Raw genomic sequence first — 57373 nt, 5'->3', positions numbered from 1 at the left:
TTTATAAGACCCCTTTTTGGGCTTTCGTTGCAATCAAATCCTGACTCCAAATTGATTTCCGGCCCAGCAAATTCCCAATTGAGTTAGATTGCTAGGGGTGCCTTGGATTCATTCCAAAATTACCCAACTTCTGACCCCAGCCCTCAAAAACCAAGATCATGAATTTTAAATCCATTTTCCGAATTCTAATTCCTCTCCTTTCCGTGGCTTTTACGATATATTTTGTCCCCTGGCTAATCCTTCGCGCATGGCTGGCACCCACTCCGGATACGATTCAGGAGCAGGTAGATTTGGCCGTGAATTACAAGCTGGATGGAATCATTGTCTATGTTGATCAGGGAGGAAAAGAACCGCAATTCTATTCAGCAGGCTGGAAAGATCGGGACAAAAAAATTCCGGCTGATCCTCACTCCCTTTTCAAAATCGCCAGTATCAGCAAACTCTATATCGCCGCTGCGGCCAGTAAAATCGTAGCCAATGGTCAGCTTTCTCTGGATGACACCTTGGCTGAATTGCTGCCAGATATCGCCGATCAAATTGAGAATTCCGACCAAATCACCCTCCGTATGCTGATCCAGCATCGCTCAGGCATTCCCAACTATTCCGATCAGCCGGATTACCCCTGGGACAAGCCGTTTACTGAAAATCGAGAAGCATTGGAATTAATTTATGGTCTTCCGGCAGATTTTGCTCCCAATGCAGACTATGCCTATTCCAATACCAACTACCTACTGATCGGGGAGATCTTGGACAAGACTTTGGGCTATTCCCATCACGACTTTATTCGGGCTGAGATTTTAGAACCTTTGGGTTTGAAACGCACCTACAGTTTGCTTTCCGAAGTGAATCCGGACGAACTCATGAGCGGATATTTTGTCGGCTATCCCTTGGACATCAAGGGAAATGACTTTATCCATCCCGGAGGCTCGATGATTTCGACGGCGGAGGAAGTGGGAATTTTCCTTCGAGCCTTAATCGACGGGACCCTGCTCACAGAAAAAGAGCAGGAAATCTACTCCTCAGTTTACGTTTATGAACATACAGGGCTGGTGCCTGGCTACCAAAGCATTGCCAGATACCATCCTGATATCGATGCAGTGATAGTGCAGTTTGTCAATACTAATGGTGGCTATGCCTGGAATCTGCACGAGATCGTGTACAATCGAGTAGTGAAGATTTTGAGGAAAAATCAGGAGAATTGATCTTTTCCTTTTCCCACTCAATCCCCTCCCAATCGCATTCTCAGACCAAGGTTACCCCGAAGGAAAAAATTACCCCCTAGAATATATGGAGTGGCCTCCATCAGTAGGCCCAGCCGTTGAAAAGAGGATATGGGCTTAATGGTGGCGCCGATAGGAAGGCCAATGGCACCATCTCCGTAATAGCCAATCATTAAGCCTCCATGAAAATTGTACCATTCGGATCGGTAAAAATTGTATTGTCCTAAGGCTTCAACTCCAAAATCCAGATCCAAGCGATCTGGGGCCCAAAAACGGAGTTCTCCAAAGAATTTCTTTTCGATATTCGTTCCCACCCCTACTTGGGCAGAAATTCCAGAATGATAGACTCCCACTTGGACCTGAGAAAACGCCATTCCAAAAGGCAGAAGGAAAAGTAGAATAACGAGGGTATGTTTCATTAGTTAGTTTATTTTCCGGAAAACTAATTGATTTTATTTAAAAAATAGTCATCTCGTATAATTTAAAACTTAATAACTTTTTGTTCGTTCATTGGGAATAAAATGTGCCAGATGAAGTCCTTCCTTTCCATTCTCATTTTATCAGGATTTTTTCTCTCCTGCATCTCGGAGGAGTCCCCCTCCCGTACTGACGAAAACCTGGTTCAAAATCTCTCCACCGGGGTATGGGAAATCAGCCTTTTCGAAGTGGATAAAATCAACCGAAGTGCTGAATTTGAAGGGATTGGATTCTCCTTTTTTCCCAACGGGCAGGTAGAGGCACTCCGAGGTACCCAACTTCTCGGTCAGGGTGCATGGAGTTCGGGCACTAATTCTGGTAGAGTAGAAGTCCGACTGGCTTTCCCGAATACTCCTCCTTTTTCCATGCTGAACGCAGACTGGTATCAGGTCTTTATCCAGAATGACAGAATCCAACTCAGAAACAGCAGCCCCGAATCGGATAATTTTCTGATTTTGAAAAAGCAATAGAGAGGAATAGAAGTCTCCAAGAATACCATCCTTTTTCATGAGGAGGCTTTCCGACCTCCAATCCAAATCAAATCCCCTGTATTTCAATTTTGTTTCCCCTAAACCCCCAATTCTGCTATCTTTGTGCCTTGTTTTGAGCAGGCTGGGAAAATCTTCCCCCTGTTTTGTTCACCGACTTGCCCTTAAGAAAGGATATTGTGAAAACGTACCAGGAATTTAAGCAGGTGGATTATCCCCAGATCGGAGAATCCGTCCTTCAGTATTGGAAAGAAAATCAAATCTTCGAAAAGTCCATCGTCAACCGAGAAGGGGCCGAGACCTTCACTTTTTTTGAAGGACCTCCTTCGGCCAATGGCACTCCGGGCATTCACCATGTGATGGCCCGTACGCTTAAGGATATCTTCTGCCGATACAAAACCCTGAAAGGTTTTCAAGTCAAGCGAAAAGGTGGTTGGGATACCCATGGCCTTCCGGTGGAGCTCCAAGTAGAAAAAGAATTGGGCATCACCAAGGAGGATATCGGTAAGAAAATTTCCGTGGAGGAATACAACCGCAAATGCAAGGAGACGGTCATGCGATTCAAAAACGAATGGGATGACCTCACTGAGAAAATCGGCTATTGGGTGGACTTAGATGATCCGTACATTACTTTCGATTCCAACTACATCGAGTCCCTTTGGCACTTGTTGAAGAAGCTATACGATAAAGGGCTGCTCTATAAAGGATACACCATCCAGCCTTATTCTCCGGCTGCTGGTACGGGTCTTTCCTCCCATGAACTGAATCAGCCCGGAACCTACAAGGACGTCAAAGACACGTCCATCACGGCTCAGTTTAAGCTGAAAGGGGAAGAAAATACTTACATCTTGGCCTGGACGACCACGCCATGGACTTTGCCTTCCAACTCGGCCTTGGCGATAGGAGAAAATCTGGATTATGTCAAAGTAAAAACCTTCAATCCCTACACCCATGAGCCGATTACCGTCATTTTGGCCAAAGCCAGAATGGCTGCTTACCTTAACCCAAAGGCTTCTGAACTGAAACTGGAGGATTACAAAGCCGGCGACAAACTGATCCCTTACGAGGTAATCGAGGAGTTTAAAGGAAAATCCATGCTGGGTTGGGAATATGAGCAATTGTTCCCCATCGCTGATTTGGCCTTGCCAAGTCCTGCCTTCACAGTAGTCGCTGGGGACTACGTGACCACTGAAGACGGTACGGGTATCGTTCACTTGGCCAAAGCCTTTGGTGCGGATGACTTTAGGACATTGGTTCAGAATAATGTACCGGGCGTTTTTGTGAAGGACGACTTGGGAAATGATATTCCTGTGGTAGACAAGCAGGGCAAATTTCTGCCTGTAGTAGGCGAATACCTTGCTATCAAAATAAAGGAGCATGGAATTACCGCCCACAAAGACTATGGGGCCAGTGATTTCTATGTGAAAAACTACACCAATGATGACGAGAGCGCCGCGGATTACAAAAACACCGACGTGATAATCTCCATCATTCTCAAGAATGAAAACAAGGCCTTCAAGGTCGAAAAATACGAGCACACCTACCCCCACTGTTGGAGAACGGACAAGCCGATCTTGTACTATCCATTGGAAAGCTGGTTTATCAAAACCACGGCCTACAAAGAGCAGCTGGTAGCCCTCAACAAAACCATCAACTGGAAGCCGGAAGCTACCGGAACAGGTCGCTTTGGCAACTGGCTGGAAAACTTGGTGGATTGGAACCTCAGCCGTTCCCGATTCTGGGGGACACCCCTTCCGATCTGGAGAACAAGCGACGGGACTGAAGAGAAATGTATTGGGTCCATTGCTGAACTCAATGCCGAAATCGAGAAATCCATCGCGGCTGGTTTCATGGAGAAATCCCCTTACGAAGGAAAAGAACTGGATTTGCACAGACCCTATGTGGACGATGTGATTCTGGTGTCTGCCAAGGGGGAAAAGATGTTCCGTGAGCCGGATTTGATCGACGTGTGGTTTGATTCCGGGGCGATGCCCTATGCACAGTGGCACTATCCTTTCGAAAACGAGGCTATTTTCAAAGCCAATTATCCCGCAGACTATATCGCAGAAGGAGTAGATCAGACAAGAGGTTGGTTCTTTACCCTGCATGCGATCGCTGTAATGCTGTTTGACAGTGTGGCTTTCAAAAATGTAATCGCCAATGGACTCGTACTGGACAAAAACGGGAACAAAATGTCCAAACGATTGGGCAATGCCATCGATCCATTCAAAACCCTGAAGGAATACGGTCCGGATGCCTTGCGCTGGTACATGCTGAGCAATGCCAATCCTTGGGACAACCTGAAATTCAATCTGGACGGGGTGGCAGAAGTGCAGCGACGTTTCTTTGGCACCCTTCAGAATACGTATAATTTCTTTGCCCTTTATGCCAATTTGGATGCTTTTGTCTACGACAAGGAGAAATCTGTTCCAGTAAGTCAGCGTGCAGAGCTTGATCAGTGGATTGTTTCCAAATTGCAGTCCTTGATCGCCGAGGTGGAGGAAGCCATGGAACATTACGATGCGACCAAGGCGACCCGGGCCATCATGAATTTCACCGTAGATCAGCTGTCCAACTGGTACGTGCGACTGGCAAGAAAGCGATTCTGGAGAGGGGACATGAACCCGGATAAGCAGGCGGCCTACGAGACCTTATACGAGTGTTTGCTTTCGATCTCCCAGTTGATGTCTTCTTTTGCTCCCTTCTATGCCGATTGGATGTATAAGAATCTGACAGAAGCGGGCGAAAGTGCCCAAGCCTCCGTTCATTTGACGGATTGGGCTTCAGCAGATCAGTCCTTGATCAACAAAGATTTGGAAGAGAGTATGGATTTGGCTCAGACCATTTCTTCTTTGGTGCATTCGCTTCGCAAAAAGGAAAAGCTGAAAGTCCGTCAGCCGCTTCAGCGAATCTTGATTCCGGTTTTGAGCAAAAAGTCTCAGGCTCAGATAGAGCATGTAGAGGACTTGATCAAAACAGAGGTCAATATCAAAGAAGTAGAATATCTGGATGACGCTTCCGGCATTTTTGTAAAAAATGTCAAACCCAACCTCCCTGTTTTGGGTAAAAAACTTGGACCCAAGCTTCGACTGGTCAATGCCGCCATTAGCGCCTGGAGTCAGGCTGAAATCGCCAAGCTCGAGCGCGAAGGCAAGCTTGAAATCACCGTGGAAAACGAATCCATGGACATCTTGCTCGAGGAGGTATTGATCACCACTCAGGATATCCCGGGTTGGTCTGTGGCTTCGGACCAAGGGCTTACCGTGGCCTTGGATGTCCATCTTACTGATGAATTGAAGCAGGAAGGCGTAGCCCGGGATTTGGTCAACCGGATCCAAAACCTCAGAAAAGACATGGGCTTGGAAGTACAGGACAAAATTCAGATTGTCTTGGCAAGCGGAAACGAATTGGTGGAATCGTCGGTAAGTTCCTTTGGGGACTATATCCAATCCGAGACTCAAGCTAACATACTGGAAGTGAAGCCAATAGCAAAAGGAACCTTGTTGGATATGGACGATTTTGAACTGCTGGTAAACGTAAACAAGGCCTAAAGCCAACTTAATGAATAATTACATTAAATATTTTGGGATTGCTTTTCTGGTCATTGCCATAGATCAGGCAGTAAAAATGCTGGTTCACTTTCAGATGGACTTTGGTACGCCGGGACAGATTCCCATTTTCGGAGACTGGTTTAAGCTTCATTACACGACCAATCCGGGAATGGCTTTTGGCATGGAGCTAGGCTCTGAGTATGGAAAAATGATTTTGACCACTTTTCGTCTCGTGGCTATGGTAGGGATAGGGTATTATCTTGCTCATATTATTGAAAAGAAAAACCATCCTTTATATATCCTGTGTATCGCCATGATATTGGGTGGAGCTATTGGCAATTTGGTAGACTCTGTATTTTATGGGGTTTGGCTGGATAATGCACCTTACAATGCGCCTACTCCTTGGTTTCATGGGCAGGTAGTGGATATGTTTTACTTTGATATATGGGAAGGATATATACCCGAGTGGGTTCCTTTGTGGGGAGGAAGTTATACTGCCCTTTGGCCGATATTTAACATTGCCGATGCTTCAATTTTCATTGGGGTAGCAATAATTCTTATTTTCCAAAACCGCTTTTTTCCTGAAAAAAAAGAGGAGGCTACTGCCCCTAAAGAAGAGATTACCCCTTGATTTTGGGCAGAAGGAAGGAAGAAAAGGGCCTGAATCGATAAGATTCAGGCTTTTTTCATAAAATTACTCCTACGTCTATCTGAAGGAATGGACTTTTTTAGTACTTTTCAATTTGTGTATTCATTGCCTCACCGTCAACCTTTCAAAGTATAGTCTTCGAATTTATTCTCAGACTATATAACATCCCCTATGATAGTTAATTCGGATCAACCTTTTCAGATCGTTTATTCTATTTTCAGTCACGAGTACCTCGGGCTTCTTTTGGAGTCTTTTGTTGTGCAATTGGACGAAAAAGGTCGGCTTTCTCTGGCCTACCAAAACATCAGTTCCGCCAATGCTGCGGAATTTGACTCCGGCTTGGATGCCACCGACTACGAATTGATCAAACTCATGGACTCAATGCAGCCCGAAGTGATTGCAAAGCAGTACATGAAAAAGAAGAATATTAAGCCCACGGAATTCCTGCAGAAAATTTATGATCCCAAAACGGAAGACTTGGACATACAAGGGCTATTGGCAGAAAACTTGGAGATCAAACGATCCAAAATTCTTCCCAAACTGATCGGAAAGCGGCTTTTTGAAATGGGGTCGGATAAATACCCAGCCTGGAAAGAAATTCAGGTTAATCCCGAACCAGCTACGGTTTTGTTTCATTTTCATAAAAACCCGGATAATACCCACTATTGGCCTACCATTAAGCACAAAAACCTAAAACTGGATTGGCAGTACAAAAACGGCTATTTCATTTGCAAAGAGCCGGCTTGGTTGATAGTCAATCAACAGCTTTTTCACTTCGAAAAGGGGATAGACGGAAAGAAGCTGCAGGCTTTCCTCAATAAAAAATTCATCGTCATCGAGAAAAGAATAGAGCCCGGATATTATCGTGGTTTTATGAAAAACCTCATTACCCAATTTGAGGTGGAGGCCAAGGGTTTTGAAATCAAAACGGAGCAAGCCTCTCCCCAAGCCCTTTTGGCAATCAGGGAACTCCAATACAATGGAGGAGAGGATCTATTTGAAAGTGAAATCTCTGTTCCTGAGGAAAGCAAAATCGTCTTTGAACTCCGATTCCAATACGGAGAATATGACTTTGGCATTCAGTCTTCGGGAGGAGAAAACAGCGGCAATTCGGTCCGCCTGGAAGAAAAAAACGATACCTACATCTTTTTCAAGACGGTCAGAACTTCCCAGGTAGAAAAGAAATATGAGACCATTCTCAAGAAAAAAGGAATGGTCTTCATCCATGGAAAATTCAGTCTTCCAAAAACCCAGGCCTTTGAGTGGTTGGGTACCCATGAGGAATATCTCGAAGATAATCGGATCCAAATCGTCCAGAAAAATGGACTCAATGGCAAAACATACCATATTGGCAAGGCTCAAATCACCATTGAAGTCAATGAAAACATTGACTGGTTTGATGTCAAGGCGATGATCAAGTTTGGGGTGTACTTGGTTCCTTTTGCCAAGATCCGTCGCTTGATCATCTCCGGCAAGACAGAATTTGAGCTGCCGAATGGGGAGATTGCCGTGATTCCAGCTTCTTGGTTCGTCAACTACTCGGAGCTGTTCAATTTCATTGAAGAGCGGTCTGCAGACGAGTTGGTGCTTCGCAAGCATCACCTGGCTTTTGCCCGCGAACTGCAAAATGGGGAGCTAATCAAACTTACCCTTAGCCTGAAATTGGAACGGCTGCGGGAGTTTGATGCGATTGACGACTACGAAATCCCCTCTTCATTCAATGGTACACTTCGCCCCTATCAGCAGGCTGGATACAATTGGCTGCGTTTTCTCAACGAGTATCAGTTTGGAGGCTGTCTTGCAGATGATATGGGTTTGGGTAAAACTGTGCAGGCCTTGGCCTTGCTTTCTTACGAAAAGGAGGAAAATCCCGGCTTTGCTTCCCTGCTTGTCATGCCCACTTCCCTGATTTACAACTGGGAGTTGGAAGCCAGAAAGTTTGCTCCCGAGCTGAAAATCCTAGTCTATTCAGGCACGCAGCGGATCAAAGATCCTTGGAAGTTTCGAGGCTATGATGTGGTCCTGACCTCCTACGGGATTGTACGAATGGACATCGACGTATTGAAGGACTTTTACTTCAATTACATCATTCTGGATGAATCCCAAGCGATTAAAAATCCATCTTCGAATATCGCCGTGGCTGTCAACAAGCTGAAAAGCAAACGTCGGCTCATTCTCACCGGTACTCCGGTAGAAAACGGAACCATGGACCTTTGGTCTCAGATGAACTTTGTCAATCCTGGGCTTTTGGGCAATCAGAATATGTTCAAAAAACAGTTTTTGCTGCCCATTGAGAAGCAAAATGACAAGGACAAAGCTTCGCGCCTCCATGCGATGATCAAGCCATTTATCCTCAGAAGATTGAAATCCCAAGTGGCCAAGGACCTGCCGGAGAAGCTGACCAATGTGAAGTACTCTGATATGACTGCAGAGCAGGAAAAGGTATACGAAGAAGTGAAAAGCTACTACCGGGAAAAGATCATCGGCGAATTGGCCGGCGCAGGCCGTGGTGCTCAGCAATTCACCCTACTTCGGGGCCTGACACAGCTTCGTCAGATCGCCAATCATCCCAAGCTGGTAAGAGAAGATTACAAAGGAGAATCCGGAAAGCTGGAGGATATCACATACATGCTTCAGGAGACCATTTCAGAGGATCACAAGGTGTTGGTCTTTAGCCAATTTGTTCGGCACCTGAGTATAGTTCGGGCATTTTTGGAAGAGAATAATATTCCCTATGCCTACCTCGATGGCTCCACCCGAGATCGACAGGCACAGGTGGAGAAGTTCCAAAATGATGATAAGATCAAGGTATTCCTCATCTCACTCAAAGCTGGTGGCGTAGGTCTCAACCTAACCAAGGCGGAATATGTGTTTCTACTCGACCCTTGGTGGAATCCTGCCGTAGAAGCCCAGGCCATCGACCGGGCCCACCGTATCGGTCAAGAAAACAAGGTAATCATCTATAAATTCATCACCCGAGGCTCCGTGGAAGAAAAGATCATGGCCCTTCAGGATCGGAAGCTAGCCCTTGCAGGGGAGTTGATCAGCAATGAGGAAAGCTTTATGAAAAGCTTGGATAATGAGGATATTCGGGCATTATTGGATTAAAGTTCTAAAGTTGGAAGGTTGGAAAGTTGTAAGGTAAGTCTCCCGCAACTTTGCAACTTTCAAACTTTGTCACTTTACAACTTTTTTATCAAATTGATTCTCAAGCCCATCCCCCTTTTTCGTGATTTTTAACCATAATTTATTGGAAATGCATGCCTAATCCCCGAGATTATTTTTTAAATTATTTCAGCACTACACCACTACAATTTTCCTGCGCATGCCTAGAGCCAAATCCGATAAAGATCGGAAAATCTTTGTGCTGGACACCTCAGTGATCCTTTATGCACATAATTCCATCATGAACTTTGCCGAGCACGACGTGGTCATCCCGATCACGGTGCTGGAGGAACTGGATCAGTTCAAAAAAGGCAATGACACCAAAAACTTTGAAGCCCGGGAATTTATCCGATTGCTGGACAAGCTGTCTCTAGATCAGCGCATCGATCAGTGGACTCCACTCAACGGAAAGACCAAGGGCAATTTCAAAGTGATGATGAACCATCCCGAAAACGAGCGAAATGCCATTGAAATCTTCGGAGAAGAAAAAAATGACCACAAAATCCTCAACGTGGCTGTCCACCTTCAGGAAACGGAAAAGTCCCGAAAGGTCATTTTGGTATCCAAGGACATCAACCTCCGTCTCAAAGCGAAGTCATTGAATGTCCATGCCGAGGATTACGAGACGGGAAAGATCAAAAACATCACCGAGCTCGAAAATACCGGAAAATACGTCATGGAGTCGGTCGACCCCGATGCGATCAATAAATTATATGAACAAGGATACATTGAAGCCAAAGTGGTGTTGGGTACCCGAAAGAGAAAGTCCAATGCCTACTACATCCTCAAAAGTGATAAAAACTCCGTGCTGGCATTTTACAATTCAGAGGAAAATGTCTTGGAGCGCGTAGATAAAAGACTGGCGTACAATATCAAGCCCAAAAATGCCGAGCAAACTTTTGCTCTTCATGCCATCATGAATCCTGCAATCAAATTGGTCTCTATCCAAGGGGTAGCCGGAACAGGGAAAACGCTACTTGCTTTGGCAGGTGCACTTGAACAGCGTCGGGAATACAAGCAGGTATTTCTTGCCCGGCCAATTGTGCCCTTGTCCAACAAAGATATCGGATACCTGCCGGGAGATATTAAGTCCAAGCTCAACCCGTACATGGAGCCGCTTTGGGACAACTTGAAGTTTATCCAAAATCAATACAAAGAGACCGACAAGGAATACCAAAAAATCACCGAACTGGTCAATCAGGAGAAGCTGGTCATACAGCCTTTAGCTTACATCCGAGGACGCTCGCTTTCCAATATCTTCTTTATCGTGGATGAGGCGCAAAACCTGACTCCGCATGAGATCAAAACAATCATTTCCAGAGCAGGTGAAAACACCAAAATCATCTTCACAGGTGACGTCTTCCAGATCGATACTCCTTATTTGGATTCTCAATCTAACGGTTTGTCTTATCTCATCGATCGAGTCAAAGACCATCCGCTCTATGCACATATCAAGCTGGAAAAAGGAGAGCGATCTGAATTAGCCAATCTGGCGAATGAGTTGTTGTAGTCTTTGGGAATGGATTAAGACAAAAAAAGGTAGGCAAGAAACACTTGCCTACCCTAATTTTAATTAAGAAAATAAGGTTTAATTTATTCTCTACTAACAAGATATTTTTCCATTCAAAGTTGAACACCGATGGACAGAGAGTTGATCCAATGATAACTGGCCTTCTCATAGGTATAGGAAAGAACTAATGGCAACTTAATTGGTAATATGTACCCAATTCTTAAACCGAAAACTTCCTGACCATGATCTGCAACATCATATCGAAGGACATTTCCTTCTCCATCTAGTAGAGTCGCTTCATTTCGCTCAAATCCAACTCTCCGATATCTCAATTGGGCTACAAAAGTATCTTTAGACTTAATTGGGATCGTTTTCGAAAGTCCAATTCCAATCCAATATCCATTTTGAAACCATTCCGAAGTGCAGGTAGTACAATTCAATAATTTCTCATAACCTAAACCTCCCAAGCCATCCAAACCAATTTTTTTAACAATAGGAAATCTATACTCAGCTCCAAGTCCAATTCCGGTATCAGAAAACCCTCTTAATCTACTTTCAACTTGAAGGTACCCTAGATTGATTTGAAATCGCTTCTCCTTTACTTCTTGAGAAAAAAGGTCACTTGGCCTAAGAAAAAATAGTAGGCAAATAAAGATGATCAGGTTTTTCATAATCGCGTTAGTCTTGGTTCTAATGTAAATTGCGCCCTACCATCTCTGCCTGTTAATTGCCAAATGGCATTCCCTCCATAATGTCCAAGTCCATTATCAATCTTGTGTCCTCCATTAATTTCAGCGCACCTATACCAAGTTTGAGAACCGAATGACATTGTATCACCTTGAGAAACTGTTTGTTGAGAATTGGTTGTCACTCCCGTAGTTGGATTGACGCTGACCGAAGTTACAGTCTGAGTTAGAACATGATTATTTCTTTGATAGGCAATAATTAGTTGTATCGAAATATTAGAATCATGCCAATGGGTTAGTATAGGTTGGGCCAAAAAATCAGTTTTCCAACCAAAATCCCCTCTGTTTATCTTTTTTTCGTGAACAAGCCTATTGACATTAAATCCAAGAGAAGGTACCCCAGAGGCATTTAAGTTATAGGCACCATAAGCTACCCAAAATGTGATAAAATTTCCTGAAGGCCAACCTTTCGTATTGTCCAAAATTCTAAAACTCGGCATATGATATCGGACAACGTCAGTAGACAAAACTTCGTCACAAGTTATCTCTTCATTGAATGGAACCACATTGGTTAAACTTAAATTTTCACTGTTAATTCCTTTCTTTTCGAATGACCTTTCATAAAGACCTTGTCTAAAGGCTCCAAAAACTATTGTTGGATTTTTCATTGCATATTCATCACTTACCATAAACACATCAAGTGTTTGATTTTCCAATCCCTCCAAGATTGAAGCGAGTGACCGATTTTCACCAAGCTTAACTTTAAAGGCTGGGGTTTCACCTTTCCAATTAGGATCTTTTCTATAACCCTCGTCCTCCATCTCTTGAGTCCACCATGAAATAGTCAACTCATCAATTTCCTCAAGGGAAAAATTTCTGGCTAGGTAAGGAGCTAATACCTCCAAATCGTTTTGATTAATAAAATCGATAAAAAAATCTGAATCATACGGACGACTTTGAGTTCTAGACGATTTGTCCTGATTTTTAAAAACAGAAACGATTGATGACTTCTTTCGAGAAATAAGATCATTTTCAGTTTCAAAAACCCTTCGCAAACTAAATTCCAATTCACCTTCATTCCCTTCTAGACGTGAGTATCCATAAAACTCATCTAGTACATCCGCGTTGTCCAATATTGATGCAAAAATTGCCGATAAATGAATTAAATCCTTTTCATTTATACTTTTTTGATTAGGTGATAATTCTTGACTTAATTCAGAAATTACCAGCTCAGGTTCTATTTGGTTACATGATCCAATTAAAAAAATAAGAGAGAGAGAGAATAAAAATCTCCTAATTTGTTTTTCATTTTTCATGAAATGCTTGTTAATAATCGTTTTAGCGAGACAAAAGTATTAGGAAGTAAAACATCAAAAAATACCCTATATAGGGTATTTTTTGATGTTTTACTCAAACTTCTACAAATAGAGACACTAAAAACGATTAAATTGGAACAGTGAAACTTTAGATTATCCAGAAGTAATTTTGGATCTTGGCTCGGCGAGAAAAGAGAACGATCCGAGCTGGCGAATGAGTTGTTGTAAATAAAAATTAGAGAACCTTGTCCGAACAATACCTCTGGAATAATCTATTTCAGATGTTTTTTCATTTCCTTACCTCAGAATATTCCTCAATCAGGCTGACCATCTTTTTGGTGCTTTCATTCAGGGAGTCGGAAATATCCTTCATTTCCTGCCAAGTGATATCCGCGCCTCTTTGCCCAATGTAAGTGTTTGTATTCATCAGTTCGGCAAACCAGTTGGTGATGATAATCATAAGTTGGGAAAGATTGGATCGGCTGTTTTGGATTTCCAAGGGAGGCTTGAAAAAGAAAGTCGTGACCAAATCCAAAAATCCAACCGAGCCAAAAGCAATGGCCAAAATGGTCTTGTCATGGGCTGCAAAATATATGGAAGTCACAATCAGCCCAATTCCTAGAATAAACGCAGTGATATACATAGCCATGATGTAATTGTAGGCCCGGGTAGCATCTTTGACGACCATCTGCAGGGAACTCTTGATACTCATGATGGTGTCGTAGGTGTTTTCCATGTTTCGAGTATTGAGTTCGAAGCCTCTGATCTGCGCTTTTACCTGCTCTTCGTTCAATTTTTTTCCATTTTCGGACTTCAGGTAGTCAGTTTCCCTGGCTTTTGCAGAAACTTCTTTGATTAGGGTCATCAGCGGGAGTAGGGTCTCTTTGTCCTCTTGTGATAAATTGGGGTCTTCCGAGGCCAGCTTATCCGCTTCTTCGTTGACTAGCATCAGATTTTTCAGATAGTCAAAGGCTAAGGCTTTATTTTCCATAAGGTGCTAGGTTAAGTTTTTGAAAAAAGAGAATTCAGTACTAAAGGAAATCGAAAGCATCGCAAAAAGTCATCATTCTCATTCCTGGATCGAGTTAAGTTAATGAATTTTAGTGATTTGAATCCATGTTGCTTTTTCTCCTGACGGTCAGAATTCTATTCTTTCAGGATTATACTTAATGTCTTTTACCTCCAGCTTCAGCCAAGTCCAGTCCCCCGAATCCAGCTTCCAGGTAGAGGTCATTTTTGAAGGAACGCGGATTCCTTCAAAGGTGCTGTATTCCTGAATATCCATGATCCATTCTGTTCGCTGAGCATCTGTTTCATTGCCTCGGTATCTGAGAGCAGAGAAACGAGTGACTTCTCCCCCCTTATTGAAGAAGAAAGTACCACTGCCTGAAGTACCTTGAAATTCTAATGTGGCTTTGGCCGAGTGGCTATCGATAGGCTCCCAACTGACATGCGAACTGAGTGCAAGAGAAGGAAACCAGACCATCTCTCCCAAGAATCGCTGTAGGGATCCTTCGTCCAGTTTTTCGCCTTTTTCATCCACGATGGGAATCAGCCCATTGAGCTGGATAAGCATTTCCCCTTTTCCATTTTCAAATTTATCCCTGCCTCGAAAGTTCAAAAAAGAATTCATCCGGGCATCCACCACCCAGATGAAGGCCGGAGGATTCATACTGGTATATTGCTCTGCAGTCGCTTCCATCCATTGATCCTTGTTCGGACTCATTTGCATTTCTGCAATTTGGGACACTTTAGCACCATTCAAATAAGGCTTTCCTATCATCCCCGACTGCCGAATCCAACGAGAAACCGGTTCAGGAAGGTTCTTCAGGTCTTCCTCTTTTACTGACTGGACACCCGAGGGGTTGCTTGCCCGGACGATTTGGAGGGTTTGATTTTCTACCATTTGCTGAAAGCGGAATTGCCCCCAATTCATCAACGCAATGATAAAAATGAGAAGGTTTGGGAGTGTTCCGATTTTGGCATCTTTCCAGAAGATAAATACCAAAACCTGAGAAATCACCACCCCAATCAAACCGATCAACCAAGAATACTTGGACTGAAAAAGGTACATCAGTCCATAAATCACAAAAAGGGCTGCAGCAAGGAGCCATAGCAGACCCATGGGTTTGGATATGGGTAAGGTCAGTTCTCTAATTTCCCTGATCTGAAATGCTTTCAGAAAGCCCAAAAGGTGAATTAATCCATGAAGGATAACCAGTATGAAAAAGAGGATTTTCATAAAAGCAGTATCTTTGGTTCGCTATCATTTTCAGCAAGATTTTCTCCGCCGATTCCAAAAGGCACTTTTTGAAATTATTGAAAATCAACGGCTTTGTCCAGAGCATAGGGAAAAATGTCATTTTCTCGGATCAAAAAACTGGTAGAATCCCGAAAGCCAGCTTGCAAATGCACGGTAATTCCTGATTTTACTTCAAAACATGATAGGCCAGAAGCTTTTGCACTTCATAGACATTGACCGATTTATTGAACTGCTTTTTGATACTGGGATTGGTTTCACTCGAAATCCAAATTTTCAGCTCTGCATCCAGATCAAAGGTTCCGGTAGTTTCAATACTAAATCTGGAAATGCATCTGTAGCTCACGGAAGTGTACTCTCTTTTGCTTCCTGTCAGACCCTGCACATCCACTAAAATCAGCCGTTTGGTAGTGAATATAAATGTATCTCGGACCAGCTTGAAGCCAAGCTCTATAGTTTCCCCTTCTGTTAGAAGTGGTCCGTATTTTTGGAAAAGTTCTTCCTGAGGCACTGCGCCTGCATTTCCTAAAAGAGCTGAGAAAAGTCCCATAATTAAGGTTGGTTTAGAGAGGTTTTATTCGGCGTGGGGAGCTGGAGTCGGATTAAAGTCCCCACTCCGATTTTTGAGTCAATTTCCAGTTTCCCTCCGATAGTTTCCATTCTCTTTTTGATGTTATACATCCCACTTCCCTGAGAGGCCAGAGAAGTGTCAAATCCTTCCCCATTGTCTTTGATTTCAATTTTTCTCGCCACCCCGTTTTGATAGATTTTCACAGAAAGTTCTGTCGGCTTAGCATGCTTAATGGCATTGTTGAGGCATTCCTGAATTACTCGAATTAACACCAGCTTTTGATCTTTTGCCAGCTGATTGAATGACTGGTCAGATTCAATTCCTGTTTTGCAAAAACCGGTGGATTCAATTCTGTTCAATTGACTGGAGATGAATTCGTCTACCGAGATGCTTTCTACCCAATCCAGATTCAGGGATTTGGACAGGCTTCGGACTTCTTGGATGATCTGGTTCAAAAACTCCTTTCCTTCGGCTTGCCGTTCGGGCTTGGTGGAGTTTAGATTGAGTTTGGCGAGAGATAACAGCTGACCGATATTGTCATGAAGCTCCCTTCCGACATGCGAAAGGGTTTCTTGCTGGATTTCGTTTTCGATATCCAAAAGCATTTTGTCGTAATCTGCTTTGAGCTGCTTTAGCTTTTCCTGATTTTGTACTTGCCTCTGCCTATGCAGGACCACAATAGCCACCACAAACAGGGACATAAAAAATGCGAAGAATATTCCTCCAAAAAGGATAAGGATAAATTGGCTTTCCTGTTCAGACATGGATGATTTCTAGTTCAAAATTTTTCTCCATCACTTTGGAATAAATTCCCAAGCAGAGAAGAAGGTTGCAAAGCAAGGACATATGCCTTGGAATCTCATAAACCATGTAGAAAATATCTAAATGGTGTGTATATAAATAAACGTAGGAAATGTAGATCATAAAAGATGAGGAGAAATAAAAAAGAACTATGGTGGTAACCCAAAAACTAAAGGATTTCAAAGGATTGATTGCCAAATTCTCGTCCATGGTAATCAATTCAAAAAAATACAAACTGCAGGATGAAAGAATAAACACGGTATTTACTAAAGCAATGTATTCTCCTCCATCATGAAGGGAGGCAATGCCGTTAAAATGCAAAGCTCCTGAAATCAGCAATAATGCTGCAATGAAATACAGGACTATTCTTCGGTGAGTTTTCTTCTTTAATAAATTTCGGATTAAAAGCAAAAAGAGAATTGAACCTATATGGCCATTAAAAATATTGTATACCCAATGGTTATTAATTTGTTGAGCAGCCAATATGCTTGCCAAAAATTCGTAGAAGGCTATATGAAGCAATATTCCCAAGGAATAAACCATTGTTGGATTGGTTTTATCCTCTTTCTTAAGAAATAAAAAACCAATCCAACCCGCTATTCCGAAAAATAGCATCAGCTTCAGGTAATGGTCAGACCTTTCAAAAAGAACCTGTAATGTGGTTTCGTCTATTCGCATTTTGGAGGGCACATTTGTCCTCTATCGAAATATTCATCTCCATTTTGCGTGGCCATCCTAGAATCGCCTGAATAGATAGGAGAGAATACCAATCCAAGTCTCCCTACATACTTGTCTGAATCGCTGCCATAATATTTCTTGGCCACTTCTTCTGTGTATTCTGTAAAGTGAAATTTGATTCCTGTTACTCCTTCTTGTCCCAAAGCTTCCATGATATCTTCCTTAGAATAGGAAATCCAGTTGGTCTGATCGTCAATATCTTTGTTTTTATCTTTTCCAGCCTTTCCTTTTTTGATTTCCTGGTCATACTTTGCCTTCATTTGCTCAAAGTCCTCTTTGCTGATTTTCATGGTTGTCTGATAAAGTGTTGTTAAGTTTTAGATTCCAAAATATAGCTGAATTTTATCCCACAAAAAAAGGAGCAGATGATGGTCTGCTCCTTTCTTGTTTATTTTACTGGGATCAAGCTGTTTTCTTGGCGTCTTTTTGTCCGGCTTCTTGCTCGATTTCTTTTTTCATCAAGTCAACTACGATCGGCGTCGCAATGAAAATAGACGAATAAGTACCCACACCGATACCTACAAACAGGGCGAAAGAGAATCCTCTCAATACTTCTCCCCCGAAAATCAACAACACAATCACTACGATCAAGGTAGTAAAGGAAGTGATCAAGGTACGGCCCAAAGTCTGATTGATTGCATCGTTGAATACCTTCACCAGTTTGTGAGTGCCTCTGTTTTCGATATTCTCCCGGATTCGGTCAAATACAATCACGGTATCGTTGATTGAGTAACCGATTACGGTCAAAACCGCAGCGATGAATACCTGATCAATCTCAAATGTAGCTCCAAATGCACTGGCAATGGCAAAAGCAGCAATTACGAATAGCGTATCGTGAATCAAAGCCACAATGGAACCCAAAGAGAACTGCCATTTTCTAAATCTCAACAAGATATAAAGGAAGATAGCAATCAAAGCCACCATCATTGCTTCCAGTGAAGAAGCCTTGATGTCGTCAGCTACTGTCGCTCCTACCTTGGAAGAGCCGGTGATTGCAAACTGATTTTCTGCAAGCAGTTCAGCGTTTTCGATGAAGCTGAATCCAGTCACGTTGGCAATTCCTTCTTTCACTTTGTTTTCCACTTCCAAGTTGGAAGCGTCGTCATCTTCATTGATCAGGTAAGAAGTGGTTACTTTCAGGACATTGTTTGATCCGTAAGTTTTTACTTCCACAGAACCGTCAAACTCCCCATCCAAGCCAACTTTCAAGTCGGATGGAACCATGGGCTGGTTGAACTCTACGATGTAAGATCTACCTCCGGAGAAGTCAACTCCGAATTTCAGTCCGTTGATGGCTGCAATAGCCAAACCGATGATGATAATCCCTGTGGAGATCAAGTAAGCTACTTTTCTCTTGCTCAAGAAATCAACCTGAAGGGCAGAAAGTGCATTTTTAGCAAATGGAGCTGAGAAATTGATGCTGCTCTTGTCGCCTTTTTTGGTCATCCAGGATACAATCACCCGAGTAATGAATACTGCGGAGAAGAAAGAGGAAGCAATACCGATCATCAATACGATTGCAAAACCCTTCACCGGTCCTTGACCCAAAGAATACAGAATCGCACCGGTAAGGAAGGTAGTGACGTTACTATCCAAGATGGCAGAGAAGGCTTTGTTGTAACCTGAGTTGATGGCAGCCAGCAATCCGGCTCCGTTTCTCAATTCTTCCTTGATACGCTCGAAGATCAACACGTTGGCATCGATGGACATACCGATGGTCAATACGATACCCGCAATACCCGGTAAGGTCAGGGCAGCACCCAACTGGGCCAGAATACCCAGAATAAAGAAGATGTTGAACACCAGTGCTGCAATAGCTACCAACCCACCTTTGGTGTAGTAGGCAATCATAAACAAGACTACCAAAACCAACCCGGCTACCATAGAAATAATCCCTTGATTTTGAGCTTCCTTGCCCAAAGTAGGGCCAATGATGCTTTCCTCTACGATCTGAGTAGGTGCAGGAAGAGAACCTGACTTAAGGATGTTGGCCAAATCCTGTGCTTCCAGAAGGGTGAAATTACCGGAGATTTCAGACTGACCGTTTGGAATTTCACCGTTTACTACCGGAGCTGTGTATACATAGTCATCCAATACCACAGCAATTCTTCTTCCGATATTCTCTGAGGTAAGTTTTCTCCATTTTCTTGCCCCTTCAGCATTCATCTGCATGGATACTGCTGGACGGGAAGTCTGATCCAAGGTTTGTCTGGCATCAGTTACTACATCTCCTTCCAGAGGAGCCTCATCGCTTCCTCTTGCCGTTTTTACAGCATAGAGCTCAATGATTTCTGTTCCGTCTTCGGCTTTCACAGGCTTGACACCCCAGAGAAGCTTGAGGTCACGAGGCAAAAAGGCCTTGTATCGGTCATTTTTCAGAATTCTGTTGACCGCCAAGGTGTCTTTTACATCATAGACCAAGCCGTAATTGGCTTTGAGCAGGCTGATTACTGGAGAAACGTCGTTGGAAGGATTCATTGGGTCCAATTCCTTCAATTGCTTTTCCAAAGCATTCTTCAAGGAATCTTCCGGAGAAAGATTTTCTTCCGCTTCGGGTTCTTCTTGGGTAGTCGTCGTGGCTTTCTGATCAGCTACCCAAGTAGTGTTGATGGTTTCGATGGCTCCTCCGTATTCGTTGAGTTCCAATACTTCCCAAAACTGGAGTTTGGCTACCCCTTGCAAAAGGTTTCTCACTCTTTCCTGATTGTCAGCACCCGGAAGCTCGATCTGGATTCGGCCGGAACCTGCGATTCGCTGGATATTGGGCTGGGAAGTACCGAATCGGTCAATACGGGTTCTCAGGATATTGAAAGAGCGGTCGATGGCATTTTCTACTTCGGTATTGATCAGGTCGAGGATTTCAGAATCTGAGGATTCCAGAGATATTTTTCCTCTATTTGCCGCTGTGGCAAAAATGCTGCTCAGTTTTTTACCTGGATTGTTTCTTTGCCAGGCTGCATAAAAGAGGTCTGCAAATGAAGAATTTGAGGTTTTGGCCTCCAATCTCGCCTCTTCAACGGACTTGTTAAACGCTTCATCTCTTGGATTTCCGGCGATACCTTTCACGATCTCTACCGGAGATACTTCCAAGGTTACGTGCATACCCCCTTGAAGGTCAAGCCCCAGTCCAAGTTCGGTTTCCTTTACTTCCTGATAAGTGAAGTCTGCTCCCAAAAAACTGTATACAGGCTGTCTCCAGATCGAGTCCAGGTAAGCCCTTCTTTTTCCGAAGTCGATGTTTCCGTTGGTATCTGTCGCATAGTCCGTCGCTTTTTGCTGGATGCTGTTGGATACGAAAGTGAATGACAGATAATACAGACAGAGTGCTGTAATGATCACTGTCAAAAACACAATGATGCCTTTGTTTTGCATAAGGTATAAGTAATTGTTTGTTAAGAAATACGTGTGAATTGTTTTCCCGCGAAGGGAATAAAGAAGGGTTTAAACAAAAAAATCAGGGCCCTTTGGTGGAAATAATCCGCTCAAAAAGCGTTTCCACAAGAGAATTGGGAATGGAGGCAGAGACTGCCTGAAGGGTAGGGAGCTTCAGTTCAAAACTGAAAATCTGATAAATCAGGTAGAGTACCGTATCAGCCACTTGTACAGCAAAAGGGACTACCGCATCCAAAGCTACACTGATGATAGTTTGGTCAGGATTTTCGCTGCCTTGCTCTGTATGGATTTTTTGGGTGTCCGCCGGCAAATATTCTACGCTGGAAATGAAAAAACATAAAATCAACACCACTAGCAGGGTTAGCCGCTGCTTCACTAAGCTTGAGGATGTGTTGAAGACCTTTTTCATTTGCGGCAAATATAGAGAATAATTGGAATCTAAGCGATCAATGTCAGTTTTTTTGCTTAGCTATTGGTCTTGATTCTGAGGTAGGTACGAATCACATCCAAGGCTCTTTCGAAGCTTTGATTGTTGGGGACAATCAAATCCGCCTCATTCTTGAAGGGTTTGATGTACTTTTCGTAAGTAGGCATTACATGCATTTCATACCGGTAAAGCACATCGTCTAGATCATAGCCCCGTTCTACCTTGTCCCGGATGATTCTACGCTTGAGCTTGATGTGATCTTTGGCATCGATAAAAATCTTCAAATCCAGCAAATCCGCCAACTCCGGATAATACAAAACAAAAATCCCTTCAACCACCACGACAGGAGCAGAATTGAAAGTGAGCATTTTGGGCTTTTTGGCTGCGTTGTTAAATGTATATTCTTCTCTATATACCGTTTCTCCTTGCTGTATTTTGCGGATATCGTTGGCGTATTGTTCAAAATCTATACTGTGAGGAGTATCGAAATTATGCACACCTTGAGCATCAATCGGCTGGAGATGACGGGGTTTATAATAGTTATCTTGGGAGATCAGACAAACTTCGCCGGGCTCAAAACTGCTGAGCAAGCGCTCCAAAAAAAGGGTCTTTCCTGAGGCCGAACCTCCAGTGATACCGACGATAAAGGGTTTTTTCATGCGGGGCAAAGTTAATTCATTTTGGGATTACTCAGAATTTTCTTTGGCTCAGGAATTCAATGAATGATTTTACCGCTTTTCCTCTATGACTAATTTGGTTTTTTTCTTCCAAAGTCAATTCCGCAAAAGTCTTTTCAAAGCCCACAGGCCGAAAAACAGGATCATACCCAAATCCTCCTGTGCCGACTTTTTCTTCCAAAATTTCCCCTTCTGCAATCCCTTCAAATGCATATTCCCTACCGTCCAAAATCAAAGCAATCACGGTCCTAAATCGGGCTTTTCGCTCACTTCTACCCTTCATCTTTTCAAGCAAAAGCTGGATGTTCCGTTCATCGCTTCGGGGTTCTCCGGAAAATCTTCCCGAATAGACTCCAGGAGCACCGTCCAGTGCGTCCACTTCCAAGCCCGTATCATCCGCAAAGCAATCCACTCCAAAATGCTCTTTGACATATCTGGCTTTCTGAAAAGCATTGGCATCCAGGGTATGGCCTGTCTCGGGAAGTTCTTCGTCACAACCGATTTCTTCAAGCGAAACCAGGGTGTACTTTGGGCCTAGGGCCGCCTTTACTTCCTCGATTTTCTTTTTGTTGTTGGTAGCAAAGCAGATTTTCATGATTCTGGGACGAAAAATGGGTATAGGTCAAAACTATTGAAAAATGAAAACAAGTACTTTCCCCTTAGGGGAAAACTTCAAAATTTCTTCTTTGTCACAGGGAGATACAGTCCTCAAACAAAATCAGCTATCTTCCCACCTGACTCTCGAAGTCCAATCTTTCTATTTTTGAAAATAAAATCATCGGATTGAAATGAAAAAAATCACGGTATACTGTGGATCCAAGAAAGGGAATGGATCCATCTACGAGGCAGGGGTAAGGGCCCTCGCTCACGAAATGATCAAGCGGGACTTTTCCTTGGTCTATGGGGCGGGTAGGGTAGGTTTGATGGGGGTAATCGCAGATGAAATGCTGGCCGCCGGAAAAGAAGTCCTCGGTATCATTCCCCAAAAACTCGTTGACCGAGAAGTAGCACATACCGGATGTACTGAGCTGATTATCGTCGAGACCATGCGGGATCGCAAGTGGCTGATGGCTGAGCGGGGAGATGGATTTATCGCTATGCCGGGAGGTATCGGCACGCTGGAGGAGCTTTTTGAAATCATGACGCTCAATCAGCTTTATTACATTCAGAAGCCTTTGGCGCTCTACAATGTCAACGGATACTATGACAAGCTGATCGATTTCCTCAATCATGCCATGGAGGAAGGCTTCCTCTATCCCGAGCAAGAGGATTTGATTATCATCTCCGATGACCCGGTGGAGCTATTGGAACAATTGAGTGCCTACCGTTCCCCAAGGCCGTCTGATTGGTAGAGGTTCGCCTCTGAAAAGTGAATTAAATTAGAAAAAAGGGATTTTTTGGGACATCCCGATTCTCTTTTCTATTTTTTGAAGGAGAAATTGTATTTTTGCCCAAACCCACTGACAGAATGATCGATAAGCTGTTTCCTTTGGACAAAAATTACATTTTGCGGCAAGCCCAGTTTGCCTTAGAGGAAGAATTGCTCGATCAGATGGTGTACGAGTTGAAAAGGTCCTACACGCATCTTTACAATCCACTTCAGCTTATGGATGAAACCTATGAGCGGATTCTCGATACCTTCGACTATCCCTCAGACAGGATCCGGCTGATTTACAGGCAGCTTTGTGGAATCTATCGGTTCAAAAACGGGGACAATCAACTCGAATTACTTTTTGACGGTAGAAGTCATTTTGACAAATTCAAGGAAGAATGGGAATCCACCTTCCTCTTATGGGTCAAAAATCTCGGACAGCACGAGCAATATGTCAAGACCATGCTGAGAATGACTCTACTTTTTGATACAGAATCCCGTGCCGAATGGGCAGAGAATCACTGCAAGGCATTTATCAATCAGCATTTTGAACTGAAAGTGGTTAAAAGGCAAGGAGAGCTAAAGCTCAAAGTGGGCTGAAGTCGGAGGGCTCTATTTTGGTCAGTTTTTTTTCCAAGGCTTTTGGCAGCTGATTCCGTGATTCTTCTTTGAGCCAAATCAGAACAACCCCGTTTTCCCCGGGTTGGCCGTATTCAGCTCTAGCCTCAGGGGTCTTCAGGACTTTCATTTCCCTGATTTGCTCGGGGTGCAATCCTGCAATGTCTCTGCGCTCAAACACACCCTGGTCCTCTCCCACAATAACAACAAAAAGCGGATCTTTGGACTCCTGTTGGGTGGGCATACATTGGGTTTGGATCCTCACTCCTTTGCCATCGGACCCTTGTCCAAAGGACTGGCAAAAGGCAAAAATCATAACCAAAAGAAGAAGAAATCCGCTTTTTGTCATGGGCTTAGAAGTTGGGGCTGAGAAGGTATTTGCTGTAAAACTCATCAATAGCTCTCACCGCCTCTGTGGCATCGTCGACTACGGTAAACAAATCCAAGTCAGATTCGCTGATGTAATTTGGATCTCCTCTCAGCAGGGTCTTTTTGATCCAATCCACCAATCCTCCCCAGTATTCCTTTCCTACCAAGACGATTGGAAATCTTCCGATTTTATTGGTCTGAATGAGGGTAAGGGCTTCAAAAAACTCGTCCAAAGTCCCGAAACCTCCCGGGAGGACCACAAAACCCTGGGCATATTTGATAAACATCACCTTACGGACAAAAAAATAGTCAAAGGTTAAAAGCTTGTCCCGGTCAATGTAGATGTTGTTAAACTGCTCAAAGGGCAGCTGGATATTGAGTCCCACAGACTTTCCTCCTTCGGAGTAGGCACCCTTATTCCCTGCTTCCATGATACCAGGACCACCACCTGTGATCACTCCGTAGCCATGCCGGACTAACTTGGCGGCGATTTCTTCCGCGATTTGGTAAAATTCATGGTCTCTGGGCGTCCGAGCGGATCCAAAAATCGATACACAAGGACCGATTTTTGCCAACTTTTCGAAGCCCTCTACAAACTCCGACATGACTTTAAAAATGGCCCAGGAATTCTCGCTTTTTATCTCACTCCAGTTTCTTTCCTGAAATGCCCGCCGAATTTTTTCCTCCGACTTTTTCTCATCGATATGACTCATCTTATTTCTATTTAGCTCTTTAAAAAAACGATTCCAGGACCAAGTTGGACATGCTTTTCGAATATAGCCTTGTAAGGAGCTGGAAATCAGGAAAAAAAAATATTCGTACCAAGGGATTTATCCGCCTTTTCATCTCCTAACTTTGTCGAATATTCACATGGTATGGGTAGTCTGGTTGAGAAGGCGCGGGCAGTTCAGAATTTATTCCTGGAACTTGAGGAAGAAGCAAAAACATTTCACCAAGAGGGAGGTATGGGCTGTCTTTCGGGTTGTGGCTTTTGTTGCTCCAACCCCAAAGTTCCTGCCTCACCCTTGGAATTTTTACCCTTAGCCTTTGACTTGGAATCCAAAGGGATCGCCGATGAAGTCGCCAAGCAGTTGGCCTTGGAAGAGGAGCCGGGTTCTTGTGTGGTCTATCGAAAGCTCAGCGAAGACGGAAAGAAGGGATTTTGCGGGAATTATGCCCAAAGAGGCTTGATCTGCAGATTATTTGCCGCTTCTGCACGCAGAAACCAAAAATCGGGAAAAAAGGAATTGATTACCTGCAAACCTTTGAAAGAAGAACGGGCTCAGGCTTTTCGTAAGGTCACTGAGAAGATCAATGATTCGATGGATGTTCCCATTGCTGCCCATTGGTACACTCGGCTAGCTGATATTGATGATCATCTAAATCAGCTTTACCCCATCAATCAGGCGATTTTGTTGGCATTGGAGCTGGTATTGACGTACCGATTTTACACGCAGGAAGAAGAACGTACTGCCCTGTAAATTTTTTTGATGAAGGGTTTTGGCTTATATTCGATTTCAGTTTAGCCAACAATTTATATCCAGCCATGATCAATGTCGGGGAAATAATCAAGACCCTCAGAGGAATAGTCGAAGCTCGAATCGGGCTGATTAAGGAAGAAATTCAGGAAGAATTTTTCGGGTTTCTTTCTAGACTCATCTTGCTGGTGATCATTGGAAGTCTGCTTTTACTGGTCTTTTTGTTCTTGTCTCTTTCTTTGGCTTTTTTCCTCAGTCAGCTTACCCAAAGCCCTTATTTGGGATTTTTGATTGTGGCACTCATGTATTTGTTGACCGTTTTGGTCCTTTATCTGAGCAGAGACTCCCTGAAATTGCGGCAACGAACTGAGGGTGCACTGAAAAACTTTTTCACCAATATAAAAAACGAGAAAATCAGCGATGAGTAAAGAACTGGAAAAAAGGTCTGAGGAACTCGAACAGACTCTAAATAAGCAACTGGAGCTGCTAAAAAAAGAATCAGAGGATTGGCTCAAGGTGGGGGCTGTAGTCGCAGCAGGTGCACTTTTGGCCTTTGCCGTGGTGAAAGCTACACGTAAGAAAAAGCAACATAAAACCCAAGAGGCCCTGGAAGCACTGGACAGAGAAGGTCTGCTCAATGAGGATATCCGTAGGAGGCTTACCGAACCCAAGAAATCCACTTTTTGGCCTACTTTGTCTCAGCGGGTTTTAATTTTAGGCTTGGCTTTGGCCAAAGACAGGATTTACAGTGCACTTTTTGCACGACCTGAAGAAGAAAAGGAAAGTGAAAAAAGTTAAAAGGCTCCTGAAGAGACTTTCCCAATCGGGAAACAAAGGAGTAGCTTTGCTGATCGATCCGGAAAAGGGGGTAAATCCACGATTGCACCAGGTCCTTGACTCCCCGGAATTGGATTTGATTTTGGTGGGGGGGAGTTATTGTACCGGGGAAGGGCTAGAGGAACTGCTCCGAGAAATCAAAAGAATAGTTGCTAAGGTGCCTATTTGTATCTTTCCCGGTTCTCAGGGACAAGTTTCTCAGGAAGCGGATGCTTTACTTTTTCTTTCCTTGCTCTCTGGGCGAAATCCGGAATACCTGATTGGTCATCAAGTTCATGCCGCAAGGCAAATTCATCAGTCAGGTCTGGAGGTGATTCCTACTGCCTACATTTTGGTCAACAATGGAGAATTGCTCAGCGTACACTCAGTCAGTCAGACCTTGCCCTTACTCAATACTCAAGTTCAATTGATAACCGATACAGCTCTGGCGGGCAAGTTTTTGGGCATGCAGTGCTTTTATCTGGATGCGGGCAGCGGGAGTAGTGTGGCAGTAAGTCAGGAAGTGATTTTTGAGGTAAAATCTTTGGTAAAAAGTCCGCTCATCGTAGGCGGGGGATTGGACTCCGGACAAAAAGTGAAAATGGCCTTTGATGCCGGGGCTGATTTGGTGGTCCTGGGCAATCGGGTGGAAAAGGATCCGTCCTTTCTTGAGGAGATTTTACAGATCAAAACAGCCTACAATTTCTCATTGAAAGCTGATTAAAGAATCCCTTCTTCTCATTTTTCCTGCAGGTACCCCGTACATCATCTTGAATCGTCTGCAGAAATAGGCGGTGTCTTTGTAGCCCACTTCTTTTCCGATATCCCGAATGGACTTTTTAGAGGTACGGAGCAGTTCTACGGCGGCCTCCATTCGCTGGTATTCGATATAATCCTGAGGATTGATTCCTGTCAACATCTTGAAGTACTGTCCTACGTAGTCTTCAGAGACGTTGGCTACCTGAGCGAGGACTTTATTGGACAGATCGCTGTTGAGATTGGTTTTGATGTAATTGAATAGGTCGATTAGTCTTGGGTCTTTGAAATAGGTAGCGTTGGTAGATAGCTCTTCTGTGAACAGCCGGTTTTTCAAAATATGACGGAGCAGTTCGATCATCAATACTTCGGTTAGGGATTTGAGCACACGCTCCTTGCCCACCGTTCCATTTTCCAGCTCTTTCACGATGTCCTCAATCAGCGTGGCAATTCGATCATTGAATCGAATAATAAACGGAGGAATATCCAGAGAATTGAAAAAGTTAACTACATCAAACACCTTGGATTCAAAATTGATCAGGGAAATGCAGTCTTCCTCTATGGTTTTGATGTCCCGGAAACTAATACTTTGAAGGTATTTTCTTTTGGAGTCCGTGAACTGCTCAAATTCCAAATCTGCTTTTTTGCTGCTGGAACCTAAAGTCAGGATGGTTTTTCTTCCCTTCGGTAAAAACAAAATCTCTCCTTCATTCACCAATTCCTGGTCTTCTCCGAATTTGAGCGTGCCATGATGCAGTAAAACGAGCGCATTTTCATTTTCCTGATAATCATTGATCTTTACTGCCTTTTCTACCCGATAATTATTGCCTTTCAAAAAACGGATGTGTACGGATTCAATGATTTTATTGTAATAATCCATGGAGTAATATTTAGGTAGTGAGTAAAAATATCACTTTTCCAGAAAAGAACAGGAATATATTTTTCAAAAAGTCAAGAAAATAAAAAAAAGGGCATAATTTATTTCAATTATACCCTTTTTGTATGGGATTGATTTGATTATTTCAACACACCTCGAGAGATGACGATTCTCTGAATTTCAGAGGTGCCTTCATAGATTTGGGTGATTTTGGCGTCTCTCATCAGTCGCTCTACATGGTATTCTTTTACATATCCATAACCTCCATGCACCTGAACCGCTTCTACGGTCACATTCATAGCTACTTCCGAAGCATACAGCTTGGCCATGGCCGAAGCATGGGCGTAGTCTTCTCCCTGATCTTTTAGCCATGCGGCTTTGTAAACCAACAGACGGGCTGCTTCGATCTGTGTAGCCATATCGGCAAGCTTAAACTGAATAGCCTGATGCTGACTGATGGGTTTGCCAAAGGCTTTTCGCTCTTTGGAATAGGCCAAAGCCAATTCATAAGCTCCGGCAGCAATTCCCAAGGCCTGGGCAGCAATTCCTATTCGTCCTCCATTGAGGGTCTCCATGGCAAAGGTAAATCCGAATCCCTCGTCTCCGATTCGATTGTCTACAGGTACTTTGACATCGGTAAACATAAGCGAGTGCGTATCTGATCCACGGATGCCGAGTTTATCCTCTTTTTTTCCTATTACAAATCCTTCCCAGCCTTTTTCCACGATGAATACGGAAATGCCTTTGTGCCCTTTTGAAGGGTCGGTTTGGGCGATGACTAAGTAAATACTTGCCGTGTTCCCATTGGTGATCCAATTTTTGGTACCGTTGAGCAAGTAGTGGTCACCATGGAGTTCTGCAGTGGTCCTTTGTGAGGTGGCATCTGATCCGGCTTCGGGTTCAGAAAGGCAAAAAGCCCCGATCAATTCTCCCGTAGCCAGTTTGGGGATGTATTTTTCTTTTTGGGCATCGGAGCCGTATTTTTCCAAGCCCCAAAGTACTAAGGAATTGTTGACAGACATGGAAACGGAGGCAGAGGCATCGACTTTGGAAAGTTCTTCCATAGCCAATACGTAGCTGAGGGTGTCCATTCCTCCCCCTTGGTATTTGGGGTCGGTCATCATGCCCATGAAGCCCAATTCTCCCATTTTTCGGATTTCTTCGGTAGGAAATTTGGCCTCGGTGTCCCGCTCAATCACTCCGGGAAGTAGTTCACTCTGAGCAAATTCTCTCGCTGCTTCCCTTACGGCCAGATGCTCTTCGGTCAATTGAAAATTCATAGAGGTAGTTAAATTATTGGGTGATATATTCTCGGCGAAAAGATAGCCAAAAAAAGAAAAGGGGCAAAAATGCCCCTTTTGTAAACTGTTCTTTTCTTAGGATTAATCTCTGTTTCCGAAGAAAATGAAGATGTAATAAGCCAAAGTAGCCAAGGAGGCCAAAGCAGCTACCACATAGGTCATTGCAGCCCATTTGAGGGCATCTTTGGACATGGCATATTCATCACGGGTGACTACGTTTCTGTTTTGTACCCAAGCTAGAGCTCTGTTTGAGGCATCAAATTCCACAGGAAGGGTGACCAAAGTGAACAGGGTCATCACTCCATAAGAACCCACCACGATATATCCGATCAGTGGGACAGGAAGTCCGAGTGCAAAGCCTCCGAAAAGAGATGCAATCAAAACGACATTCAGTATTTTACCGGAGATGTTCTGGATAGGAACCATGGCAGAACGGAAATTGAGCCAAGTGTAGGAAGTCGCATGCTGTACGGCGTGACCGCATTCGTGAGCGGCTACAGCGGCTGCGGCGGCATTTCTACCATAGAACACATCCGGAGAGAGATTCACGGTTTTGTTCATGGGGTTATAGTGGTCGGTCAGTTGACCTTCCACACAGACCACCTGCACATCATGAATATTATTGTCTGCAAGCATGAGCTTGGCTATTTCAGCACCAGAGAGATTGGCCTGAAGAGGCGTCTGAGAGTACTTTTTGAATTTGCTTTTCAGTCTGCTGCTGACCACAAATCCTAGGATGGCAAATACAACTACGATGAGTATTATCATGGTTTAGGTAATTTATTCGGGATTGAATACGAAGTTAGTCCTTGTCAGGTTTAATCCAAGCGGGAATTCTCATCATCTCCAGCCAACTTATCAGACCCAAAATCAACATAAATACGAGTTGGGTTCCATGAATAATGGCGGCGAAGATTTTTCCGTCTGTCTCTGACACTCCCAACTGGATCAAAATGTACGCCACGAGTGCATGAAAGGTCCCAATCCCCCCTTGCACAGGGGCTACCATGCCAATACTCCCCATAACCATGACTAAAAGGACTTCTCCCGGTGTCAAATTGGCAGTACTTTCTATAGCCAGCGAAACAAAATACATGGTGAGAAAATAAATGACCCAAATGGCAACCGATGTGATCCAGAATCCGGCAGGATTGCTCATTTGGGAAATGCTTTTCACTCCGGAAAAGATCTGCCTGAAAAAGCCCTGAAGCTTGTTGATCAAGCCGTGGTTTTTAAATTTTCGGAAGAGAAAGTAGAAAAACAAAATCAAAACAACCCCTCCTCCCAGAACTATGGGAAGGTTGTTCCCCAGTTTTTCTCCTAAAGAATCCACATTGACAAGGCCTGAAAAGAGCTCCAGAAAAAGTTGGTTTTCAAATAGGAAGGCCAATGCGATGGTGCCAACCAGAAAGAGTAAGTCGATACTCCGTTCGACAATGACTGTTCCCAGCAGATGCCCCAAGGAAACTCCATTGGTGCGGGTGAGAATCCCACAGCGGGCGACCTCTCCGGCTCTGGGCACGAGGAGATTGGCCAAATAGCCCACCATGACTGCATGATAGGATCGGGTTGGATTGATAGGAATTCCCTCTTCTTTAGAGATCAACAGCGTCCATCTCCAGCCTCTCAGCCAAAATCCAACCCAAGAGATCAGTAAAGAACCACCAATCCAAAACCAATTGCTTGTCTGCAACTGATTCCAGAGGCTGGAAGCGTCGATATCTTTATACAAAAACCAAAAAATCCAAACAGCAATCCCCAAAGAGATTGCGATTTGGATTCCTTTTTTCAGTGTTGGGTTCATTAGATTAGCCTATTCCTTTCATCTGGAAAGATAAGGACGGGTTGGTATTTTTTGGCTTCTTCCAGTTCCATTCCTGCATAGGAAATGATGATGACTATGTCTCCCACGGCGGCTTTACGGGCTGCGGGTCCATTCAAACAGACCTGGCCGCTGCCTCTTTCTCCTTTGATCACATAAGTTTCCAGTCGCTCCCCGTTGTTGACATTGACGACTTGGACTTTTTCATTTTCGATCAGATGAGCTGCGTCCATGAGGTCCTCATCAATGGTAATCGACCCTACGTAATGAAGCTCCGCTTGGGTGATTTTCACCCGGTGGATTTTGGATTTAAGAATTTGGATTTGCATTGGTTTAGTTTTTCCGGCGCGAAATTAAGGAATTATCGGCAGGTTGTCGATCAATCGGATTTCTCCAAGGTAGGCAGCTACACAGATGGAGGATTTTTTCTCCGGGTTGAATTCTGTCTGACTTTCAAATGTATCGGGGTGGACCAATTCGAAATAATCCAATTTGGCTAAAGGAACCTGCTGAAAATCCCTTTCGATTTCTTTTTGGACCTGAAACCATGATTTTCCATCAAAAAGTTCTCTTTTGGCTTTTTCCAGACTTTGAATGAGGATTAGGGCTTGGATTCTTTCCTCAGGATTTAATCTGAGATTTCGGGATGACATCGCCAATCCATCTTCCTCTCTGCGGGTAGGCACGATTTCCAGTTCGATGGGAAATGAAAGGTCCCGAACCAATCTTTTGATGATGGCAACTTGCTGAAGGTCTTTTTGCCCAAAAAACGCAACATGAGGTCGGATAAAGTGAAAAAGCTTGGACACTACGACACCCACACCATTGAAGTGGCCGGGCCTGAATTCACCTTCCAGGACTCGCTCGACATCTCCAAAATCCAGCTTGAGCTCGGCTTTCTCGGGATATATTGTGTTTACCTCTGGGACGAATACGTAATCTACCCCTGCGGATTCCAGTTTTTCCAAGTCGTCCTCTAAGGTATTCGGGTATTTTTTAAAATCTTCCGGATTGTTGAATTGGGTAGGGTTGACAAAAATGGACACTAGGGTGGTGTCTGTGTTTTGCACCGATTTTTGAACCAAATCCAAGTGCCCTTGATGCAGTGCTCCCATGGTGGGAACAAACCCTATTCTTTCGTTTTTCTGGAGGTGACTGAGCCATAGCGGATTCCACTCGGCGGGGGTATTTATTCGTTTCACGGGAAGGCAGTATTTCGGCCAAATTGGGGCAAAACTAGATTAATATCCAGAATTACAAGGCTTTTAGGCTTTTTTTTATTACCTTTGTGCCGTTGTTTATCACTTTAATTAAAATCCCACAAGTATGTCCAAACTACGTATTCTCTACGTCGCCAGTGAAATCAACCCTTTCTTACAAACTTCTGAAGTAGCCAATTTCTTACGAACTCTCCCTCAAGCCATGCAAGAGCGTGGAATGGAGATCCGTATTTTGGTTCCAAGATTTGGGTTGATCAACGAAAGAAAAAACCGACTTCATGAAGTAGTGAGGCTCTCCGGGATCAATATCGCAGTAGGCGAAGAGGAAAAACCACTCGTCATTAAGGTGGCTTCCATCCCTAATGCCAAGCTTCAAGTGTACTTCATTGACAATGAAGACTATTTCCAAAGAAAAAGCGTTTTCCATGACAAGCAGGAGAAATTCTACGAAGACAATGATGAGAGAGCCATTTTCTTCTGCAAAGGGGTAATCGAAACTGTGAAAAAGCTCGGTTGGGCTCCGGATATCGTGCATTGCAACGACTGGATGACTTCCCTGATTCCGATGTATCTGAAGACTACCTACAAAAATGATCCGCTATTTAAAGACACCAAAACGGTCTTCGGGATATATTCCAATGGATTTTCCCATACCTTTGGCGACGATTTGTTAAACAAGGTTAAGATGGTGGACATCGATGACACTATTTTAGCACCTTTGAAGAGCAAAGACTTCACCGGATTCATCAAGTTGGGTATGGAATATGCCGACATGGTCATCAAGGGTCAGGATGTCTCTGCCGAACTAAACCAACTCATCGAGGATTTCTCAAAAGACAAAAAGTTTGAAATCAGTATTGAAGAAGAGCAGCAAGCTCATGAAGAGTTATACGGCATCTACACCAGTCTCGCCGGTTAAATGGGCCTTAATGGCCCTCATTTCCTTTATTTTCCTCAATTCTTCCTGCAGCGATCCTTCCCGGATCGGTATCGAATTAGCTCCTGATAATAACCAAATCGGTGTTTTTTATCGGGAGTTTGCTTTGGATGCCCAAATGATTTTGTTGGACTCGTTCAATACGACCAACTCTACCATTTTGCTGGCAGGTCATGAGCAGGATGATTTGTTTGGAGTGACCGAAGCTACTGCCTTCAGTAGAATGTTTTTGGACGTGACTGAGGACAGACCTAGAAACGATGCCATTTTGGACTCGACCTTCTTCAGTCTGGACGTGGTCAGTGTCAATGGTTCTAATCTCGATCAGCCCAAGAAGTATTCTGTTCATCAGCTTACTGAGCCGATTTTGGATACCCTGTATTACAATTTTGATCGGCTGGATTACCAAACGACACCTTTCGCAGAGGTAGAAGCGACCTTTGGAGAGGTGAAGGATACTACTTTGGTGTTCCCTGTGGACGAGACCTTTGCAGGTGATTTCTTCGTCAGACTTAGGAATTCCCGTGAATTCCAGACTCTTTTCGAATTCAGGGATTATTTTCCAGGTTTTGCGTTGCAAGCTCGTGAGGGGGATAATACTTCTATTGGAGTTGCATTGGGGGGAAATACCAGCCTGACCTTTTATTTTCACTATGCAGGGGATACCACGGCTACTGCTTTTTCCATTACCACCTTTTCTTCAAGAAGCTTCAATGGTGTGAAATCTGATCGTTCAGGCACTCCCTCACAAGTCATTGTTGATCGGGGAAAAACCTACGATGTAGGCCCAATAGTCGGAATGAAATCGGGATTAGCTATGGCCCTGAAAGTGGATACCAGTCCAATTGATGCTTTCTTGGATACGCTCAGTGGCGTGACTTTCAATCAGATCAATCTGAATATAGGTCCTATAGAGGCACAGGATGAGGATAACAATCCCATTTCTGCCATGGTGATGAAATTCATCGATTCTGAAAACAGAATTTTGCTCAGTTCACTTCCGGCCAAAAATGAATTGCATGTCCAAGGTGACGGACAGCCACAGGTAATTGAGGATGAGAATGGGAATATGGTACCCAATAATTTCTTTGCCTCGGCAGCGGTCCTTCAGTACGATTCGGAGAATAAAGAATACCGGACCCGAATTACTTCTCATGTCAATGCCATCTTTAGGGGGCAGCTTCAGCGACAGGATTGGTTATTGTTTGCTGAGACTCCAACTCAAGGAATTGAGTTTAGAAGGTCCATGCGCCAATACAAGATCAATAAGGATAAGATCAAGGTTCAGGTGATTTACTCCAGAACTAGGTAAACAATCGATTTCAAAGAAGTCCCAATAATCCACTTTCTGATTTTATGGAAGTGGATTATTTTTTTTGGCACGAAACCTGTTTCTTTGCGGAAGTATAATTCAACTTTTAAGAATTTTTCATTATGTGTGGAATAGTTGCGTACGTTGGGCAGCAGGAAGCTTTGCCTATCATTCTCAAAGGCCTTCGAAGACTGGAGTATCGAGGCTATGACTCCGCTGGAGTTGCACTCTTGGATCAAAATGGGCTAAGTGTTTATAAAAAGAAAGGTAAAGTGGCTGAGTTGGAGAATTATCTCCAGAGTAATGGACAGCTTCAATCCAAGATAGGAATCGGCCATACCCGATGGGCTACCCACGGAGAGCCAAATGATGTCAATGCCCACCCGCATTACTCCGCTTCGGAGCGTTTTGCGATGATTCATAATGGGATCATTGAAAATTATGAGGTATTGAAAAAAGATCTTCTTCAAAAGGGATACACTTTTCAAAGTGAGACCGATACCGAGGTTTTCGTCAAATTCATCGAAGATATCTATGTCAACAATCAATGCTCACTTGAAGAAGCGTTGAGATTGGCTCTGCACAAAGTGGTTGGAGCCTATGCGATCGTGCTGATCAATATGGAAGAACCGGATACGCTCATTGCAGCAAGAAAGGGATCTCCATTGGTGATTGGGGTAGGGGAAGACGAGTATTTCCTGGCTTCTGATGCAACCCCGATTATCGAATACACCAACAAGGTAGTTTACTTAGACGATTATGAAATTGCCGTGATCCGAAATGGTGCGCTTCAAGTCAAAACCATCGAAAATGTTCATACCAACCCCTACATCAATCAGTTGGAGCTGGAATTGGAGGCAATCGAAAAAGGGGGTTACGAGCACTTCATGCTCAAGGAAATCTACGAGCAGCCCAAGTCCATCGCAGACTGTCTGAGAGGAAGGCTTGATGCGAAATCCGGAAGACTGGTGTTGGGCGGTCTGAGAGATTACATGAATAAGTTTCAGAATGCCGAGCGAATCATCATCACTGCCTGTGGAACTTCCTGGCATGCAGGCTTGGTAGCAGAGTATCTTTTTGAAGAGTTTGCACGGGTTCCAGTGGAGGTAGAATATGCCTCTGAGTTCCGTTACAGAAATCCTGTGGTGAATGAGAAAGACTTCGTCATCGCCATTTCCCAGTCCGGAGAGACAGCAGATACTTTGGCTGCAATTGAGTTGGCCAAATCCCGTGGCGCTACCATCTTTGGAGTTTGCAATGTGGTCGGTTCATCCATTCCCCGAGCTACTCACGCTGGTTCTTATACCCACGCAGGACCTGAGATCGGTGTGGCCTCGACCAAAGCCTTTACAGCTCAAATTTCCGTATTGGCCATGATGGCCTTGAAGCTGGGTTACCAAAGAGGGACTTTACCGGAAAACAAATATATCCAGCTCCTTCATGAGCTGGCTGCCATCCCTTCCAAAGTAGAAAAGGCGCTCCAATCCAATGAACTGATCAAGTACATTTCCGCAGAATACAAAGACGCCCGAAATATGCTTTACCTGGGTAGAGGGTACAACTTCCCGGTAGCGTTGGAAGGTGCGCTGAAGCTAAAGGAAATTTCCTATATCCATGCAGAGGGATATCCTGCGGCTGAGATGAAGCACGGCCCTATCGCTTTGATTGACGAAGAAATGCCGGTGATTTTTATTGCCACCAGAGATAGTTCCTACGAAAAAGTGGTGAGCAATATCCAAGAGGTGAAAGCCAGAAAAGGCAAAGTGATTGCTGTAGTCACGGAAGGTGATACTCAGGTAAAAGCTATGGCAGACCATGTGATCGAGATTCCAGAAGTTCATGAAGCCTTTGTTCCTTTGGTCGCGGTGGTTCCTCTTCAACTTTTCTCTTATCACATCGCTGTGATGAGAGGCTGTAATGTGGATCAACCTAGGAACCTGGCCAAGTCCGTGACCGTGGAATAAATCCCATTTTCGAAAACTACTTGCAAAGAGCCTGATCAAACATCAGGCTCTTTGGCTTTGAATGGGCCACCCATCCTCTTCAAGAATAAATTTCCTTACTTTTGCGCAGCCAAGAAAAAACCCATGCTCGATAAATTACAAGCCCTTAAAGAACGATTTGAAGAAGTAGGTCAATTGATCATTTTGCCGGATTCTATGTCGGATATGAGCAAATATGCCAAGCTTACCAAAGAGTACAAGGACTTGGAAAAAATCGTGGCGGTCTACGAAGAATACTCCCTAGTGCTGCAAAACATCGATAGCTCAAAGGAGATCCTGGACAAAGAAAAAGATCCTGAATTCCGGGAAATGGCCAAAATGGAACTGGAAGACTTGCGGGAGAGGAAAGAAAAGCTGGAGGCCGAATTGAAGGAATTGCTTATTCCAAAAGATCCCAATGATTCCAAAGACTGTATATTGGAAGTCCGGGCAGGAACTGGAGGGGATGAAGCGGCTATTTTTGCGGGAGACCTGTTTCGTATGTATGAGCGTTTCTGCGAAATGCAAGGCTGGAAATTGACTGTCCTGGATTTGACTTTTGGTACAGCTGGAGGCTACAAAGAAATCATTGCCACAGTATCCGGAGCGGATGTCTATGGGATGCTAAAATATGAGTCCGGTGTACATCGGGTTCAACGTGTACCAGCTACCGAATCTCAAGGCCGAGTGCATACTTCTGCTGCTTCTGTGGCAGTACTACCGGAAATGGACGAAGTAGAGGTGCATCTGGACATGAATGATATCCGAAAAGATACCTACTGCTCTTCAGGTCCAGGAGGTCAATCCGTCAATACGACCTATTCGGCTGTGCGATTGACTCACAATCCCACCGGGCTGGTGGTGACCTGTCAGGATGAAAAGTCACAGATCAAAAACTTCGAAAAAGCCCTAAAGGTCCTGCGTTCAAGACTCTATGAGATTGAGCTGGCCAAGCACAATGAGTCTGTTGGGGCTCAGAGAAAATCCATGGTAGGCAGTGGTGACCGTTCGGACAAGATCCGGACTTACAACTATCCCCAATCCCGGGTCACCGACCACCGAATCAACAAAACAGTATACAATCTCCCCGAAGTGATGGACGGACATATCGAGGAATTCATCTCTGCGCTAAGAATGGCAGAGAATTTGGAGAAAATGCAGGCTGGAGGAATTGAGTAATCAAATCTCGTTTGTCTTACCAAGGGAAACCTCCTATATTGAACTATTCAAGCCCCATAACCGCTGTACTTTTATGATCATTTCCGGAGAAAGAGACATCAATTTAGTTACTTGGAATGAGTCTCATTTCCATCAGCTGTACCCACTCGCCAACAATCCCAAGATTGCCATGAATCTTCGGGATAGCTTTCCTCAGCCTTATACCATTCATGATGCAAGGCATTGGATAGAGCATAATCAAAAGTTTAATCCCCCGCAAAACTTTGCCATTGAATTTGAAGGAAAACTGGTCGGTGCCATCGGTTCAGAGCGGGGCAAAGACGAACTGAGAACCAATGTGGAATTGGGCTTTTGGGTAGGTGAAGCCTATTGGGGAAAGGGAATTGCTACGGAAGCGGTAAAACTTTACACCAAGTATATCCTGGAGAAGTTTGATATCGAGCGGATTTTTGCCCAAGTCTATGATTTCAACGGGGAATCCATGAGCGTACTGGAAAAAGCCGGCTACATTCCAGAGGCTATTTTGAAAAAAGCCTACATCAAACGAGGGAAAATAGGAGACATTTTCCAGTACGTGGTCATTAGGGATGAGGAATAACTCATCCCTTTTTTTATACCTGATTCAGTGCCTGCTCTATATCCCAGATTAAGTCTTGATAGTTTTCCACTCCGATGGATAGCCGGATCAATTTTTCAGAGATTCCCAGGTTTTTTCTGTCTTCTTCACTCACATCACTATGCGTCATGGCAGCAGGGTGTTCGGCCAGGGATTCTGTACTACCGAGAGAAACAGCCAAATGGAAAAGTTTGAGTGCATCCAGGAATTTGAAGGCCTCTTTTTCCGCACCTTTGATGTCAAAAGAAACCATCGCTCCAGCGCTGGTCAGTTGGTTTTTGAAGATGCGGTATTGGTCACTTCCGGGCTCCAAATGGCCCAGGTAATGTACTTTTTCCACTTTGGGGTGACCAGCTAAAAAGTCAGCTACTTGGGATGCGTTTGCAGCCTGCTGGGTCATGCGTACTTTCAAAGTCTCCAAACTTCTCATCAACAGCCAACCTGTCCACGGCCCTGCCATATTCCCCAAAAAAGTCCGTAAAGTGAGGACTCGCTGCATCAAGTCTGCATTGCCCAAAACTGCTCCCGCAATCAAATCCGAATGTCCACCGATGTATTTTGTGGCAGAGTACAAGACTAGGTCAGCTCCTAACTTGAGGGGGTGTTGCCAAAGGGGGCCCATATAGGTATTGTCCACTGCCACATATACTGGGGAATCTTTTGTTCCTAGCTCATCGGCTATTTCCCTGCATAGGTTTAAGTCGAATAAGGCATTGGTGGGGTTGGCGGGCGTTTCAACATAGACAAGTTTTACGCCTTTATTTCTTGCCTTTTTTAGAATTTCTTCTTTTGAATCTCCGGGTGAAAAACCGATTCCCTTGATTCCGTACTGAGGAAGTACCTTATTGATAAAGTGGTCTGTACCACCATAGACGGGCATACTGTAAAGTAGGGAATCACCGGGTCTGAGGAATTCAAATAGTACAGTAGAAATAGCCGACATGCCGCTCTCGAATACTGCACATTTCTCGGCTCCATCCCAAAGGCAAAGTCTTTCCTCCAATATTTGAAGGTCGGGATTGTTGAGTCTTGAATAAATGAGTCCCGGTTGCTCATCCGGATTTTTTTCTCTTTTGCCATAGGCCAATTCAAAAAATTCCTTCCCTTCCTGAGCGGATTTAAATACGAAGGTGGAGGTTTGAAAGATCGGGCATTTTATAGCTCCTTCAGATAGCTCAGGCTTGTAGCCGTAGGACATCATCAGGCTTTCGGGTTGAAAATTTCTTGGGTTCATTGGGCTTATATTTTGAACCAAATGAGAGAAAAGTTTTGGATAAAACAAAAAGCTGTATCCAAATAATGTTTTGATTATTATCCCTATACAAAATGAAATTCGGAATAAATAAAAATTTTATTGATAAAATTCTAATATTGCAGAATAAAATTTGGTTAGGGTAGTTATAAATTTACCCGCTCCGATTAAAATTTTTTAAAGGGAAATCACAAAACCAAAATCTTTTCTTGCATGAAGCCCTGTGGACCGACAAAGCGCAGCAGGAGGAGGCCTCTTGGTAAGTTTTCGAGGAATAGAATACGTTCACCCTTGAAAATCGGTCGCTCTTGGATCTTTTGCCCTGAACCCGTATACAGCTCCAAAGAGGTCCATTGGTCCAATTCGGGGGATTCAAGGGTAAGATTGCCTGTAAAGCTGGGATTCGGATAAATCTTGATTACTCCCCTTGGTTCTTTTCCTGTGACGGAGGAAATGATATCTACCTTGACCGGCAGCACCTGTTTAGGTCCGAAATTACATGCGTTTTGAGCTTCTACACTGACCTCGAAGTTCCCTTCGGATTCCCAAATTATCTGGATTTTGCCTGAACCTTGGCCAGAAAGAATTCTTCCCCCTCCGGATAAGGTCCATCTGTAGTCCAGACCCGGTAAAACGGGAACTTCATAGCTTTGCTCTCCTAAACCGACGAGAACTTCTCCTTGAATTTCATCTGGGATTTCAGGGCGGATAGCTACTTGAACTGGGGTAATCAATTCGGTGGATTTGCCGCAGAAGTTTTCCTGTATCAATTGGATGCTTTGCAATCCCTGGCTTGTCCAGCGAACCTGAATCTGATTTGTTCCCTGCCCGGTGACCACTTCTCCTCCGCTTACCGACCAGATGTAAGTGACTCCGGTACGGTTTGGCAGGGAATACGTAGTAAGCTCATCCAAACAGACACTGCCTAAACCAACGAGCGGAGTAGTATTGGAAGGAGTGTCAGATACCAAGACTTCCAAAAATGAGGTTTGCCCGGCGCCGCAAAAGTTGGCACGACTGACCAAAACCGCATTTCTGCCCGGAATAGTCCACTTGACTTCTATGGAATCGGTGCCTTGCCCGCTCAGGATTTCTCCACCATCGACTCTCCAAAGTATTTCGGAGCCGGCCTGTGGAGACTCGGAGATGCTGTAAGTAGTAGTCTGCAGGCAGGAAGTGCTTATTCCTGCGATCTCGCCCAAATTTCCCGCTGGGGGAACGCAATCGTAGCCAATCACCGTTCCATCGTCTCCTACTGCAAAGGCTCGATTGGGATTGACCGCAAAGACAGCATGAAGGCTTCGTCCAGTTCCGGCATCCACCTTTCTCCAAGACTCACCACCATCAATACTAAGTAGGAAAAGGCCATTTTCACCTACAATGAATCCATTTCCAGCACCAAAAAAATCCACCCCCAGTAAGTTTTCTTCGGTTTCTACCTCTATTTTTCTCCAGGTTTTGCCCAAATCTCTGGTTCTTAGGATTGTTCCTTTTTTTCCGACTACCATAGCAGAGGAGTCGTTGATTTGGGTTGAAAAAAGCAGATCTTGGACAGTCCCGGATTCCACTTTCTGCCAAGTATTGCCTGTATTGGATATGCTGATGTACCCTTGCCCTCCCACTGCCATGGCATTGGTGAGGTCAAACCCCAAAATATCATGAATGGTTTGGTTGGTGTTGGTAGTCCCTTGTTGGAACAGTTCCCAAGAGCTGCCACTTGTTCCCGAGGACCGGGCAATGAGGCCGGTTTCTCCACTCAAATAGGGGAATTCAGGAAGGAATAGATGAAATCCCCTCACTCCTTGGGAGGAGGGCAAGGACAAGTCAACCCAAGCTTGTCCTGCATTGGAAGTTCTGAATATTTTGCCTCCGTCGCCTCCCACAAAACCATAATTGGTATTCCAAAAATCGAGGCTTCTAATGGTGATTTGCTCAGGCAGTGCTCTTTCGATTACGGTGAAAAAGGAATTGGAGGTAACAAAAAAGCGCCCTCCCGTTCCTCCGGTAAGGGCATAGGTGTTAGTCAAGAATTCCAGGGAATAAAAATGGACCCGATTTCCCAAAAGTCTGTTGGCCCAACTTCCTCCTGAATTATTGGAAAAAATGGAATAGCCATCCTTACCCACGGCATACACTACTCCCAATCCGGGCTTAAATGAAAGCCCGGAAATTCTTCTTCCCAGCCCTTGGGCAGGGGTATTGATTCTGGAAAAGGTAAGGCCTGAATTGGTGGAGCGGATTATAGTATTATCCGAGCCTGAGATGACAACAATCCTTTGATCCAGAGGGCTGATGGCCAGCTGATGAAAGTCTACCAATACCGGGGAAATTACCTGGGTCCAGTTTTTACCTGTATCTAGCGAATAAAGAATCTTACCTCCTTCTCCAGCAGCGAAGACCCTTCCTGTAGGAGCAATCTCAATGGTCTTTAAGCCTTCCGTTATGCCTGTAGAAAGTGTTTCCCAACTTACTCCTCCATTTAAGGTTTTGGAGATCTTGCCTTGATCACCGCAGATAAAGCCCAAGCCATTTTGTTGGAAGGTGACCTCGTTTAGACTAGATGTGATACCGATATCAACAGAAGCCCAATTCTGACCGGCATTTTCTGACCTGAGGACGATTCCATCTTCGCCAACCACAAAAAGGGTTTCTTCTCCTGATTTTTCTATGCTGAGCAAATCCTTGGCTGTACCCGACGGGACAGCAATCCAAGATTTCCCCCCGTCGATAGTTCGGAATATCCTTCCCGCTTCACCTACTGCAAATCCAAGATTTTCATTCAAAAAAATCACATCATTGAATCGAAAATCAAACTCCTGTAAAACCTCTTTCCAGGTCAATCCTCCGTCTTCAGTGAAGGCAATTAATTCCTCTCCAACGATAAAACCCCGATTTTCATCTATCCAGGCTAAAGCCTCAAAATCCAAACCCCAGCTCTGCATTCTTGTGAATGTCTGTGCTTGTCCAATTGTGGCAGAAAAAATCAGAATAAAAAGAAGAGAGTAGAATTTACGCATGGAGCCTAGATACTTCTTGGGTTGAATTTACACCTAAATTCTTTGAAAAATATTTTGCTGCATAAAATCCACTGAATCTTTGATTTCGTTTCGGATGAAGCCAAGAATAGATTAATTTAAGTCGTAAAATAGAATGTGATGAGAAAAATAGCGAAATATTTTCTGGTTTTGATTGGCTTTACTTCCTGCGGAGGAGGGGAAAGAGTTTCTAAGGAAGTATTTGAAGAGGTCAATAAAAACATGGAGGTAAAAAAGCTTTCCGAGGCAGAGATTCTGGAGGAGGCCATGATTTGGGGGGATTCGATTTCCACAGAAGCTCAAATGGAATTAATATCCCAGCTTCAAAATGCCATCTCAGAAAGAGGAGTACCCGGAGCTATTGAATTCTGTAGCGTAAGTGCATTTCCAATCCTCACCGAAGTAGGGAAGGTCCACGGAGTAGCTATCAAGCGCGCATCCAATCGGTACAGAAACCCTGCTGACCAGCCAGACCCCCAAGAACAGCCCATTTTGGAGGCCTATGAATACAATGCGGAAAATGGAATTAAAAGTGATCCCAACATCCAAAAAATCGAAGGCGGTGAGGTTTTCCTTTACACCAAACCGATCGTAATTCCCGGCGGACTTTGCTTAAGCTGCCATGGGGATCCCGGAAGAGACATCAATTCCGAAACCCTTGCAAAACTGGCTGAGCTTTATCCGCAGGATCAGGCCAAAGGGCACCAAGTCGGAGATCTGAGAGGAATGTGGTCCCTGAGAATTCCCAAAAAAGAGGTAGTAAAAAGAATGTGATCCCCCCCGAATAAATAACTGTTGTTCTCTTCCATGAAAAAAATCTGGATTCTTGTCTTTTTTTCCTTCCTGAGCTTCCGGCTCAATGATCAGTTGGATTTTGAAGCCTATGCTCAGAAAATTGCCGGTACTTCTTTGGAGTTCCAAATGGTCCCCATCCCCGGAGGTTCATTCAAAATGGGCTCCGATTCCCCTGATTTTTCAGATCAGAATCCTGCTCATGAGGTCAAGATTGATCCGTTTTGGATCGGTGCTCATGAAGTCACTTGGGATGTGTTTGAGCTTTTTTTGGATAAAAATTTTGAGGAAAGCATGACTGAGGGGGGAGTAGAAGCCCAGGTTGATGGGTTGACCCGGCCAAGCTTACCCTATTTGGATATGACTTTTGGTATGGGCAAAGAAGGAAAACCTGCGGTGGGTATGACTCAATACGGAGCAGTTCAGTTTTGTCATTGGCTGTATCTGAAAACAGGAATCTTCTATAGACTTCCTACCGAGGCGGAGTGGGAGTATGCGGCAAGGGCTGGATCGAACACCCGCTTTTTCTTCGGTGAGGATAGCCAGGAATTGGATTCGTATGCTTGGACTGCTTCCAACAGCGGCGAACAAACACACCCTGTAGGAACTAAAAAGCCGAACCCTTGGGGTATCTACGATATTTATGGAAATGTGCAGGAGTGGACGATAGACCAGTACGATCCTGAATTCTACAGCAGGTCACCCAAGGACAATCCGGTAAATAAGCCGGCTAATTTATATCCGCATTCGGTGAGAGGAGGAAGTTTCAAAACACCGGAAGATCAAATCGGATCTGCTTACCGGTCGGCTTCTGATCCGTACTGGAAACGGATTGACCCGCAGATTCCCAAAAGCCAATGGTGGTTTCCAGAGGCACCGTTCATGGGTTTGCGGGTAGTGAGGCCCCTGAACCCTCCTTCTGATGCTGAGATTCAGGCCTATTTCAATCAAGAACCCATCGCTGATTATTGACAACCTAAAACAACCTACATATGAAAAATCTGAATTCCCGAAGGGACTTTATCAAAGCATCCGCCTTGGTGACTGGTGGGATGATGGCCCCTTCTTTCCTCGTACCCGGTGCTTTTGCCGCTCCGGACAATCACCTGAAGCTGGCCGTTATCGGATGCGGAGGAAGAGGAACCGGTGCAGTCTTCCAGGCATTTGAGACAGGCCATCCTATCCAATTGGTGGCTATGGCCGATGCTTTTCAGGACCGGTTGGACAATAGTTACAAAGCCATTTCCACCAAATACGGATCGGAAAAAGTCAAAGTAAGTCCGGATACCCTGTTTGTAGGATTTGAAGGATACAAGCAAGCTATTGCCATGGCTGATGTGGTCATTTTGGCAGCACCTCCGGGATTCCGCCCTCAGCATTTTGAAGAGGCGGTGAAGCAGGGCAAGCAGATTTTTATGGAAAAGCCGGTGGCCACGGATGCTGTGGGTATCCGAAAGGTTTTGGCGGCAGCCGAAGAGGCAAAGGCTAAAAAGCTCAATGTGGTCGTCGGACTTCAGCGTCACTATCAAAACAACTACAGGGAAGTCATCAAAAGAATCCATAACGGAGATTTGGGCGAAATTACCGGTGGACAGGTCTACTGGAATGACGGGGGTGTATGGGTGAGGGAGAGAAAACCTGAGCAGACCGAAATGGAATACCAAATGCGAAACTGGTACTACTTCAACTGGCTCTGCGGGGATCATATCGTGGAGCAGCATGTCCATAATATTGATATTGCCAACTGGGTAAAAAATGCCTATCCGGTCAAAGCTGAAGGTACCGGCGGTCGTCAAATTCGAACAGGAAAAGACCATGGCGAGATTTTTGACCATCATGTGCTCACCTTTACCTATGCAGATGGTTCGGTAATCCACTCCGAGTGCCGACACTTCCCCGGTGCATCAAACCGGGTAGACGAAAGCTTCCAAGGCACCAAGGGAAAAGTATATCTCAGTGCGGGGAATCACGGCATCATGACCGATTGGAAGGGGAATTCCATTTATACCCATGACCGGGAAAATCAACCCAATCCCTATCAGCAAGAGCATGATGAGCTTTGGGCTGCTTTGGTAAAGGGAGAATATAAGTTTGCCGATGCAGAAAATGCAGCCAAGTCGACCATGACAGCTATCATGGGAAGATATGCCACCTATTCTGGCAAAGTCCTTACCTGGGAAGAGGCCATGAATGGTTCTGTGGATCTTTTCCCTGAAAAACTGGCCTGGGATGCCCAGCCTAAGCTTTTGCCGAATGCCGATGGATATTATCCGCATGCAATCCCTGGAAAAACTCAAGTAATCTGATATGGAAAGAAGAGGATTTATCAAAAGAATGGGGCTCGGGACAGCTCTTTTCAGCGCTGCCGGAGCGGTCAGTATTTCTGCGCTGGCAGAGGAAAAAAGGAAAGCAGCTCCCTTCAAAATGGATTTTGCCCCTCATTTTGGCATGTTTAAAAATCATGCGCCGGGAGGAATGGTGGATGAGCTGAAGTTTATGGCTGATCAGGGATTCCGTTCACTTGAGGACAATGGACTTTTGAAGCGCACCGTAGCGGACCAGGAATTGATAGGAAAGACCTTGAATGATTTGGGTATGAGAATGGGCGTGTTTGTGATAGATGGAGGAGACAACTGGAAAGTCTCACTGACCACCGGCAAACAGGAATTTTTGGACACTTTTCTGAAAACCTGTAGGGATTCTGTGGAGGCTGCCAAGCGGGTCAATGCCAAATGGATGACTGTGGTGCCGGGATATTTTGAGAGAAATCTTCCCATGGGGGTACAGACGGGCAATGTGATTGAAGCTTTGAAAAGAGGCGCTGAGATATTTGAACCTCACGGCCTGACTATGGTTCTTGAGCCCCTGAGTGATAATCCTGACCTTTTTCTCCGTCATGCAGATCAGACCTACATGATTTGTAAAGCAGTCGGAAGTCCATCCTGCAAGATCCTTTATGATATTTACCATATGCAGAGAAATGAAGGAAATCTGATTGCCACCATGGAGAAGACCTGGAGCGAGATCGCCTACATCCAAATCGGGGATAATCCGGGCCGAAAAGAACCGGGAACCGGGGAGATCAATTATTCCCATGTGTTTCAATGGGTGAACAATAAGGGTTTTGATGGAATCTTGGGGATGGAGCATGGCAATGCGCAGCCCGGAAAAGAGGGAGAATTAGCCCTGATTGAGGCCTATAGGAAAGTAGATATTTCATGAGAATACTTTCATTTTGTCTCTTATTTCTCGGGATATCCAATTTTCTTTTTAGCCAAAGCCCAAGCTGGGAAGAGTTTCAAACTCCTGTAACTTCTTCCCTGCGAGGGCTTTCCCCTGTTTCCGACCAAATCTGCTGGGCAAGTGGAAGCGGTGGCACTTGGCTGAAGACCAGAGATGGAGGTAAAACCTGGGAAAACGGAGTTATTGCTGGTTTGGACACGGTGGATTTTCGATCCATTTACGCTTGGGATGAGCTCCATGCTGTGGTAGCATCTGCCGGACAGCCTGCTTTAATTTACCGGACTGAGGATGGAGGAAAAAGCTGGAACCTTGTCCATAGGGAAGGAGAAGAGGCCTTTTTTGACGCAATCTATTTTTCGGGGGATGTAGGTTATGTTTTGGGAGACCCTGTGGGAGGAAAGTGGATGATTTTAGGGAGTTCGGATAGAGGAAAGACTTGGAGACCTTTGGAAAATTTGCCTGCAGCATTAGATGGAGAGGCCGCATTTGCTGCAAGTTCTTCCTCTTTGATTTCGACTACTGAGGAGGTGATTTTTGCTACTGGGGGTACTTTCAGCCGTCTGCACCTATATTCTGTTCTGGATAAGTCTTGGACTGTCCAGGACCTCGATCTCATGGCCCAAGGGGAAAGTGCAAAAGGTGTTTTTGCCATTTCAGGGGCCAAATATGGGCTTATTTTGGTGGGAGGAGATTATACACTACCAGACTCCAGAGAAGGCAATGCAGTTTTGTCGTTGAGGTCTGGCTTCAGAATTCCTAAGGTTTCTCCCCTAGGATATCGATCAGGAGTAGCTTATTGGAAGGGAAATAAGACCGTGGTTGCGGTGGGGCCCTCCGGATCAGACTATTCCTTGGACATGGGAGATACTTGGATTTCGTTTTCTAAAATCGGTTTTCATGCGGTCAAATCCTCCATAGATCAAGGTGTAATTTGGGCCTCAGGATCGGGTGGGAGAATTGGAAAATTGAGATTATGATTATTTTTTGAATGGTTTATTGATAATTTTTAGGCTCCAATGGCTTTTTGATTTAAAAAATGAATCATTTCTACAAAAATTGCAGTTAGGATCATTTTGGGATTGTATATTTATCCTCTGCACTGAAAAAAGCTCTAAGTCTTAACCTGAAAAATAATTTAACCCATGTTCGAGATAATTCCATCTATTTGGCTAATCAACGGAAAATGCGTACGCCTCAAAAGGGGGGATTTTTCCACTGAAGAAGTCATATCCAACAATCCCTTGGAGATTGCCCAAGCGTTTGAAGGAATAGGGATTAAGCGACTTCATTTGGTGGATTTGGATGGAGCAAGGAGGGCTGAGCCAAAAAACTACCACATCCTTGAAGCAATTACAGGATATACTGACCTGAAAGTGGATTTTACCGGAGGCATTTCCACAGACGGAGATGTGATCAAGTGTTTTGAATTCGGGGCCAAGACGGTTACCATCGCTTCAGCTGCAGCCAATCACCCCGAAAGATTTGCGCAGTTTATTCTCTCTTATGGTAGAGAAAAAATCAACTTAGCGGCGGACACCAATCCCCAAGACCATAAAATAAAAATCAAAGGTTGGCTGAAGAAAACCGAGATTGACCTCTTTGATCATATTGATTATTTCTATCAGCGTGGACTGAAGTTCCTCAAATGTTCGGATGTAACCAGAGACGGTGTGATGGAAGGTCCAAATTTTGAATTGTATGAGGAGATCCTTAAAAAGTTTCCCACAATCAATTTGGCAGCATCCGGTGGTGTTCGAAATGTGGATGATTTCCGAAGACTCAGGGACATGGGCGTTCACGCAGCAGTATTCGGAAGAGCTTACTACGAAGGAAGAATGAGTATCAAGGACCTTGAGACTTTTTTGAAGGAGAATTGAAAAGAATGGAAAAAATGCGATTGTTCCCATTCATGCCTTTAAAGAAAATTTCTGGTGAAATTAAGTTGAAAATCATCCACGGATGGCAGTCAAACCTTCCAGGTACCTCCGGATAGGTATTTACCTAAAGGTCGTTTTTCTGAAAGCAAAGGGGAAAGCAATGGAAAAAATAAACCCGCAAAGAGGATTTTTCTTTGCGGGTTTTTAATTTTTTAAAACCTTGGATTTCAATCTGCCCTTTGGTTATTCTCTTTAAATTTATCCACCACGTATAAAAATAGATTAAACGACAGGGTGGAGGGAGATTCGGTTTTTTTTGCCTCTTTTTCGGAAGCTTCTTTTTTGACCGGAGTCGAAGTCTTTACAATAGGTTTTATTCGGGTACCCTCAGGCGCAAGAACGGTTGAAATGTCTTGAGTGGAAGATGCATCCTCTGCTGAAGACGGCCTGTCCATGATTCTGGGTACATTCTCCTCTACTTTTTCCTGTTCACCTTGGGCGAAAGCTTCCTGAGAAAATGAAACCATCCCAAAAGAGACCAAGCAAAACAAACCGAAACTTTTTAAAAAGGTGGTGTTTGTCTTTGACATCATAAGTTGGATTTACCTTTATTTAACTGGGGTAATTGAGAAAGGTTTGTAAAATTAGCAAAAATTTTGGCTATGCAAACGATTGACCTAGAAGATTTCGACAAAGTGGATTTGAGAGTTGGAACGATAATTCAAGTAGAAAATTTTGAAAAAGCGCGAAAACCTGCCTATAAAATTTGGGTTGATCTGGGCGAGGAATTGGGAGTTAAAAAGTCCTCCGCACAGGTCACTCATTGGTATACTCCGGAGCGTTTGATTGGCAGACAGGTGATCTGCGTTTGTAATTTTAAGCCAAGACAAATCGCGGATTTTATGTCCGAAATTTTAATCACAGGATTTACTGCTGCCGAGGGAGGAATTATCTTGGCATCGGTGGAAAGGCCCGTGCCCAACGGAAGCAAATTGCATTAATCATTGGGGGATGGTGATGGTGAGTCCATTTTCGCCTAAGCTACAGGGATAAACCTCCATTTCTCTGCAATACCCACTTTTTACCTGCCCTGTTTTTAGGTCAAACCGATACTGATGCAAGGGACAGATGATTTCTTCTTTTGAATTGGTGAAAGCGGTGAGTAGAGAAGCGCCTCGATGGGGGCAAAACGGTTCAAAGGCATAAATTGTATCCTTCAGCCTAAGGACAGCCACCTCTTTATCCCCAAGCCGAACCTTTTTGATTTTCCTCTCCGGGATCATTTCCCAAATGTCTTTTTTACTGTTTCCCAGCTGAAACTCCCTCATTTCTTCCTGCTTTAGGCCAGAATTTTCCGATCACCAAATTTCTTTTGGATTTCTGACTCCGAATCGGGAATTTCAATAAAACAATCTAAAAAGCCTTAGCCATGAAAAAATTAATTGTTTTTCCGCTTTTGTTCTTGTTTGCCTGGGTTAATGGACAGAGCCTGGAAGGGGCTTGGAAATTGACAAGCCAAAACGGCAAAGCCGTTACGGAACAGGAATATATCAAGATTTACCAGGATGATTATTTTGCCTTTGGGGTAAAGAATGTTAGTGACAATGCATTTATCGGTGCAGGCGGAGGACCTTACGCCTATGCCAATGGCAAATACTCCGAAACCTTGGATTTTTTTACCCTCAATCCACTTCAGGTGGGAACTACGACTCCCTTCAAAGCAGAGCTTGCCGGTAATAAACTGACCCTATCGGCTGATACCAATAATGGGATGCTGGTGGAAGTTTGGGAAAAGATTTCCAGTGATGAGGATGCTTTGACTGGCAACTGGGTGATTACCGGACGTAAAAGAGATGATCAGATTTCCCGGTCTACTCCAGGAGCCAGACGCACCATTAAAATCCTCAGTGGAGGCAGATTCCAATGGGTAGCCTTCAATTCCGAAACCCGGGAGTTTTCCGGAACCGGAGGGGGTACTTACACTGCAAAGGATGGGAAATATACCGAAAACATTACCTTTTTCTCCAGAGACAACAGTCGGGTAGGAGCCAGTTTGGGTTTTGATTTCGAGGTCATCGATGGAGAATGGCATCACAGCGGCTTGAGTTCTACCGGAATGCCAATCTATGAAATCTGGACACCTTACGCGATCGGCTATACACCAGCCAAGTGAAAAAAACTCAGCAAAGTGAAGCTTGATTTTCATTTCTATATCAGTCCAAAAGCTGTCTCCTAAAAGAGGCAGCTTTTTCCTTTTAATTTATCCCGGTTGCGCCCGGTACCCTGAGACTGACCACTGAGACTGATCCCTGGAATGGCCTGTTGGGACTGATCATTTCACCTGCTTCCCATGCTTCATCACCAGATCCACGTCCTGTAGCAGGTTGATGTAGCGAAGTACGTCCCCACGCACGGCGATGATGTCGGCGTATTTTCCTTCAGAGATCGTCCCGTAGTCCTTGTCCACTTTCATGGCTACCGCAGGCCAGTAGGTCGCCGCCTTAATCGTCAATAAGGGATCCATCCCAAACTGATTCACCCAAACATCCAATTCATTCCAAGTGCTTTGACTGTGGAATTTCATCGGAATGCCGCTGTCTGTTCCTACCAGCATCACGACTCCACTTTCTTTCAGTTGAGCAAATTTGCGGGTGAGGGTAGGTTTTCTTACGGGAGTAAGTTGGAAATAGGACATTCTCCCAGGGTATCTCAAAGAAGCCCGAATATCTCTGATAATCGAATCCGGTAATCCTAAATGCCAAGAGGGATCGTCCAGCTTTTCGGGATTGTCGCGTACGTATTCGTAATTCCAAAGGCCCTCCACGGTTGGCGTCCAGAAAAGTGGACCCAAATTCATTTTGGCTGCCCGCTCTTTCATCATCCGCATGATGTCTTCGGGATATTCCGGCGCCGAACTCAAGCCTGTGTGCTCAAAATTATCCACACCAATTTGCAATCCAATGCGGATTTCGTCCGGACGGTGGGAGTGGCCTACGACCATTTTACCGTATTTGTGCGCTTCATCGACCACGGCCTTGGCTTCCTCTAGGGTCATCTGATCCTGATCGATCAGCTTGATCACATCGACTCCTGCATCGATGAGTTTTTTGACTTTGGCTCGGGCATCTGCGGCCCCATTCACTCCCCAGCGGAAGGCTTCCGTGCCGGGATAGGGTGCTTTTTGGATAAAAGGGCCAGATACATAAATGGTTGGACCCTGGATCTCACCTTGGTTGATCTTTTCCCTAACATTAATACTTGCTTCTAATGGAGCCCCCAAATCTCTGGCACTTGTGACTCCAGCCATTAATAATTGATGCGCAGAAGAAGGCATGATGACTGATTCCAATACGTCCAAATAGGTCGTGTCCCAATGGGTGTAGTCGCTGTGTCCATTGAGCATCAGGTGCACATGCATATCCCAGAGTCCAGGAAGCACGCTCATGCCTTCGGTGGAGATAACTTCTGCACCTGCCGGGATTTCCAGGCTTCCGACTTGCCCCACAGCTTTGATCCGCTCGCCTTCGACAATAATGACCGAATTGCGAATCGGCGTACCTCCAAATCCGTCGATGAGGGTGCCACCGACAAGGGCTTTGAGGTTTTGGGCAGAGGCTTGGATTGAAAGCAAATACAATAGGCCGAGTGTAAGTATTCTAATCTTCATATCAGTAATAGGGAAGGTGATAATGATCAAAAAGGTAATGATTTTGCCTGTTTAATTTTAACTTTCGCCCCCATTGTCTCTTTCTGATAAAATGCCCAAAGGAAAACTTTTCTTAATACCCAATGTCTTAGCCGAAAACACGGCCCATTGGGTGATTTCGCCCCAAGTACAAGATGTCATCGCCCATACCAAGATCTTTTTGGTCGAAAATCCCCGCTCTGCCAGACGCTATATTTCAAGCTTGAAGCTTGGAGTGAATCTGGAAGAAGTGCACATGGAGGTGTTGGATAAAGGCACTCCGCCTGAATCGATCAATAGACTGATGCAGCCACTCATGAATGGAGCAGATATCGGGGTGATCTCAGAGGCGGGCTGTCCGGGGATCGCAGACCCCGGAGCCATGGCTGTGGCCTATGCCCATCTAAAGGGAATTCAGGTTGTGCCGATCTCCGGGCCAAGTTCCATGTTTTTGGCATTGATGGGTTCCGGATTCAACGGGCAATCTTTTGCTTTCCACGGCTATTTACCCATTGATAAAAAGGAAAGAGCTACAGCTTTGAAAAGATTGGAGGCCGAATCTATTCGGGAGAAACGCGCCCAGATTTTTATGGAAACACCCTTCCGAAATAACCAATTGCTGGAAGACCTCCTATCGACTTTGGCTCCTCAAACCAAGCTTTGCATCGCCAAAAATCTTACCGCGGCGGATGAAATGATCCAAACCAAGACCGTCACAGACTGGAAAAACCATCCCGTCGACCTGCATAAAATCCCTACTGTTTTTGTCCTTCAAGCCTTCTAAGCCATGTTTACCATAGACGCGCACCTCGATCTGAGTATGAATGCCCTTGAGTGGAATCGGGACCTCACCCGACCTGTCGCCGAGATCAATGCCCGGGAAAAAGGCCTGACAGACAAACCCGACCGAGGCAATGCTACCGTCTCTCTTCCTGAGCTGCGCAAAGGAAATATCGGGCTGGTAGTGGCGACACAGATCGCCCGATTCGTGGCACCGGAAAATCCTCTTCCGGGTTGGCACTCTCCCGAACAGGCTTGGGCTCAGACTCAAGGTCAATTGGCTTGGTATCAAGCCATGGTAGAAAAAGGAGAAATGACCCAAATCCGAAACTGGGCCGAGTTGGAAGCCCACTTAGCTCACTGGAATCAGGGTGAAGACAAAAGCGAAAAGCCGGTGGGATTTATCCTTTCACTCGAGGGAGCTGATTCGATTGTGAATCTCGATTACCTGGAAAAAGCCTATGAAAGCGGCCTCCGGGCTTTGGGACCAGCACATTATGGACCGGGACGCTATGCTTTTGGGACAGATTCTTCCTCGCCTTTGATTCAGCAAGGAAAAGACTTGGTGAAAAAAATGGATGAGCTCGGGATCATCTTGGATGCTACTCACCTCTGTGATTTGGCATTTTGGGATGCTTTGGAGATTTATCAGGGACCAGTATGGGCCAGTCACAACAACTGTCGGGCGCTGGTGGATCATAACCGGCAGTTTTCCGACGAGATGATCAAAGCCTTAATCGATCGGGGTGCAGTGATCGGAGGAGCCTTCGATGCCTGGATGCTAAGCCCGGGTTGGGAGAGAGGTAAAAGCACTCCGAAAGAGCGGAATGTGACTATCTCAACCGTATTGGATCATCTGGACCACATATGTCAGATTGCCGGCAATGCCAATCATATCGGGATAGGATCGGATCTGGATGGGGCTTTTGGCAGGGAGCAATCTCCTTACGATTTAGAGACAATAGCAGATTTGCAAAAAATCCCTGACTTGCTTAGAAAGAGGGGCTATGTCGAGACAGATGTGGAAAAGGTAATGCATGGGAATTGGTTAACCTTTTTGGAGAAAGCATGGAAAAATGGATGAATATTTTTTGAAAAAAATATGAAGGAAATCAAACGATTTCCTTGGGGTTTTTGAAGAAAAATGCCCGTTTTATGCTATTTAAGCCATTTTTTACCGAGCTTTTCTTCCTATTTTTTATAGCCCAAAGCCCAATAAAGGCATCAAAACCCAATTAACCTCATGCAAAAACCCAAACTCTCCTTTTCCCAAATTATCAACATGAACGTTGGGTTTTTTGGGATTCAATACAGCTTTGGTCTCCAGCAAAGTGCTGTCAACCCGATCTATGACATGCTGGGTGCTGCACCTGACGAAATTCCGATTTTGAATCTTGCCGGTCCCATGACCGGACTTTTGATCCAGCCAATCATCGGTGCGCTCAGCGACAGTACTTGGAGCGATAAATACGGCCGGAGAAAGCCTTACTTTTTTATCGGGGCTTTGATGTGCAGTATTTGTCTCTTTTTCTATCCCTTCAGCAGCACGTTATGGATGGCAGCAGGATTACTTTGGGTCCTGGACGCAGCTAACAATACGGCCATGGAGCCTTATCGAGCCTTGATTGCCGATTCGCTTCCCGAGGAGCAGTATGGACAGGGCTTTTTGACCCAAAGCTTCTTCACCGGTTTGGGGATCACCCTGGCCAACCTTTCCCTTTTTGTCTTTCAGATTTTCTTCAAAGGCACCATCGGTTCGCTGCCGATGTGGGTCTACGCTTCTTTCTTTCTCGGCACGGTCTGCTCCATCACTTCGGTCCTGTGGAGTATTTCCAAAACGCCCGAGTACCCTCCTTCTCCGGAGGAATTGGCTGCTCTGAAGGAGCGGAACAAAGGAATGCCCCATCCTGCCATCCAGTTTTTTCTTTCTATCCTCACCACACTGATTGCTTATCTGGTCTTTTTCCTTCTGTTGATCCCCTCGATTTTTGACCGAAAGATCATCCGAAAGACGATCCATTGGGCAGAAAATAATCCGACTACGAAAGTGCTCTTTGCCCAAAATCTGGAAATCATCGAATCCATCATCCACATGCCTTCGGTGATGTGGAAGCTGGCCCTGGTCTATCTATTCCAGTGGTATGCCTTGTTTTGCTATTGGCAGAATGCCGCCAAATCCATCGCACTCTCCGTTTGGGATGCCACACCGGCCAGCGATCCTGCCAAGTATGAGGAAGCGGTAGGCTGGACTGGATTGGTCAATGGATGGTACAATATCGTCACCTTCCTGTCCGCCTTCTTTTTGGTAGGGATGGCTAAAAGATTTGGTCCCAAAACGGTTCATTTCCTTTGTCTCATCATGGCGGGACTGGGGCTGATTGCTTTCCCGATGATAGAGAATAAATACCTGCTCTTTGCTCCTATGACCGGATTTGGCATTGCTTGGGCCAGTATGATGGGTGTACCGTATTTGCTCGTGGTCAATGAAATTCCCAAGGAGCGCTATGGCGTCTACATGGGCATCATCAACATGATGATCGTGATCCCGATGATTCTTCAGACCCTGACCTTCGGTTTTATTTCCAAAAATTTCCTCGCAAATGATGCGGGAATGGCGATTTCTTTTGCGGGTGTCTTACTTCTGATCGCAGCCGCAGCCACTTTGCTCATCAAGGAAAATAAAAATATCGACCCTGAGGAGGTGATCGTCTCCTCCGGCCATTAAAATTTCAAAACACGCTCACCCACATGTACCCTGAATCTTTACTTGCTCAGCTTTTCCAGGAGATTTTTCTGGAAAAAGGAATTGATGAGAAAAAAGACCGAAACTTCATCCAAACCCTAAACGAGCATTTGCCGAAAATCCATCGGCTCTACGGAGAAATCTATGCAGCTCATCCGGAAGGGGAAAGTCAATTTAAGTCATTGGTGAAAGTGCTGGTTGAGGCCTATCAATCAAGGGAAAAAGGACTTCGCAAAAGGGATGAGGAAAAAGCCAAAACAGGGACTTGGTTTCTAAGCAATCAGCTGGCAGGGATGAGCTTGTATGTGGATCGGTTTGCGGGAAATTTGAAAACTATGCCGTCCAAACTTCCTCATTTGGAAGAGCTCGGGGTGAATTTTCTTCACTTGATGCCGGTATTTGAAAGTCCGCAAGGCGAAAGTGACGGAGGCTATGCAGTTTCGGATTTTCGAAAGGTGGATCCCCGTTTCGGAACTCTGGAGGAACTGATTTCCCTGCGAAAAAAAATGCACAGCAAAGGGATGTATCTGATGCTCGATATTGTGCTCAACCACACCTCTCATCACCACGAATGGGCCCAAAAAGCCAAAGGAGGGGATTCCTACTACCAAGACTTTTTCTACGCCTATGGGCACCGCTCCATCCCGGATGAGTTTGAGCGGGATATGCCGGAGATTTTCCCGGAGAGTGCTCCCGGAAATTTTACCTGGAATGAGGAGATGGGCAAATGGGTAATGACTGTTTTTCATCGCTATCAGTGGGACTTGAATTATACCAATCCCCATGTTTTTCGGGCGATGCTAGAAAATGTACTTTTTTATGGAAATCTCGGGGTGGATTTGCTCCGGATAGATGCCCCGGCATTTATCTGGAAGCAGCTAGGTACTTCCTGCCAAAATCTCCCTCAGGCCCATACCCTTCTCCGATTGATCAAGCAATGCGTGCAGGTGGCTACTCCGGGCATGGCGATTTTGGGTGAAGCGATCGTGGCTCCAAAGGAAATCATGAAGTACTTTGGTACGGGAGAGTTCATCGCTCAGGAATGCGACTTTGCCTATAATGCCACCCAAATGGCCTTGCAATGGGACATGTTAGCCTCAGGTGAGACCCAAGTCATGCTTGCCGCCCAACACCAAATTCTCCAAAAACCCTATGGAACTTCCTGGATTACCTATACCCGCTGCCATGACGATATTGGATTGGGCTACGACGACTACATGATCGCGCAGGCAGGTAAAGACCCCTATGTGCATCGAAAGTTTCTCAAGGACTACTTCTCTTTCTCCGGAGATCAATGGATGAGTCCGGCGAGGGGGGCGCTGTTTTCTTCCAATCCCAAAACAGGAGATGCGCGGATTTCCGGAACCCTGGCTTCCCTCTGC

At 44.7% G+C, this 57373-nt stretch carries 56 protein-coding genes (2 of these 56 cut by a window edge); 30 read left to right on the top strand and 26 right to left on the bottom strand.

Features of this window, described 5'->3' with window-relative positions; all coding sequences use genetic code 11:
* Together AAA943_RS08045 and AAA943_RS08040 are read left to right on the top strand one after the other, a co-directional pair.
* Window positions 1–87, top strand: partial view of an acyltransferase family protein gene (locus AAA943_RS08045; RefSeq protein WP_338223716.1) — the final stretch only. Its footprint begins 1014 nt before the window's first position; the window shows 87 of its 1101 coding nt (coding positions 1015–1101); its start codon lies off the left edge, out of view; its stop codon occupies window positions 85–87.
* Window positions 88–158: 71 nt separating this feature from the next.
* A complete protein-coding gene (locus AAA943_RS08040) occupies window positions 159–1202 on the top strand; it encodes a serine hydrolase domain-containing protein (protein WP_338223715.1) in 1044 nt (347 codons plus the stop codon).
* Window positions 1203–1219: 17 nt separating this feature from the next.
* Here AAA943_RS08040 and AAA943_RS08035 read toward each other — a convergent pair whose 3' ends face one another.
* Entirely contained in the window at window positions 1220–1639 is a 420-nt protein-coding gene (locus AAA943_RS08035; RefSeq protein ID WP_338223714.1) for a hypothetical protein, read from the bottom strand.
* Window positions 1640–1750: 111 nt separating this feature from the next.
* Between AAA943_RS08035 and AAA943_RS08030 the strand changes: the two genes are divergently transcribed.
* From AAA943_RS08030 to AAA943_RS08010, 5 genes are all read left to right on the top strand, one after another.
* Entirely contained in the window at window positions 1751–2167 is a 417-nt protein-coding gene (locus AAA943_RS08030) for a hypothetical protein (RefSeq protein WP_338223713.1), read from the top strand.
* Window positions 2168–2364: 197 nt separating this feature from the next.
* Window positions 2365–5736 carry an isoleucine--tRNA ligase gene (gene ileS / locus AAA943_RS08025; protein WP_338223712.1) on the top strand — a complete coding sequence of 1124 codons (3372 nt, stop codon included), beginning with the start codon at window positions 2365–2367 and terminating at the stop codon, window positions 5734–5736.
* Between the two features lie 10 nt (window positions 5737–5746).
* Window positions 5747–6367 (top strand): lipoprotein signal peptidase, encoded by a 621-nt coding sequence (locus tag AAA943_RS08020; protein WP_338223711.1) that lies wholly within the window; start codon window positions 5747–5749, stop codon window positions 6365–6367.
* A 189-nt stretch (window positions 6368–6556) separates the two neighbouring features.
* Window positions 6557–9493, top strand: coding sequence for a DEAD/DEAH box helicase (locus AAA943_RS08015; protein ID WP_338223710.1), 2937 nt, complete (start codon window positions 6557–6559; stop codon window positions 9491–9493).
* A gap of 217 nt (window positions 9494–9710) precedes the next feature.
* A complete protein-coding gene (locus AAA943_RS08010) occupies window positions 9711–11060 on the top strand; it encodes a PhoH family protein (protein ID WP_338223709.1) in 1350 nt (449 codons plus the stop codon).
* 113 nt (window positions 11061–11173) lie between these two features.
* Here AAA943_RS08010 and AAA943_RS08005 read toward each other — a convergent pair whose 3' ends face one another.
* The 12 genes from AAA943_RS08005 to AAA943_RS07950 all read right to left on the bottom strand — a co-directional run bounded on the left by AAA943_RS08005 (window position 11174) and on the right by AAA943_RS07950 (window position 22524).
* Entirely contained in the window at window positions 11174–11731 is a 558-nt protein-coding gene (locus tag AAA943_RS08005) for a hypothetical protein (protein ID WP_338223708.1), read from the bottom strand.
* Window positions 11728–13062: a hypothetical protein gene (locus AAA943_RS08000; RefSeq protein ID WP_338223707.1), complete on the bottom strand. Its 1335-nt coding sequence runs from the start codon at window positions 13060–13062 to the stop codon at window positions 11728–11730. Before AAA943_RS08000 ends, AAA943_RS08005 begins: the two co-directional genes overlap by 4 nt.
* Window positions 13063–13351: 289 nt before the next feature.
* Window positions 13352–14053 (bottom strand): hypothetical protein, encoded by a 702-nt coding sequence (locus AAA943_RS07995; RefSeq protein WP_338223706.1) that lies wholly within the window; start codon window positions 14051–14053, stop codon window positions 13352–13354.
* Between the two features lie 147 nt (window positions 14054–14200).
* A complete protein-coding gene (locus AAA943_RS07990) occupies window positions 14201–15304 on the bottom strand; it encodes a DUF6544 family protein (protein WP_338223705.1) in 1104 nt (367 codons plus the stop codon).
* 187 nt (window positions 15305–15491) lie between these two features.
* The gene (locus AAA943_RS07985; protein ID WP_338223704.1) at window positions 15492–15872 is read right to left on the bottom strand and encodes a PH domain-containing protein; all 381 of its coding nucleotides are present in this window, start codon (window positions 15870–15872) and stop codon (window positions 15492–15494) included.
* Between the two features lie 2 nt (window positions 15873–15874).
* Window positions 15875–16657, bottom strand: coding sequence for a sensor histidine kinase (locus AAA943_RS07980; RefSeq protein WP_338223703.1), 783 nt, complete (start codon window positions 16655–16657; stop codon window positions 15875–15877).
* The gene (locus AAA943_RS07975; protein WP_338223702.1) at window positions 16650–17372 is read right to left on the bottom strand and encodes a hypothetical protein; all 723 of its coding nucleotides are present in this window, start codon (window positions 17370–17372) and stop codon (window positions 16650–16652) included. Before AAA943_RS07975 ends, AAA943_RS07980 begins: the two co-directional genes overlap by 8 nt.
* On the bottom strand, window positions 17363–17722 hold the full coding sequence (locus tag AAA943_RS07970) for a molecular chaperone DnaK (protein WP_338223701.1): 360 nt from the start codon (window positions 17720–17722) through the stop codon (window positions 17363–17365). The genes AAA943_RS07975 and AAA943_RS07970 overlap by 10 nt, the downstream gene beginning before the upstream one ends.
* A gap of 112 nt (window positions 17723–17834) precedes the next feature.
* Window positions 17835–20804, bottom strand: coding sequence for a protein translocase subunit SecDF (secDF, locus tag AAA943_RS07965; protein WP_338223700.1), 2970 nt, complete (start codon window positions 20802–20804; stop codon window positions 17835–17837).
* 82 nt (window positions 20805–20886) lie between these two features.
* Entirely contained in the window at window positions 20887–21234 is a 348-nt protein-coding gene (locus AAA943_RS07960; protein WP_338223699.1) for a hypothetical protein, read from the bottom strand.
* A 56-nt stretch (window positions 21235–21290) separates the two neighbouring features.
* Window positions 21291–21911, bottom strand: a complete 621-nt coding sequence (gene udk, locus AAA943_RS07955; protein ID WP_338223698.1) for a uridine kinase — start codon at window positions 21909–21911, stop codon at window positions 21291–21293.
* A 31-nt stretch (window positions 21912–21942) separates the two neighbouring features.
* On the bottom strand, window positions 21943–22524 hold the full coding sequence (locus tag AAA943_RS07950; RefSeq protein ID WP_338223697.1) for a non-canonical purine NTP diphosphatase: 582 nt from the start codon (window positions 22522–22524) through the stop codon (window positions 21943–21945).
* Window positions 22525–22717: 193 nt separating this feature from the next.
* Here AAA943_RS07950 and AAA943_RS07945 point away from each other — a divergent pair, with 193 nt between their 5' ends.
* Together AAA943_RS07945 and AAA943_RS07940 are read left to right on the top strand one after the other, a co-directional pair.
* A complete protein-coding gene (locus tag AAA943_RS07945; RefSeq protein ID WP_338223696.1) occupies window positions 22718–23281 on the top strand; it encodes an LOG family protein in 564 nt (187 codons plus the stop codon).
* Between the two features lie 116 nt (window positions 23282–23397).
* Window positions 23398–23901, top strand: a complete 504-nt coding sequence (locus tag AAA943_RS07940; RefSeq protein ID WP_338223695.1) for a hypothetical protein — start codon at window positions 23398–23400, stop codon at window positions 23899–23901.
* On the opposite strand, the gene AAA943_RS07935 is transcribed toward AAA943_RS07940, so the two are convergent.
* Both AAA943_RS07935 and AAA943_RS07930 read right to left on the bottom strand, forming a co-directional pair.
* Window positions 23888–24268 (bottom strand): hypothetical protein, encoded by a 381-nt coding sequence (locus AAA943_RS07935; protein WP_338223694.1) that lies wholly within the window; start codon window positions 24266–24268, stop codon window positions 23888–23890. The genes AAA943_RS07940 and AAA943_RS07935 overlap by 14 nt on opposite strands.
* Before the next feature lie 4 nt (window positions 24269–24272).
* Window positions 24273–25001, bottom strand: a complete 729-nt coding sequence (locus tag AAA943_RS07930) for an LOG family protein (RefSeq protein ID WP_338223693.1) — start codon at window positions 24999–25001, stop codon at window positions 24273–24275.
* Between the two features lie 162 nt (window positions 25002–25163).
* Here AAA943_RS07930 and AAA943_RS07925 point away from each other — a divergent pair, with 162 nt between their 5' ends.
* The 4 genes from AAA943_RS07925 to AAA943_RS07910 all read left to right on the top strand — a co-directional run bounded on the left by AAA943_RS07925 (window position 25164) and on the right by AAA943_RS07910 (window position 27306).
* A complete protein-coding gene (locus AAA943_RS07925; RefSeq protein ID WP_338223692.1) occupies window positions 25164–25769 on the top strand; it encodes a YkgJ family cysteine cluster protein in 606 nt (201 codons plus the stop codon).
* A 65-nt stretch (window positions 25770–25834) separates the two neighbouring features.
* Window positions 25835–26194 (top strand): phage holin family protein, encoded by a 360-nt coding sequence (locus AAA943_RS07920; RefSeq protein WP_338223691.1) that lies wholly within the window; start codon window positions 25835–25837, stop codon window positions 26192–26194.
* A complete protein-coding gene (locus tag AAA943_RS07915) occupies window positions 26187–26564 on the top strand; it encodes a hypothetical protein (RefSeq protein WP_338223690.1) in 378 nt (125 codons plus the stop codon). Before AAA943_RS07920 ends, AAA943_RS07915 begins: the two co-directional genes overlap by 8 nt.
* Window positions 26551–27306 carry a geranylgeranylglyceryl/heptaprenylglyceryl phosphate synthase gene (locus tag AAA943_RS07910; RefSeq protein WP_338223689.1) on the top strand — a complete coding sequence of 252 codons (756 nt, stop codon included), beginning with the start codon at window positions 26551–26553 and terminating at the stop codon, window positions 27304–27306. Before AAA943_RS07915 ends, AAA943_RS07910 begins: the two co-directional genes overlap by 14 nt.
* Here AAA943_RS07910 and AAA943_RS07905 read toward each other — a convergent pair.
* From AAA943_RS07905 to panC, 6 genes are all read right to left on the bottom strand, one after another.
* Window positions 27289–28218, bottom strand: coding sequence for a helix-turn-helix domain-containing protein (locus AAA943_RS07905; protein ID WP_338223688.1), 930 nt, complete (start codon window positions 28216–28218; stop codon window positions 27289–27291). The genes AAA943_RS07910 and AAA943_RS07905 overlap by 18 nt on opposite strands.
* A gap of 137 nt (window positions 28219–28355) precedes the next feature.
* Window positions 28356–29495 carry an acyl-CoA dehydrogenase gene (locus tag AAA943_RS07900; protein WP_338223687.1) on the bottom strand — a complete coding sequence of 380 codons (1140 nt, stop codon included), beginning with the start codon at window positions 29493–29495 and terminating at the stop codon, window positions 28356–28358.
* 102 nt (window positions 29496–29597) lie between these two features.
* Window positions 29598–30284, bottom strand: coding sequence for a zinc metallopeptidase (locus AAA943_RS07895; protein ID WP_338223686.1), 687 nt, complete (start codon window positions 30282–30284; stop codon window positions 29598–29600).
* Window positions 30285–30318: 34 nt separating this feature from the next.
* Complete coding sequence (locus tag AAA943_RS07890; protein WP_338223685.1) at window positions 30319–31320, bottom strand: lysylphosphatidylglycerol synthase transmembrane domain-containing protein; 1002 nt, start codon at window positions 31318–31320, stop codon at window positions 30319–30321.
* Window positions 31320–31667, bottom strand: a complete 348-nt coding sequence (gene panD / locus AAA943_RS07885; RefSeq protein ID WP_338220598.1) for an aspartate 1-decarboxylase — start codon at window positions 31665–31667, stop codon at window positions 31320–31322. Before panD ends, AAA943_RS07890 begins: the two co-directional genes overlap by 1 nt.
* A 24-nt stretch (window positions 31668–31691) precedes the next feature.
* Window positions 31692–32540, bottom strand: coding sequence for a pantoate--beta-alanine ligase (gene panC, locus AAA943_RS07880; protein ID WP_338223684.1), 849 nt, complete (start codon window positions 32538–32540; stop codon window positions 31692–31694).
* Window positions 32541–32664: 124 nt separating this feature from the next.
* On the opposite strand from panC, the gene AAA943_RS07875 reads away from it, so the two are divergent.
* The 5 genes from AAA943_RS07875 to AAA943_RS07855 all read left to right on the top strand — a co-directional run bounded on the left by AAA943_RS07875 (window position 32665) and on the right by AAA943_RS07855 (window position 38566).
* Entirely contained in the window at window positions 32665–33477 is an 813-nt protein-coding gene (locus tag AAA943_RS07875) for a glycogen/starch synthase (protein ID WP_338220600.1), read from the top strand.
* A 10-nt stretch (window positions 33478–33487) separates the two neighbouring features.
* Complete coding sequence (locus AAA943_RS07870; RefSeq protein WP_338223683.1) at window positions 33488–34807, top strand: DUF4270 family protein; 1320 nt, start codon at window positions 33488–33490, stop codon at window positions 34805–34807.
* 122 nt (window positions 34808–34929) lie between these two features.
* Window positions 34930–36771 carry a glutamine--fructose-6-phosphate transaminase (isomerizing) gene (gene glmS, locus AAA943_RS07865; protein WP_338220602.1) on the top strand — a complete coding sequence of 614 codons (1842 nt, stop codon included), beginning with the start codon at window positions 34930–34932 and terminating at the stop codon, window positions 36769–36771.
* Window positions 36772–36894: 123 nt separating this feature from the next.
* Window positions 36895–37968: a peptide chain release factor 1 gene (gene prfA, locus AAA943_RS07860; RefSeq protein WP_338223682.1), complete on the top strand. Its 1074-nt coding sequence runs from the start codon at window positions 36895–36897 to the stop codon at window positions 37966–37968.
* 73 nt (window positions 37969–38041) lie between these two features.
* Window positions 38042–38566: a GNAT family N-acetyltransferase gene (locus tag AAA943_RS07855; RefSeq protein ID WP_338223681.1), complete on the top strand. Its 525-nt coding sequence runs from the start codon at window positions 38042–38044 to the stop codon at window positions 38564–38566.
* Window positions 38567–38579: 13 nt separating this feature from the next.
* Here AAA943_RS07855 and AAA943_RS07850 read toward each other — a convergent pair whose 3' ends face one another.
* Window positions 38580–39818 carry a cystathionine gamma-synthase family protein gene (locus AAA943_RS07850; protein ID WP_338223680.1) on the bottom strand — a complete coding sequence of 413 codons (1239 nt, stop codon included), beginning with the start codon at window positions 39816–39818 and terminating at the stop codon, window positions 38580–38582.
* Window positions 39819–40024: 206 nt separating this feature from the next.
* Complete coding sequence (locus AAA943_RS07845) at window positions 40025–42853, bottom strand: YCF48-related protein (protein ID WP_338223679.1); 2829 nt, start codon at window positions 42851–42853, stop codon at window positions 40025–40027.
* Window positions 42854–42991: 138 nt separating this feature from the next.
* On the opposite strand from AAA943_RS07845, the gene AAA943_RS07840 reads away from it, so the two are divergent.
* The 6 genes from AAA943_RS07840 to AAA943_RS07815 all read left to right on the top strand — a co-directional run bounded on the left by AAA943_RS07840 (window position 42992) and on the right by AAA943_RS07815 (window position 48783).
* Window positions 42992–43645 carry a Tll0287-like domain-containing protein gene (locus AAA943_RS07840; RefSeq protein ID WP_338223678.1) on the top strand — a complete coding sequence of 218 codons (654 nt, stop codon included), beginning with the start codon at window positions 42992–42994 and terminating at the stop codon, window positions 43643–43645.
* A gap of 33 nt (window positions 43646–43678) precedes the next feature.
* Window positions 43679–44635: a formylglycine-generating enzyme family protein gene (locus AAA943_RS07835; protein ID WP_338223677.1), complete on the top strand. Its 957-nt coding sequence runs from the start codon at window positions 43679–43681 to the stop codon at window positions 44633–44635.
* Window positions 44636–44655: 20 nt separating this feature from the next.
* On the top strand, window positions 44656–45969 hold the full coding sequence (locus tag AAA943_RS07830; protein ID WP_338223676.1) for a Gfo/Idh/MocA family oxidoreductase: 1314 nt from the start codon (window positions 44656–44658) through the stop codon (window positions 45967–45969).
* A gap of 1 nt (window position 45970) precedes the next feature.
* Entirely contained in the window at window positions 45971–46885 is a 915-nt protein-coding gene (locus tag AAA943_RS07825) for a hydroxypyruvate isomerase family protein (RefSeq protein WP_338223675.1), read from the top strand.
* The gene (locus tag AAA943_RS07820; protein ID WP_338223674.1) at window positions 46882–47883 is read left to right on the top strand and encodes a WD40/YVTN/BNR-like repeat-containing protein; all 1002 of its coding nucleotides are present in this window, start codon (window positions 46882–46884) and stop codon (window positions 47881–47883) included. Before AAA943_RS07825 ends, AAA943_RS07820 begins: the two co-directional genes overlap by 4 nt.
* A 165-nt stretch (window positions 47884–48048) precedes the next feature.
* On the top strand, window positions 48049–48783 hold the full coding sequence (locus AAA943_RS07815) for a 1-(5-phosphoribosyl)-5-[(5-phosphoribosylamino)methylideneamino]imidazole-4-carboxamide isomerase (RefSeq protein ID WP_338223673.1): 735 nt from the start codon (window positions 48049–48051) through the stop codon (window positions 48781–48783).
* Between the two features lie 227 nt (window positions 48784–49010).
* On the opposite strand, the gene AAA943_RS07810 is transcribed toward AAA943_RS07815, so the two are convergent.
* Entirely contained in the window at window positions 49011–49373 is a 363-nt protein-coding gene (locus AAA943_RS07810; protein WP_338223672.1) for a hypothetical protein, read from the bottom strand.
* 72 nt (window positions 49374–49445) lie between these two features.
* On the opposite strand from AAA943_RS07810, the gene AAA943_RS07805 reads away from it, so the two are divergent.
* Window positions 49446–49784 (top strand): tRNA-binding protein, encoded by a 339-nt coding sequence (locus AAA943_RS07805; RefSeq protein WP_338223671.1) that lies wholly within the window; start codon window positions 49446–49448, stop codon window positions 49782–49784.
* Here AAA943_RS07805 and AAA943_RS07800 read toward each other — a convergent pair whose 3' ends face one another.
* Window positions 49785–50111 carry a Rieske (2Fe-2S) protein gene (locus AAA943_RS07800; RefSeq protein ID WP_338223670.1) on the bottom strand — a complete coding sequence of 109 codons (327 nt, stop codon included), beginning with the start codon at window positions 50109–50111 and terminating at the stop codon, window positions 49785–49787.
* A gap of 101 nt (window positions 50112–50212) precedes the next feature.
* Here AAA943_RS07800 and AAA943_RS07795 point away from each other — a divergent pair, with 101 nt between their 5' ends.
* Window positions 50213–50956 carry a hypothetical protein gene (locus tag AAA943_RS07795; protein WP_338223669.1) on the top strand — a complete coding sequence of 248 codons (744 nt, stop codon included), beginning with the start codon at window positions 50213–50215 and terminating at the stop codon, window positions 50954–50956.
* A gap of 159 nt (window positions 50957–51115) precedes the next feature.
* Here the strand turns inward: AAA943_RS07795 and AAA943_RS07790 are convergent, their stop codons facing one another.
* A complete protein-coding gene (locus tag AAA943_RS07790) occupies window positions 51116–52450 on the bottom strand; it encodes an amidohydrolase family protein (RefSeq protein WP_338223668.1) in 1335 nt (444 codons plus the stop codon).
* A 91-nt stretch (window positions 52451–52541) separates the two neighbouring features.
* Here AAA943_RS07790 and AAA943_RS07785 point away from each other — a divergent pair, with 91 nt between their 5' ends.
* The 4 genes from AAA943_RS07785 to AAA943_RS07770 form a co-directional block, all read left to right on the top strand.
* Window positions 52542–53252, top strand: a complete 711-nt coding sequence (locus AAA943_RS07785; protein WP_338223667.1) for an SAM-dependent methyltransferase — start codon at window positions 52542–52544, stop codon at window positions 53250–53252.
* Between the two features lie 3 nt (window positions 53253–53255).
* Window positions 53256–54332, top strand: a complete 1077-nt coding sequence (locus AAA943_RS07780) for a dipeptidase (protein WP_338223666.1) — start codon at window positions 53256–53258, stop codon at window positions 54330–54332.
* A 159-nt stretch (window positions 54333–54491) separates the two neighbouring features.
* On the top strand, window positions 54492–55973 hold the full coding sequence (locus tag AAA943_RS07775) for an MFS transporter (RefSeq protein WP_338223665.1): 1482 nt from the start codon (window positions 54492–54494) through the stop codon (window positions 55971–55973).
* 23 nt (window positions 55974–55996) lie between these two features.
* Window positions 55997–57373, top strand: the 5' portion of a protein-coding gene (locus AAA943_RS07770; protein WP_338223663.1) for an amylosucrase. 579 nt of this gene lie beyond the right edge of the window; 1377 of the gene's 1956 nt are visible here — the first part of the coding sequence; it begins with the start codon at window positions 55997–55999; the stop codon falls past the right edge of the window.

Origin of the sequence: Algoriphagus confluentis (genome assembly GCF_036245625.1) — a bacterium.
Taxonomy (GTDB): Bacteria; Bacteroidota; Bacteroidia; order Cytophagales; family Cyclobacteriaceae; genus Algoriphagus; species Algoriphagus confluentis.
Note: the sequence above shows the minus strand (reverse complement) of the source record. Positions and strands in the feature narration are given on the sequence as shown.

Excerpts from the sequence above, each read along its gene's own strand:
- AAA943_RS08040 (WP_338223715.1), top strand. The coding sequence starts at position 159 with ATGAATTTTAAATCCATTTTCCGAATTCTAATTCCTCTCCTTTCCGTG.
- AAA943_RS08035 (WP_338223714.1), bottom strand. The coding sequence starts at position 1,639 with ATGAAACATACCCTCGTTATTCTACTTTTCCTTCTGCCTTTTGGAATG.
- AAA943_RS08030 (WP_338223713.1), top strand. The coding sequence starts at position 1,751 with ATGAAGTCCTTCCTTTCCATTCTCATTTTATCAGGATTTTTTCTCTCC.
- AAA943_RS08020 (WP_338223711.1), top strand. The coding sequence starts at position 5,747 with ATGAATAATTACATTAAATATTTTGGGATTGCTTTTCTGGTCATTGCC.
- AAA943_RS08015 (WP_338223710.1), top strand. The coding sequence starts at position 6,557 with ATGATAGTTAATTCGGATCAACCTTTTCAGATCGTTTATTCTATTTTC.
- AAA943_RS08010 (WP_338223709.1), top strand. The coding sequence starts at position 9,711 with ATGCCTAGAGCCAAATCCGATAAAGATCGGAAAATCTTTGTGCTGGAC.
- AAA943_RS08005 (WP_338223708.1), bottom strand. The coding sequence starts at position 11,731 with ATGAAAAACCTGATCATCTTTATTTGCCTACTATTTTTTCTTAGGCCA.
- AAA943_RS08000 (WP_338223707.1), bottom strand. The coding sequence starts at position 13,062 with ATGAAAAATGAAAAACAAATTAGGAGATTTTTATTCTCTCTCTCTCTT.
- AAA943_RS07995 (WP_338223706.1), bottom strand. The coding sequence starts at position 14,053 with ATGGAAAATAAAGCCTTAGCCTTTGACTATCTGAAAAATCTGATGCTA.
- AAA943_RS07990 (WP_338223705.1), bottom strand. The coding sequence starts at position 15,304 with ATGAAAATCCTCTTTTTCATACTGGTTATCCTTCATGGATTAATTCAC.
- AAA943_RS07985 (WP_338223704.1), bottom strand. The coding sequence starts at position 15,872 with ATGGGACTTTTCTCAGCTCTTTTAGGAAATGCAGGCGCAGTGCCTCAG.
- AAA943_RS07980 (WP_338223703.1), bottom strand. The coding sequence starts at position 16,657 with ATGTCTGAACAGGAAAGCCAATTTATCCTTATCCTTTTTGGAGGAATA.
- AAA943_RS07975 (WP_338223702.1), bottom strand. The coding sequence starts at position 17,372 with ATGCGAATAGACGAAACCACATTACAGGTTCTTTTTGAAAGGTCTGAC.
- AAA943_RS07970 (WP_338223701.1), bottom strand. The coding sequence starts at position 17,722 with ATGAAAATCAGCAAAGAGGACTTTGAGCAAATGAAGGCAAAGTATGAC.
- secDF (WP_338223700.1), bottom strand. The coding sequence starts at position 20,804 with ATGCAAAACAAAGGCATCATTGTGTTTTTGACAGTGATCATTACAGCA.
- AAA943_RS07960 (WP_338223699.1), bottom strand. The coding sequence starts at position 21,234 with ATGAAAAAGGTCTTCAACACATCCTCAAGCTTAGTGAAGCAGCGGCTA.
- udk (WP_338223698.1), bottom strand. The coding sequence starts at position 21,911 with ATGAAAAAACCCTTTATCGTCGGTATCACTGGAGGTTCGGCCTCAGGA.
- AAA943_RS07950 (WP_338223697.1), bottom strand. The coding sequence starts at position 22,524 with ATGAAAATCTGCTTTGCTACCAACAACAAAAAGAAAATCGAGGAAGTA.
- AAA943_RS07945 (WP_338223696.1), top strand. The coding sequence starts at position 22,718 with ATGAAAAAAATCACGGTATACTGTGGATCCAAGAAAGGGAATGGATCC.
- AAA943_RS07940 (WP_338223695.1), top strand. The coding sequence starts at position 23,398 with ATGATCGATAAGCTGTTTCCTTTGGACAAAAATTACATTTTGCGGCAA.
- AAA943_RS07935 (WP_338223694.1), bottom strand. The coding sequence starts at position 24,268 with ATGACAAAAAGCGGATTTCTTCTTCTTTTGGTTATGATTTTTGCCTTT.
- AAA943_RS07930 (WP_338223693.1), bottom strand. The coding sequence starts at position 25,001 with ATGAGTCATATCGATGAGAAAAAGTCGGAGGAAAAAATTCGGCGGGCA.
- AAA943_RS07925 (WP_338223692.1), top strand. The coding sequence starts at position 25,164 with ATGGGTAGTCTGGTTGAGAAGGCGCGGGCAGTTCAGAATTTATTCCTG.
- AAA943_RS07920 (WP_338223691.1), top strand. The coding sequence starts at position 25,835 with ATGATCAATGTCGGGGAAATAATCAAGACCCTCAGAGGAATAGTCGAA.
- AAA943_RS07915 (WP_338223690.1), top strand. The coding sequence starts at position 26,187 with ATGAGTAAAGAACTGGAAAAAAGGTCTGAGGAACTCGAACAGACTCTA.
- AAA943_RS07905 (WP_338223688.1), bottom strand. The coding sequence starts at position 28,218 with ATGGATTATTACAATAAAATCATTGAATCCGTACACATCCGTTTTTTG.
- AAA943_RS07900 (WP_338223687.1), bottom strand. The coding sequence starts at position 29,495 with ATGAATTTTCAATTGACCGAAGAGCATCTGGCCGTAAGGGAAGCAGCG.
- AAA943_RS07895 (WP_338223686.1), bottom strand. The coding sequence starts at position 30,284 with ATGATAATACTCATCGTAGTTGTATTTGCCATCCTAGGATTTGTGGTC.
- AAA943_RS07890 (WP_338223685.1), bottom strand. The coding sequence starts at position 31,320 with ATGAACCCAACACTGAAAAAAGGAATCCAAATCGCAATCTCTTTGGGG.
- panD (WP_338220598.1), bottom strand. The coding sequence starts at position 31,667 with ATGCAAATCCAAATTCTTAAATCCAAAATCCACCGGGTGAAAATCACC.
- AAA943_RS07875 (WP_338220600.1), top strand. The coding sequence starts at position 32,665 with ATGTCCAAACTACGTATTCTCTACGTCGCCAGTGAAATCAACCCTTTC.
- AAA943_RS07870 (WP_338223683.1), top strand. The coding sequence starts at position 33,488 with ATGGCCCTCATTTCCTTTATTTTCCTCAATTCTTCCTGCAGCGATCCT.
- glmS (WP_338220602.1), top strand. The coding sequence starts at position 34,930 with ATGTGTGGAATAGTTGCGTACGTTGGGCAGCAGGAAGCTTTGCCTATC.
- prfA (WP_338223682.1), top strand. The coding sequence starts at position 36,895 with ATGCTCGATAAATTACAAGCCCTTAAAGAACGATTTGAAGAAGTAGGT.
- AAA943_RS07855 (WP_338223681.1), top strand. The coding sequence starts at position 38,042 with ATGATCATTTCCGGAGAAAGAGACATCAATTTAGTTACTTGGAATGAG.
- AAA943_RS07850 (WP_338223680.1), bottom strand. The coding sequence starts at position 39,818 with ATGAACCCAAGAAATTTTCAACCCGAAAGCCTGATGATGTCCTACGGC.
- AAA943_RS07845 (WP_338223679.1), bottom strand. The coding sequence starts at position 42,853 with ATGCGTAAATTCTACTCTCTTCTTTTTATTCTGATTTTTTCTGCCACA.
- AAA943_RS07840 (WP_338223678.1), top strand. The coding sequence starts at position 42,992 with ATGAGAAAAATAGCGAAATATTTTCTGGTTTTGATTGGCTTTACTTCC.
- AAA943_RS07835 (WP_338223677.1), top strand. The coding sequence starts at position 43,679 with ATGAAAAAAATCTGGATTCTTGTCTTTTTTTCCTTCCTGAGCTTCCGG.
- AAA943_RS07830 (WP_338223676.1), top strand. The coding sequence starts at position 44,656 with ATGAAAAATCTGAATTCCCGAAGGGACTTTATCAAAGCATCCGCCTTG.
- AAA943_RS07825 (WP_338223675.1), top strand. The coding sequence starts at position 45,971 with ATGGAAAGAAGAGGATTTATCAAAAGAATGGGGCTCGGGACAGCTCTT.
- AAA943_RS07820 (WP_338223674.1), top strand. The coding sequence starts at position 46,882 with ATGAGAATACTTTCATTTTGTCTCTTATTTCTCGGGATATCCAATTTT.
- AAA943_RS07815 (WP_338223673.1), top strand. The coding sequence starts at position 48,049 with ATGTTCGAGATAATTCCATCTATTTGGCTAATCAACGGAAAATGCGTA.
- AAA943_RS07810 (WP_338223672.1), bottom strand. The coding sequence starts at position 49,373 with ATGTCAAAGACAAACACCACCTTTTTAAAAAGTTTCGGTTTGTTTTGC.
- AAA943_RS07805 (WP_338223671.1), top strand. The coding sequence starts at position 49,446 with ATGCAAACGATTGACCTAGAAGATTTCGACAAAGTGGATTTGAGAGTT.
- AAA943_RS07800 (WP_338223670.1), bottom strand. The coding sequence starts at position 50,111 with ATGAGGGAGTTTCAGCTGGGAAACAGTAAAAAAGACATTTGGGAAATG.
- AAA943_RS07795 (WP_338223669.1), top strand. The coding sequence starts at position 50,213 with ATGAAAAAATTAATTGTTTTTCCGCTTTTGTTCTTGTTTGCCTGGGTT.
- AAA943_RS07790 (WP_338223668.1), bottom strand. The coding sequence starts at position 52,450 with ATGAAGATTAGAATACTTACACTCGGCCTATTGTATTTGCTTTCAATC.
- AAA943_RS07785 (WP_338223667.1), top strand. The coding sequence starts at position 52,542 with ATGCCCAAAGGAAAACTTTTCTTAATACCCAATGTCTTAGCCGAAAAC.
- AAA943_RS07780 (WP_338223666.1), top strand. The coding sequence starts at position 53,256 with ATGTTTACCATAGACGCGCACCTCGATCTGAGTATGAATGCCCTTGAG.
- AAA943_RS07775 (WP_338223665.1), top strand. The coding sequence starts at position 54,492 with ATGCAAAAACCCAAACTCTCCTTTTCCCAAATTATCAACATGAACGTT.